39 protein-coding genes and 2 pseudogenes (1 of these 41 running past the window's edge) are annotated in these 57,671 nt (G+C 42.2%); 25 read left to right on the top strand and 16 right to left on the bottom strand.

Features of this window, described 5'->3' with window-relative positions; translation table 11 throughout:
- A protein-coding gene (gene trpB, locus V7L07_RS25300) for a tryptophan synthase subunit beta (RefSeq protein WP_335061563.1) crosses the window boundary here: on the bottom strand, nucleotides 1-13 show its 5' portion. The gene continues 1,223 nt to the left of window position 1, outside the view; only the first 13 of its 1,236 coding nucleotides appear in the window; it begins with the start codon at nucleotides 11-13; its stop codon lies beyond the left edge, outside the window.
- A 260-nt stretch (nucleotides 14-273) separates the two neighbouring features.
- On the opposite strand from trpB, the gene V7L07_RS25295 reads away from it, so the two are divergent.
- Together V7L07_RS25295 and V7L07_RS25290 are read left to right on the top strand one after the other, a co-directional pair.
- Nucleotides 274-621, top strand: coding sequence for a translation initiation factor (locus V7L07_RS25295; RefSeq protein ID WP_335061562.1), 348 nt, complete (start codon nucleotides 274-276; stop codon nucleotides 619-621).
- A gap of 141 nt (nucleotides 622-762) precedes the next feature.
- Entirely contained in the window at nucleotides 763-921 is a 159-nt protein-coding gene (locus tag V7L07_RS25290) for a YqaE/Pmp3 family membrane protein (protein ID WP_335061561.1), read from the top strand.
- 358 nt (nucleotides 922-1,279) lie between these two features.
- On the opposite strand, the gene V7L07_RS25285 is transcribed toward V7L07_RS25290, so the two are convergent.
- From V7L07_RS25285 to lpdA, 4 genes are all read right to left on the bottom strand, one after another.
- A complete protein-coding gene (locus V7L07_RS25285; RefSeq protein WP_335061560.1) occupies nucleotides 1,280-1,948 on the bottom strand; it encodes a carbonic anhydrase in 669 nt (222 codons plus the stop codon).
- A gap of 288 nt (nucleotides 1,949-2,236) precedes the next feature.
- Nucleotides 2,237-2,488: a DUF5340 domain-containing protein gene (locus tag V7L07_RS25280; protein ID WP_179069134.1), complete on the bottom strand. Its 252-nt coding sequence runs from the start codon at nucleotides 2,486-2,488 to the stop codon at nucleotides 2,237-2,239.
- A gap of 243 nt (nucleotides 2,489-2,731) precedes the next feature.
- On the bottom strand, nucleotides 2,732-3,622 hold the full coding sequence (gene trpC, locus V7L07_RS25275; RefSeq protein ID WP_335061794.1) for an indole-3-glycerol phosphate synthase TrpC: 891 nt from the start codon (nucleotides 3,620-3,622) through the stop codon (nucleotides 2,732-2,734).
- A gap of 195 nt (nucleotides 3,623-3,817) precedes the next feature.
- Complete coding sequence (gene lpdA, locus V7L07_RS25270; protein ID WP_335061559.1) at nucleotides 3,818-5,248, bottom strand: dihydrolipoyl dehydrogenase; 1,431 nt, start codon at nucleotides 5,246-5,248, stop codon at nucleotides 3,818-3,820.
- A gap of 482 nt (nucleotides 5,249-5,730) precedes the next feature.
- On the opposite strand from lpdA, the gene V7L07_RS25265 reads away from it, so the two are divergent.
- From V7L07_RS25265 to V7L07_RS25210, 12 genes are all read left to right on the top strand, one after another.
- Nucleotides 5,731-7,506: an SWIM zinc finger family protein gene (locus tag V7L07_RS25265; protein ID WP_335061793.1), complete on the top strand. Its 1,776-nt coding sequence runs from the start codon at nucleotides 5,731-5,733 to the stop codon at nucleotides 7,504-7,506.
- A 160-nt stretch (nucleotides 7,507-7,666) separates the two neighbouring features.
- The gene (locus V7L07_RS25260; protein WP_335061558.1) at nucleotides 7,667-9,454 is read left to right on the top strand and encodes a ShlB/FhaC/HecB family hemolysin secretion/activation protein; all 1,788 of its coding nucleotides are present in this window, start codon (nucleotides 7,667-7,669) and stop codon (nucleotides 9,452-9,454) included.
- A 326-nt stretch (nucleotides 9,455-9,780) separates the two neighbouring features.
- Nucleotides 9,781-9,918, top strand: a complete 138-nt coding sequence (locus V7L07_RS25255) for a hypothetical protein (protein WP_335061557.1) — start codon at nucleotides 9,781-9,783, stop codon at nucleotides 9,916-9,918.
- Between the two features lie 115 nt (nucleotides 9,919-10,033).
- The gene (locus V7L07_RS25250; RefSeq protein ID WP_335061556.1) at nucleotides 10,034-12,670 is read left to right on the top strand and encodes an EAL domain-containing protein; all 2,637 of its coding nucleotides are present in this window, start codon (nucleotides 10,034-10,036) and stop codon (nucleotides 12,668-12,670) included.
- Between the two features lie 802 nt (nucleotides 12,671-13,472).
- Complete coding sequence (locus V7L07_RS25245; protein WP_335061555.1) at nucleotides 13,473-14,762, top strand: glycosyltransferase family 4 protein; 1,290 nt, start codon at nucleotides 13,473-13,475, stop codon at nucleotides 14,760-14,762.
- 453 nt (nucleotides 14,763-15,215) lie between these two features.
- On the top strand, nucleotides 15,216-15,419 hold the full coding sequence (locus tag V7L07_RS25240) for a hypothetical protein (RefSeq protein ID WP_335061554.1): 204 nt from the start codon (nucleotides 15,216-15,218) through the stop codon (nucleotides 15,417-15,419).
- Nucleotides 15,420-15,690: 271 nt separating this feature from the next.
- Nucleotides 15,691-15,816, top strand: a complete 126-nt coding sequence (locus V7L07_RS25235) for a hypothetical protein (RefSeq protein ID WP_335061553.1) — start codon at nucleotides 15,691-15,693, stop codon at nucleotides 15,814-15,816.
- A gap of 369 nt (nucleotides 15,817-16,185) precedes the next feature.
- Entirely contained in the window at nucleotides 16,186-17,772 is a 1,587-nt protein-coding gene (locus tag V7L07_RS25230; RefSeq protein WP_335061552.1) for an efflux RND transporter periplasmic adaptor subunit, read from the top strand.
- A gap of 164 nt (nucleotides 17,773-17,936) precedes the next feature.
- Entirely contained in the window at nucleotides 17,937-21,128 is a 3,192-nt protein-coding gene (locus V7L07_RS25225) for an efflux RND transporter permease subunit (protein WP_335061551.1), read from the top strand.
- Nucleotides 21,129-21,221: 93 nt separating this feature from the next.
- Complete coding sequence (locus tag V7L07_RS25220; RefSeq protein WP_334696807.1) at nucleotides 21,222-21,671, top strand: RpiB/LacA/LacB family sugar-phosphate isomerase; 450 nt, start codon at nucleotides 21,222-21,224, stop codon at nucleotides 21,669-21,671.
- Nucleotides 21,672-21,742: 71 nt separating this feature from the next.
- The gene (locus tag V7L07_RS25215; protein WP_335061550.1) at nucleotides 21,743-23,125 is read left to right on the top strand and encodes a carotenoid oxygenase family protein; all 1,383 of its coding nucleotides are present in this window, start codon (nucleotides 21,743-21,745) and stop codon (nucleotides 23,123-23,125) included.
- A 253-nt stretch (nucleotides 23,126-23,378) separates the two neighbouring features.
- Nucleotides 23,379-23,648: a hypothetical protein gene (locus V7L07_RS25210; protein ID WP_335061549.1), complete on the top strand. Its 270-nt coding sequence runs from the start codon at nucleotides 23,379-23,381 to the stop codon at nucleotides 23,646-23,648.
- A 165-nt stretch (nucleotides 23,649-23,813) separates the two neighbouring features.
- Here V7L07_RS25210 and V7L07_RS25205 read toward each other — a convergent pair.
- Nucleotides 23,814-24,087 (bottom strand): annotated as a pseudogene (locus tag V7L07_RS25205) (hypothetical protein).
- Between V7L07_RS25205 and V7L07_RS25200 the strand changes: the two are divergent.
- Nucleotides 24,082-24,345 carry a hypothetical protein gene (locus tag V7L07_RS25200; RefSeq protein ID WP_335061548.1) on the top strand — a complete coding sequence of 88 codons (264 nt, stop codon included), beginning with the start codon at nucleotides 24,082-24,084 and terminating at the stop codon, nucleotides 24,343-24,345. The pseudogene V7L07_RS25205 and the gene V7L07_RS25200 overlap by 6 nt on opposite strands.
- A 263-nt stretch (nucleotides 24,346-24,608) precedes the next feature.
- On the opposite strand, the gene V7L07_RS25195 is transcribed toward V7L07_RS25200, so the two are convergent.
- The 8 genes from V7L07_RS25195 to V7L07_RS25160 form a co-directional block, all read right to left on the bottom strand.
- Nucleotides 24,609-27,560 (bottom strand): NHLP bacteriocin export ABC transporter permease/ATPase subunit, encoded by a 2,952-nt coding sequence (locus tag V7L07_RS25195; protein ID WP_335061547.1) that lies wholly within the window; start codon nucleotides 27,558-27,560, stop codon nucleotides 24,609-24,611.
- A gap of 370 nt (nucleotides 27,561-27,930) precedes the next feature.
- A complete protein-coding gene (locus V7L07_RS25190; protein WP_335061546.1) occupies nucleotides 27,931-28,731 on the bottom strand; it encodes a DUF928 domain-containing protein in 801 nt (266 codons plus the stop codon).
- A gap of 60 nt (nucleotides 28,732-28,791) precedes the next feature.
- The gene (locus tag V7L07_RS25185; RefSeq protein WP_335061545.1) at nucleotides 28,792-31,107 is read right to left on the bottom strand and encodes a CHASE2 domain-containing protein; all 2,316 of its coding nucleotides are present in this window, start codon (nucleotides 31,105-31,107) and stop codon (nucleotides 28,792-28,794) included.
- Nucleotides 31,108-31,862: 755 nt separating this feature from the next.
- On the bottom strand, nucleotides 31,863-33,110 hold the full coding sequence (locus V7L07_RS25180) for a DUF1822 family protein (protein WP_335061544.1): 1,248 nt from the start codon (nucleotides 33,108-33,110) through the stop codon (nucleotides 31,863-31,865).
- A 19-nt stretch (nucleotides 33,111-33,129) separates the two neighbouring features.
- Nucleotides 33,130-34,770, bottom strand: a complete 1,641-nt coding sequence (locus V7L07_RS25175) for a sigma-70 family RNA polymerase sigma factor (protein WP_335061543.1) — start codon at nucleotides 34,768-34,770, stop codon at nucleotides 33,130-33,132.
- A gap of 179 nt (nucleotides 34,771-34,949) precedes the next feature.
- Entirely contained in the window at nucleotides 34,950-37,703 is a 2,754-nt protein-coding gene (locus tag V7L07_RS25170; RefSeq protein ID WP_335061542.1) for a CHAT domain-containing protein, read from the bottom strand.
- 75 nt (nucleotides 37,704-37,778) lie between these two features.
- Nucleotides 37,779-39,911 carry an NHLP family bacteriocin export ABC transporter peptidase/permease/ATPase subunit gene (locus tag V7L07_RS25165; protein ID WP_442936087.1) on the bottom strand — a complete coding sequence of 711 codons (2,133 nt, stop codon included), beginning with the start codon at nucleotides 39,909-39,911 and terminating at the stop codon, nucleotides 37,779-37,781.
- A 147-nt stretch (nucleotides 39,912-40,058) separates the two neighbouring features.
- The gene (locus tag V7L07_RS25160; protein WP_335061540.1) at nucleotides 40,059-41,498 is read right to left on the bottom strand and encodes an NHLP bacteriocin system secretion protein; all 1,440 of its coding nucleotides are present in this window, start codon (nucleotides 41,496-41,498) and stop codon (nucleotides 40,059-40,061) included.
- 408 nt (nucleotides 41,499-41,906) lie between these two features.
- On the opposite strand from V7L07_RS25160, the gene V7L07_RS25155 reads away from it, so the two are divergent.
- From V7L07_RS25155 to V7L07_RS25125, 6 genes are all read left to right on the top strand, one after another.
- Nucleotides 41,907-42,551, top strand: a complete 645-nt coding sequence (locus V7L07_RS25155; protein ID WP_335061539.1) for an NHLP leader peptide family RiPP precursor — start codon at nucleotides 41,907-41,909, stop codon at nucleotides 42,549-42,551.
- A gap of 420 nt (nucleotides 42,552-42,971) precedes the next feature.
- Nucleotides 42,972-43,952, top strand: coding sequence for a phytanoyl-CoA dioxygenase family protein (locus V7L07_RS25150; RefSeq protein ID WP_335061538.1), 981 nt, complete (start codon nucleotides 42,972-42,974; stop codon nucleotides 43,950-43,952).
- 78 nt (nucleotides 43,953-44,030) lie between these two features.
- Nucleotides 44,031-44,888, top strand: coding sequence for a phytanoyl-CoA dioxygenase family protein (locus tag V7L07_RS25145; RefSeq protein ID WP_335061537.1), 858 nt, complete (start codon nucleotides 44,031-44,033; stop codon nucleotides 44,886-44,888).
- Nucleotides 44,889-44,905: 17 nt separating this feature from the next.
- Entirely contained in the window at nucleotides 44,906-47,092 is a 2,187-nt protein-coding gene (locus tag V7L07_RS25140) for a hypothetical protein (protein WP_335061535.1), read from the top strand.
- A gap of 101 nt (nucleotides 47,093-47,193) precedes the next feature.
- A complete protein-coding gene (locus tag V7L07_RS25135; protein WP_335061534.1) occupies nucleotides 47,194-50,562 on the top strand; it encodes a type 2 lanthipeptide synthetase LanM family protein in 3,369 nt (1,122 codons plus the stop codon).
- A gap of 556 nt (nucleotides 50,563-51,118) precedes the next feature.
- Nucleotides 51,119-54,619, top strand: coding sequence for a two-partner secretion domain-containing protein (locus V7L07_RS25125; protein WP_335061533.1), 3,501 nt, complete (start codon nucleotides 51,119-51,121; stop codon nucleotides 54,617-54,619).
- A 258-nt stretch (nucleotides 54,620-54,877) separates the two neighbouring features.
- Here the strand turns inward: V7L07_RS25125 and V7L07_RS25120 are convergent, their stop codons facing one another.
- Nucleotides 54,878-55,024 (bottom strand): hypothetical protein, encoded by a 147-nt coding sequence (locus tag V7L07_RS25120; protein WP_335061532.1) that lies wholly within the window; start codon nucleotides 55,022-55,024, stop codon nucleotides 54,878-54,880.
- A gap of 211 nt (nucleotides 55,025-55,235) precedes the next feature.
- Between V7L07_RS25120 and V7L07_RS33570 the strand changes: the two are divergent.
- Together V7L07_RS33570 and V7L07_RS33565 are read left to right on the top strand one after the other, a co-directional pair.
- Nucleotides 55,236-55,592: pseudogene (locus tag V7L07_RS33570) on the top strand (condensation domain-containing protein); the annotation flags it as partial.
- A gap of 3 nt (nucleotides 55,593-55,595) precedes the next feature.
- A complete protein-coding gene (locus V7L07_RS33565) occupies nucleotides 55,596-55,733 on the top strand; it encodes a hypothetical protein (protein WP_442936086.1) in 138 nt (45 codons plus the stop codon).
- Nucleotides 55,734-55,735: 2 nt separating this feature from the next.
- Here the strand turns inward: V7L07_RS33565 and V7L07_RS25110 are convergent, their stop codons facing one another.
- Complete coding sequence (locus V7L07_RS25110; protein ID WP_335061530.1) at nucleotides 55,736-55,873, bottom strand: hypothetical protein; 138 nt, start codon at nucleotides 55,871-55,873, stop codon at nucleotides 55,736-55,738.
- 527 nt (nucleotides 55,874-56,400) lie between these two features.
- Here V7L07_RS25110 and V7L07_RS25105 point away from each other — a divergent pair.
- Both V7L07_RS25105 and V7L07_RS25100 read left to right on the top strand, forming a co-directional pair.
- Nucleotides 56,401-56,949 carry a hypothetical protein gene (locus V7L07_RS25105; protein ID WP_335061529.1) on the top strand — a complete coding sequence of 183 codons (549 nt, stop codon included), beginning with the start codon at nucleotides 56,401-56,403 and terminating at the stop codon, nucleotides 56,947-56,949.
- Nucleotides 56,950-57,360: 411 nt separating this feature from the next.
- Entirely contained in the window at nucleotides 57,361-57,540 is a 180-nt protein-coding gene (locus tag V7L07_RS25100; protein ID WP_335061528.1) for a hypothetical protein, read from the top strand.
- Nucleotides 57,541-57,671 lie beyond the last annotated feature (131 nt).

The raw sequence follows: 57,671 nt of genomic DNA, 5'->3' as shown, positions 1-57,671 counted from the left end.
GAGTGGTAGTCACAGGCTGTTTTTGATGACGGGAATGACTTAATTATATAGAAAGTCTGGGGTATATCTGGGGAATGGGGCATGGAGAGTGGGGTGATGAGGGGGATGAGGGAGCAAGGGAGAAGAGTTTTCCCCTCCGCACCCCGCCCCTCTGCCTCTTCCCGGCTCCCTGGCAATGGATTTGTGATGTTAGCCTAGAAATTGACATCTCAGCAGAATGGTTACGTAGAAGTTTCCACTGCCTTTGAAATTATTTCTTAAACATTCATTTGTATGTCTTCTTCCAATCCCAAATCTTCCGACAAAGGCTTTGTCTACCGCGAATTTGGCAATGACAACTCAGCCGCTACAGAAAGACCAATTCCAGAACTGCCCCCACAACAACAAAATCTTAAAGTACAAGCTTCTCGCAAAGGACGCAAAGGGAAAACCGTCACAGTGGTTAGTGGTTTTCAAATCAAACCGGAAACCTTGGCAGATTTGCTGAAGCAGTTGAAAACTCAGTGTGGCACTGGTGGGACAGTTAAAGATAACGAAATTGAAATTCAGGGCGAACACAAGCAGAAAATTGCCGAGATTTTGACCAAGCTAGGTTACAAAGCCAAAATTAGCGGTGGCTAATGTTAAGTGCGGTTTCCCGCATCTTAAGCATGACCTAGATTAACAGAGAAAATGTTATCTTTGAGAGGTACAAGTATGCTTGAAAAGTAGTAAATTACTTTGCCAACAAGCTGTTTTTTGTGAGATGAACAGGAGGTTTAAATGGATTTAATTCGTATTCTGTGTGCCATTTTCCTGCCGCCTTTGGGAGTTTTTTTACAAGTAGGTTTTGGTATAGATTTTTGGATTAACATACTTTTGACGCTTTTTGGTTACATTCCTGGAATTATTCATGCAGTGTGGATAATTGCTAAAAAATAATTCTTTGCAAAAGATAGGTTGAGTGTAGCAATATTGGCGTTACTGATTCTGAGCAATGTTGGTGTAGAGGCAATTCATGAATTGCCTCTATAAAAAAGGTTATGAAATTAACTATTTTATAGTTCAATACGCTTGGGTTAAGAGCTACTGGCAATAGTTTTGGGTTTTTGAGACGCGATAAATCGCCGTCTCTACAAGGATTTTGTTGCTCATTCTGAACTGTATTCTTTTATCAGGGCTAGCGCCTCTCAAACCCTAATAGTTACTATCCAATAAAATCCAATATCTAAATAGGTGTTGTAAAAATAGTATTTATCAAGTTTCAAATTTAGGCTTTTTTGTGGCGGTAAATGCTGAATTAGCTCTCATTCTTTAACATCGCATACAGTCTAAACTCTAGAAGCAAGGGACAGATGTGTAATTGCCATTGCACAGTTGAGACATTCAAATCTTTGATTAACCCAGTGCGTATATCTAGTACCCAGCCGTGAACCATCGGTGCTTTTCGTTCATGGAGTACCTGACGCATGATGGAAGTTTGGTAAAGATTTTTCACTTGTGCCACAACATTGATTTCCGCCAAACGATTCAGACGTTCTTCTCTTGTTGGCAAGGCATCAATTTCTTCTTGTTTCTCTAAATACAGTTCCCGAATCGGATTTACCCAGTTATCAAGAATTCCGATGGTTCTTCCTTCTAAAGCAGCCTTAATTCCTCCACAATCATAGTGACCACAAACGATCACGTGTTCCACTTTCAGATGTAAAATTGCGTATTCTAAAACGGCTAAAAAGTTTATATCCGTTAGAGAAACTTGATTGGCAATATTACGATGTACAAATAACTCTCCTGGTTCTGTACGGGTAAAGCTTGTTAATGCCAGACGACTATCAGAACACCCAATGTATAGAAAAGGTGGTGTTTGTCCGCTAGATAATTCTTCAAAGTAAGTTGGGTCTATAGCTAGTTTCTCGGCAACCCAAGCTTGATTATTTCTGAAGAGTTCATCAATGCTGTTATATTTCATCTTTCGTCAAATTCGAGAGAGAATCTCATCAATATTTTAACTGATCTACAGTTTTCTTTAAATCAAGATTAACTTTTTCAGAGCTAAAATATTATCAAGATGAAAATTGTTTTCTACAGCATTAATATTATTTTTGTATAAATTGTCAAAAGCTATAGCGTTTATCTAGTAAGTGCGGTGTAACTTGTAAGTACTGACTCCTTCAATACACAGAGAAACTTTCTGATGATAGCTAAGAAAACTTCACAAAGATGCCAAATTTGAGATTAAGATATTAAGTTATCATCTTCAATCGGGGGCAACAACTTTGTTATCGTGATGATGGTTGATTGACCAACGGTGATCAATAGTTACAGAGGAAAACTCACAAATTTCTTCTAGTCGCTTTTGCTGTACAGCAGCTTTACGGAGAGTAATAATTAGCTGATTCACCTGATGCCGTAAATCTGGATTATCATTTACTGCTAACATAGTTTGTCTTTCTAAGAGTTGAAGTATAAGTTCGTAATGAATAGGTGAAGGTAGAGGAATTTGCTCCATGAAGTTAAATTTTGATTTCATATTTGGTATTTTTTATCAGTCAGAGTTTGTCTCTTATTAATGAATTGTTACATAAGAAATAACTAGTTGTTTATGGCTTTAATTTGATTAGCAATGAAGATTTGGCAAAGATATTGATGATATTTAATGGCAAAGTGCTGCGTATCTACGCATAGTATGCCCAATTGCCAACTATTTTGTGCAGTTGCCCTGCGCCTTTTAGGGCAGGGGAGGTGTAACTTTTCAGAAATTCCTCGGTAATATATGGGCGATCGCAGCGCCGGGATCTGGTTGTTTTACCAAAGATTCTCCAATGAGTACAGCGGATGCACCGGCTGTCAGCACCAAATTCAAATCATCTGGGTTGTGTAGTCCTGACTCGCTGACAACCAGGATGTTTTTCTCCTGCAATTGGCTACCCCTTGCAGCTAAAAGTTCGCAAGTAGTTTGCAGATCAACAGAGAAATCTTCTAAATTGCGATTATTGATTCCTACTAAGGAGACTCCATCCAAGGCTAACACACGGTCAAGTTCTGCCAAGCTATGGACTTCAATCAAGGCTGTCATTTTCAGATTGTTAGCAATTTTCAGGAAGTATTTCAAATCTTGATCGCTCAGGATAGCTGCAATCAACAAAATAGCATCTGCACCCTGAACCCGCGCTAAGTATATTTGGTAAGCATAAATAATAAACTCTTTGCACAGTAGAGGCAAATCCACGGCAGTCCGAACCTTGGCTAAGTTATCAAAGCTGCCTTGAAAAAACTTGACATCTGTTAGCACCGAAAGACAACTAGCACCACCTTGTTGATAAGATTGGGCGATCGCTACTGGGTCAAAATCTGCTCGTAAAATGCCTTTGCTAGGTGAAGCTTTTTTAACTTCGGCAATCAATGCTGGTTTAGTCCTGCCTTGACGCAAAGCGGCGACAAAATCACGGGTTGGCGGCGCAGTTAGTACCTGTTTCAGCAATTCTTGCAAAGGAACCTTTTCCCGCATTTGGTCATATTCTACTTCTTTCTGCCAGACAATCTCTTCCAAAATATTGTTTGGCGCTGCATCAGGCACGGCAGCCTGATAACGTAATATTGATACATCAATAGCTGGGTTAGGTGAACGACGACGAATTTGCATGATTGGGGACTGGGGATTGGGGACTGGGGACTTGGGATTGGGGGCTGGGGACTTGGGAACTGGGGACTTGGGACTTGGGCTGGGAAATAGGCTACAGGTTACAGGGTAAAGATTATTCTCTGTCACCTATTGTCTTTCCCTTAATTTCAATATCCAATACCCAATACCCAATCCCCAGTACCCAGTACCCAATCCCTAAATTGTGATCGCTCGTTTATAAGCTTCGTCTAATACTTCCGAGAGTGTCGGGTGGGCATGGACTAGATGTGCCAAGCTTTGGACAGATTGACGGTTGGCGATCGCAGCTGACGCTTCATGAATTAAGTCTGAGGCGTGTAGTCCGAAAATGTGAACACCCAAGACTTCTCCGGTGTCTTTGCGATATATCACTTTGGCAATACCGTCGGCTTCATTTTCTGCTAAAGCTTTGGAATTTCCTTTGAAATAACTCCTACTTGTGGCGATTTCAAACCCTTCGGCTTGTCCTAACTCCTTAGCAGCTGTTTCTGTTAAGCCCACATAACTGACTTCTGGGTGAGTAAACGCCGCTGCGGGGATGCTGCGATAGTCTACTATTCTTTCCCTCCCAACTATGTTTTCTACCGCGATGATGCCTTGAGCAGAAGCCGCATGTGCCAACATCATTTTCCCATTAGCGTCGCCAATTGCCCACAAATGCGGCACGACTTCACCTGCTGATAGCACTGCCATGCGATCGTCTACTGGAATAAAATTCCGCCGATCGAGTTCTACACCCACAGATTCTAAACCCAGATTTTTGGTGGCTGGGATGCGTCCGGTAGCTACTAAGCAAGCATCTACTTCAATGACATCTACATCTTCTTTGGTTTTGAAATCTGCTAACTCAATTACCACAGGTGAACCTGGGGTGACTTTTTTGGCGTATATCCCAACTTTCGTTTCAATATCGCGGGGAGTAATTAGCACCCGTTCGGCAAGTTTGGCAATATCGCGATCAAATCCTGGCATTAACTGATCTAGGGCTTCAATTAAGGTGATTTCACAACCCAAAGCTGAGTAAATATCAGAAAATTCCAAGCCGATATAACCACTACCAATAATTGCCACCCAGTCTGGTAGCGACTCTAATTTGACACCTTGATCGCTGGTAAAGACAGTTTTGCCGTCTACTTCAATCCCTGGAGGCACAAAAGGAATTGAACCAGGAGAAAGGATAATGTCTTTGGCTGTGATGGTTTTTTCACCGCCGTCTCCAGAAATCGAGACTTTTTGCGCCCCAGCGATTTTTCCCCAACCTCGGATGATATCGACTTTTAGACGTTTGAGGCTGTTGGTTAAGTCGCCTTGAATTTTCGAGACGAGATCGTTAGCATGATTGGCGATCGCTTGGCGATCGAATTCTACGCTACCAATTTGAATTCCCAGTGACTTGAGGTGGTGGGCATTGCGTAACTCCCGCACACGTCCAGATGCCGCCAGCAGCGCTTTAGAAGGAATACAGCCCCGATTAACACAGGTTCCTCCCATATCAGCAGCTTCAATAATTGCTGTTTTCAAACCACAACTTACGGCGTGTAAGGCTGCGCCATGTCCGCCTACACCAGCGCCGATAATTACTAAATCGTAATCATATCCTTGACTCACGTTAGTTTCCCCGTCTGCTTCGCCTATTTATTCTCAACTTGACCGACAATCAGCGCAACCCTTTTAACAGTTATCAGTTATCAGTTTTATCGCTGAACTCTAAATCCCTCACCTTACATTACCCTGACTGTTTACTGTTGACTGTTCACTGATTTCAGGTTTGGGTGTTGTTAACTCAAATTATGATTCACTCACTTCTGGCGAAAATATGGATATTTTCATTATATGGTTTGGTTTTCCCAGAAAAGCGACAATAAATTAGGTGAGTATTTGCAGGGTAATGAAGCTGATTTCAGTTCGGAGCTAGTTAATGAATAGAAATTGCATTCTCATCCCAATGCCCAATGCCCAATGCCCAATACTTCGACTGCGCTCAGTACAAGTGCCCAATGCCCATAAATTTGAATTTCTTTACAGCGCGTTAGCCTAACACTAAGCTGGATTTAGGATTGATCCAGAGGATTTACACAGGCGATCGCTCGATGTCTATTCCCCAAATTAGTGAATTTACTATCCGTCGTCATGCCAACGCCAAATCTTTCCAGCGGGGCGAGGCATATTATGAAGCTGGTGCTGTCAATGCCGTTATCCAACGTGGTCATCTGCTTCAGGCGGATGTTGTCGGCACTCAAGCTAGACCTTATCATGTCAACCTGAGTTTCGATAGCAGTGGCTTAACTTCAGTAAAATGCACCTGTGCCTACGACTTGGAAGGGTGGTGCAAACACATTGTGGCGACGATGCTTGTCTGTGCGCGTAACTCAGAAAATATTGAGCAGCGCCCCACCCTAGAAGAACTACTAAATCGCATAGATTATATCCAAACTCAAAGGCTGCTGCAAGAGTTAGTCGCAGAATACTCACCACTAATTGAGGCGATTGACCGTCATGTAAGTTGGATGACGAATCCTGCTGACAACCAAACAAACATCAAACCTCTGCGTCGCAGGACTATTGACCCGACTCCCTTTCGGCGGCAAGTACGGCAGATTCTCAAGGATACCGTGCGCTACTTTGAGGAGGGATATGAAGAAGACCCGATTGGCGAAGATTTGCTGAGTGTGGTGCAAACTGCGGTAGATTTTAGCGAACGGGGAGAGGGTGAAAATGCGATCGCTATTTTGGAAGCGATTACCTCTACCTGTGTGGAAAATTGGGATGATGTTGCCGAATATGGCGCTGAAAACGATGAAATTGTCGAGGAATTAAATAGTGCTTGGTGTGAAGCAATTCTCAGCACCCAACTTACCCCTGAAGAAAAAGTTGATATTCAAATCAATTTAGAAGCATGGCAAGATGATTGGAATGTTGACTTTGGTCTGATTATGGAGGCTTTACGCCAAGGTTGGGATTATCCACCATTGCTACAAGTTCTCCAAGGTAATATTACGGAAAGGGGAGCTTGGGAAGAAGATGTGCCAGACTATGCAGATGATTTGGCATTAATTCGCCTAAAAATTCTCGAACGTCAAGAACGTTATCAAGAATACCTGTATTTAGCAGAAGCGGAAGGGCAAACCCAGCAATATCTGACTATGTTGGGGCGTTTAGGCAGGGTAGAAGAAGCGATTGATGCGGCTCAAACCCAGATGAACTCAATGGAAGAGGCTTTTGCTCTAGCGAAAACACTCAGCGTTCAGGGAGCATTACAGCAAGCACTAGATATAGCCCAAAGTGGGTTAAGTTTACCAGGTAATTGTCAGTACGAATTGGGAATTTGGACAAGTGATTTAGCTAGTGAGTTGGGTAATAGTGAAACTGCTTTATTAGCAATCAAGGCAGCTTTTCAAGTCAAGCCCTCCTTTGTGGACTACCAAAAGATGGCAGAATTGGCTGGGGAAAACTGGGGAAGTGTCAAAACAGACCTGTTGAGAATTGTTCGTACTTATAGTGGTTGGGGAACAGAATCGGCCAAGTTGGACATATTCTTGCATGAGGGGCTAATTGATGATGCAATTGCGATCGCTAGTGAACTTAGTTCTTATCATTCAGAGTTAATTCACCGAGTCATGGATGCTGCTATCCCTCATAATCCTAGTTGGGTGATTGCTAATGCTCGTCTCCGTGCCGAAAAGATTATGGATGCAGGTAAAGCCGAATACTACTACTACGCGGTTGAATGGTTGAAAAAGGCGCGCAATGCATACTTGAAATCTGGAAAGAAATCTGACTGGTTAAGCTATCGGGGAAACTTGATGCAAACCCACGCTCGTAAACGTAAATTGATGGGAATGTTTAAGCAAAAGGATATGGAATGAAGAGTGCTGAGTTTCGAGTGCTGAGTGAAGAGTTAGGAGTTATGAATTTTCCCCCTGCCCCCTGGCTCCTGCCCCCTGGCTCCTGCCTTATCCCAACGACAAATATTGACGCCCACCTACTTATAATTCCATAGTTACTGACAAAAAATAGTCCAGTGTGATGATTGATAAATATCCCCAGAATCTTATAGTGCCTTGCTTACCGCTGAGTATACTTCTATCACTCGGCAGTATATATTCTAGTCCACTGAAAGCCCAGGCTGTTGATACTACACAATTACCAACTAGTAATTTCATCCTGTCACAACAACAACTCCCACCACCACAGGATGTCCAACCACCTGCACCTTCGCCACTTCCTGCACCTGAATTGCCACAGCCACTTCCCCCACCAGCAGAACTATTTCCCCCATCTGCCCCAACTCCCACACCAGAGGAACCAATTCCTGGCAACTTTCCTCAAACTATTGTTGTTGAACGGTTTGAAGTTGTTGGTAGCACAGTCTTCAGTGCCCAAGAATTAGCTAAAGCTACTGCTGAATTTACCAAACGACCAATCTCGCTGACCGAAATATATCAAGCACGTTCTAAAATCACTGATTTATACGTCAAAAATGGTTACATTACTTCTGGTGCATATATCCCACCCCAAACAATCCAATCTGGTGTTGTCAAAATTCAGGTGGTCGAAGGTAAATTAGAGGGTATCCAGGTAACTGGAACTCGACGGTTGAATCCGAATTATGTCCGCAGCCGACTAGCAATAGCGACATCACCGCCTCTGAATCGCCAGCGTCTATTAGAGGCACTACAACTTTTGCAACTTAATCCTTTAATTCAAAACGTGACTGCTGAACTCTCAGCAGGATCGCGGACGGGTGCTAGTCTGTTAGAAGTCAAGATCAGTGAAGCAAAAACCTTCAGTAGCCAAATAGTTCTTGATAATGGGCGATCGCCTAGTGTTGGCAGTTTCCGCCGTCGATTACAATTGAATGAAGCCAACTTATTGGGATTGGGAGATGCTTTAGGTGTAGCTTACACTAATACCGATGGTAGCAACTCCTTTGACGCCAGCTATACATTACCAGTCAATCCTAAGAACGGAACCCTCAGCTTTAACTATGGCACTACGTCGAGTAATGTCATTGAACCTCCTTTCAACGTTTTAGATATCCAATCGTCTTCTCGCTATTACGAACTGACATTTCGCCAGCCCATAATTCAAACTCCTACGCAAGAATTCGTCTTGGGGTTGACAGCCTCACGACGGGAAAGTGAAGCCTCCTATGTCGAAATAGAGCGAATACCTTTCCCTGGTTTAGGTGCTGACAACCAGGGACGCACCAGGGTATCTGCGTTGCGATTTTTTCAAGAATGGACTTCTCGTAACAGCCGTGAAGTCATCGCCCTACGCTCTCAATTTAGCTTAGGTATCGATGTGTTAAATCCCACCATTAATCAAGAGGCTCCCGATGGCCGCTTTTTTGCTTGGCAAGGGCAAGGACAGTGGGCCCGCCTTTTAGCTCCTGAAACCTTACTATTACTTCGTTTAAATACACAACTCGCCTCCAGAACACTTTTGCCCTTAGAGCAATTTGGCTTAGGTGGACAGGATAGCATTCGAGGCTACCGTCAAGATTACCTGTTAACGGATAATGGTACTTTTGTTTCTGCGGAAGTTCAAGTACCGATTCTGCGCTTACCCCAGATAAATAGCACCTTACAGGTTGTCCCCTTTGTAGATTTTGGTGTTGGCTGGAATAGTTCAGGCAGAGACAATCCCAATCCTAATACTTTAGCTGCTGTTGGTTTGGGGTTGCGTTGGTCACAGGGCGATCGCTTCACTGTTCGTCTTGACTGGGGTATTCCTTTAATATCTGTTAACTCAAATGACAGAACATTACAAGAAAACGGTCTGTATTTTAGTTTACTTTATAATCCTTTTTAAAATTCAGGGGTCATTCTCTTGACCACCTCAACAAGAAGCTTTGCTAAGAGAGGATTCCCGCCATTAAAGCAACTAGCGTGCGCTCATCCAAAGATCAGATATTTCTATCTAATTCGCAAAATTCCGTGACGCAGCACTATTTAACCAATTAAAAAATAAAAATCAGATGTTTAAGACCCTTGGTTTTGAAATCTCCTGAGCTAGCTTTCTTCTTTACCAGAGGCTAGACCAACAATTTTGAATGCGTGAATTTTGAATTATTAATCTGGGTATCCTAAGAAAGACAAGGTTGAATGATATAGACGAAGGGACTAAGTTTATAACTTATGTATGAGTGGAGAAATCAGCTAGAACTTCTACCGCAAAAACTGATTGAACAATTAGCCATCTTATTCCAGAAGGTTAATTATGAAGGTAAAGGCTGGTTTGCACCCTCATACCAATTTTGGGATAGCAGATGGTGAGAACTTTTATTGAGAAAATTTTCCTACAAGTGTAGCCTGAAAGCCTTAACTTCGGGAAGTAGTATTTTTCAGCCTAAGACATAGAAATAAAGGTATGAGGATTTGAGGAACAGCCATGCTAGAAAATGAGCGGGAAAAAATACGCCATCTGTTGGTTATTCAAGACCTGCAAGGACGGCGAAATATACCCTTGCGAGAAAATACTTATTCGCTGGGGCGGCATCCCGCAAACACTATTGTCTTGGCTTCCCGATCAGTATCAATGCAACATGCAATTTTATTGCGAGTAACTGTTCCTGAAACTGACCAATATGGCTTCCAAATAATTGATGGCAACTACAAGGGTAAAGGCAGTACTAATGGCTTATTTGTAAATGGTACTAAATGCTATTCTCATAATCTCAGACATGGAGATATTATTGCCTTTGGCAGCAATCAAGCTCAAGCTAAATATTACGCTATTTCCAACATTTCCGAAAAAGTATTTTCTGAATCTTTTGACGTTGAAGACTTATCTGGTTTCCTCTCCGCGCAAGCTAATCCTGCTAATCCTTTTCAAACTTTAGCTGTCGATCCCAGCTTTGAAGCAGCTAGTGAATCTGCCTTAGCTCGCCTAGCATCCTTCCCTGAACTTATTCCCAATCCGATTATTGAGATGGATTTTGAGGGAACAGTTACTTATCTGAATCCAGCCGCAGCTCTCAAGTTTCCTAAACTTCGGGAAATTGGGATAGAACATCCGATTTTAACAGGACTCCTCAATGGAGTTAACAATCTAGAAAAAAATTCTTTTGTCCGGGAGGTGGAAGTAGGCGCAGAAGTTTTTGAACAATCCGTACTCTACCTGCCTGAAAGCGATTTAATTAGAACTTTTATTGTTAGGGATATTACAGAGCAAAAGCAAGTTACAGCCGAACTACATCAGCGCGATCGCTTGCTACAGGCGGTTGCAGAAGCGGCTAATTATTTGCTAAGAGAAATGAATTACGAAACTGGTATTACTCGAGCTCTAGCTGTACTGGGTGAAGCTGCCCAGGCAGATCGTGCCTATCTGTTTCAGAACCATCCCCATCCTGCTACAGGGGAAATAGCCGTCAGCTTACGGTTTGAATGGACGCACTCTTTTATTGAATCTACCCAACACCATTGGCAGAATCAGCCTTATCAAGCTTCTGGATTAGCCCGTTGGTATACAGTTCTCTCTAGCGGCCAGTCGATTAGCGGACTCACCCAAAAATTTCCTGTCGCCGAGCAAGAATTCCTAATTCGAGATGGCATTAAATCCCTTCTCTTAGTGCCTCTCCGCTTAGACAATGAGTTCTGGGGCTATCTTGGCTTGGCAGACTGCAACTTTGAGCGTCATTGGTCTAGGCATGAAGAATCTACCCTTTTGACCATGGCCGCCAGTATCATTAGTACACGGCAGCGCCAGCAAGTAGAAGAAAAAATTCGCTATCAAGCCCTCCATGACGTGCTGACAGGGTTGCCCAATCGCCTACTATTTAACGAACTGCTCAATAAAACTCTGCCCAACGCTACCCGCAATGGCGAAAGTTTAGCTGTGATCTTTCTCGACCTGGATCGCTTCAAGGTGATTAATGATACTTTGGGACACACTCTGGGAGACCAATTGCTACAAAGCGTCTCTCAAAGATTAAAAGACTCACTCAGAGGCGGAGACACTGTAGCCCGTTGGGGAGGTGATGAGTTCACTATTTTACTCCCGCGAGTTAATGATATTGAAGAGGTAACTTTGGTGGCTTGCAGAATATTACAAGCTTTAGAGGATGCTTTTCATCTCCAAGGGCATGAACTTTATGTAACTGCCAGCCTTGGTATTGCGTTACTTGATAACAATAGCCCTGACAGCGAAACATTAATCCAGCACGCAGATGCCGCTTTGTACTACGCCAAAGACAAAGGGCGGAATAACTACCAATTCTACAGTGTTTCCCTGAGTGCTAAAAATCCCGAACTTCTGACTTTAGAAAAGAGCTTGCGCTATGCCCTAGAACGCAATGAATTTACGCTGTACTATCAGCCTCGCGTGAACATTTCCACAGGAGAGATTACTGGTATGGAAGCTCTATTGCGTTGGCAGCATCCAGAGATGGGATTGGTCGCGCCCAGTGTCTTTATTCCCTTAGTCGAAGAAAGTGGATTAATTGTCCCCATTGGCGAATGGGTGCTACGGACAGCCTGTAGCCAAAATAAAGCATGGCAAGATGCAGGATTACCACCAATGACGATCGCTGTTAATCTTTCTCTGAAGCAGTTCCGTCAACCTAAATTGGTGGAGACTATAGCCGAAATCTTAGCAGAAACGGGTCTGGAGCCGCGCTTTTTAGAATTAGAAATTACCGAAACCACAGCTATTGAGGATTTGGACTTTACCAGAACGGTGTTAGAGAATGTCGAGAAGATGGGTATCTACATCTCCATTGATGACTTTGGTACAGGTCATTCCTCGCTTTCCCGCCTACAACTTTTGCCACTGCACAATCTGAAAATAGATAAGTCTTTTATTCAAGATTTGACGCGCGATGTTAAAGTAGCTCATATCATCAAAGCCATAGTTGGCTTAGGACAAAGCTTAGGATTGAAGTTGACAGCCGAAGGGGTAGAGAATGAAGAAGAATTGGAGTTTTTGAAATCTATCAACTGTGAAGATGTACAAGGCTTTTTATTCTACCGGCCGCTTTCTGCTCAAAAGGCAACAGAAATCCTCGAAAGCAAACGACCAAAGCTTTAATGAAGAGTGCTGAGTTCCGTTAGCGGATAGCTAAGGTTTAGCCCGTGCCTCGGCAAAGAGCGTGAAAGACCGCCCACAAAGAAGCCACTGCGGTGGACGGGTTTCCCGGCATAAAGCAAGTGGCATCGGGGTATCAACCTTCTCCCACATTAAAAGATTCCGCTTGACTTTGGGCGGGGCTTTTACCATAGTGCGAAAGTACTGAGTACGATCGTTTATTACTCAGCACTCAGAACTGAGTGTGATAAACACAATACTTATGACTTGGTTAAAAACACTTCCTGTGCCAGTTTAAAAGGCGGAATGAGGGTTATATGCACAACTGTGAATATAATGCTACAATCCCCCAAGTGTAAGTTTAGACATTAGTTCAGAAACAACTAGATCAACTATTGTCATAATCACCAAAAATTGTTAAAGCCTATGTCTATAGGAACCTAACCTGCTTACACAAAATGATGTTTTAATTTTTAATTTGATTATTCAGTACCAAAACTTTCTTTTAAAAACCACTAATAAAATTCATAAACAATGTTTAAATAAATCAGTATGAATGATTAAAGGTCTGTAGTAATCGGCTCTAGCTTTTAAAATAGGATTGGAGCCGCTTACTATAATCCAATTTAATTAAGTTTGCATTGCAAAATACATAGTTTGACTTAATTTTTACCATTTACTTAACGCAATTTCAATCAAGCAATCTTACAACTTAAAATAAGTAATAAAAGTAGCAGCCTGTACTGGCTATGAAGGAATAAATCCGATCATTTTAGACTGTCTTCACGCAATTCAAAAATAGCTCATGCACATTCTGATTTATTCCTACAACTATCATCCAGAGCCGATTGGAATTGCCCCGTTAATGACTGAATTGGCAGAAGGATTAGTCAAGCGAGGTCATGAAGTGCGAGTGATTACGGGAATGCCCAACTATCCTCAGCGCGAAATTTATGATGGGTATCGGGATAAGTGGTACCTTACGGAACAAAAAAATGGTGTCACTATTGAGCGAAGTTACCTCCGAATTAAATCCAAACCTAACCTCGTAGATCGGCTGTTACTAGAGTTGAGTTTTGTTTTCACCAGCTTACCCCAAGCCTTTAAAGGTGGACGCCCCGATGTGATTCTCTTAACAATTCCACCTCTATTAGGTACGTTGCCAGCAACAATGTTTGGCTGGTTATACAACTGCCCAGTAGTTCTGAATGTGCAAGACATTCTACCAGAAGCCGCTGTACGTATTGGGCTATTGAAAAATAAGTGGATGATCCAAATTCTTACAGCCCTAGAGAAATTCGCATATCAGACTGCACATACTATTAGTGTCATTGCCGACGGGTTTGGCGATAACTTAGTGAATAAGGGAGTACCTGTTAATAAAATTGTTTGTATTCCCAATTGGGTGAATTTAAATTTCATCCGGCCTTTACCCAAAGCGAACAACTCTTGGATATCTAACCATCAACTGGATGATAAATTTGTAGTCCTTTATTCGGGCAATATTGCTCTAACACAAGGTCTTGAAACAGTAATAGAAGCAGCTGTTTGCTTGCGTCATATTAAGGATATTGTCTTTGTAATCGTTGGCGAATCAAGAGCATTACAAAGGTTGCAGGAATATTGTCTATTAAATGGAGCAGATAATGTTTTGCTGCTACCTTTGCAGCCACGAGAAAAACTACCCGAAATGCTAGCGGCATCTGATGTAGGATTAATTGTGCAAAAGTGCAATGTGATTTCGTTCAATATGCCTTCAAAAATACCATTGCTATTGGCGAGTGGTCGCCCGATTGTGGGTTCAGTTCCCGCCACTGGTACTGCTGCTAGAGCGCTCGAACTCAGTGGTGGTGGGATAATTGTTGAGCCAGAATCACCCCATGCAATGGCAGCTGCGGTGCATGATTTATATACTAATCCGGCTCTAGGTGCAAGGCTAGGCAACAAAGGGAGACAGTTTGCCGAAGAAAACTATTCCTTGGAACAAGCACTCGATCGGTATGAGTTGCTTCTTTCTCACATTGTTACTAACCGCAAATCAACTATGGGGATCTTTCCGAAATTGGATTCCAATAAATCAGTTGTGGATGGTTAAAGGGGACTGGGGATTGGGGATTGGGCGAAACAATTCCGTTAGCAGTCGCGGGGCATTGAGCCAGTTCCGAGTGCAGATTTAAGAAGTGAGATTCTTAACTCTGCACTGGGCACTCAGCACTCCTGAAGGGGATTGTCTACACAGCCGATACCCTAATTTGGATAAATTAAATCACCCATTCGGGTGAGTTGCGAATCAACCGATTGGGTGAACTAACTGTAGGAAGTTAAGATTGCTCAAAAATAGGACTCTAGAGAACACTAATTGATTGCACGTCGTTCTTGGTGAGGATAACTTGATGAATAAAGCTGAATTAATCAGTGTAGGCATAGCCCACCTAACCCCTACGGGGAAGCAAGCTATGGGGAGTATCTCATAAAGAAGGCATCGCTCCATACTTTTTTCTTCCTTAAGATCAGTATTCACTACGACTTAAGAACGATAAACTCATCTGTGACTTATATACTATCTCGTGTACTATGTGGTTATAATGCAAGCAAGCGCTTGCAAACACTCAGAGAAAACTTAACATCAAGGATGGCAAAAATTCCTGCAACCTTGATTAAGACTACAACTGAGGTGTCTGCAACGGTAGGTTTAATCGAAGCTAAAACGCAAGAAATTGCTTGTGTTGCTATGTTCACTAAAGTCGCTTGATTTCGTCATTTCCAGAGCAAAGAGCAACCACTAACTTGTGATTACCTAAGCGATCGCTTGACAGTCTCAAGCTGTAGCCTATTACGATCAGTAGACTCAAAACCTGTACATTGACTTCAAGAATTATCCAAGGCTTTGCAACCAAGATGATGGAGGAGCATGAAAACCTGATTTGGACATTTATGGCAGAAGCGAAGCGACATCGCCAGTCGACTTTCTGAATCTTATACGAAACTGAAAAATCACTGCGCGCACAGATGATTGTGTACTTGTGAAAAGTCAAGAGCCGGACACAGCATCTTCAGATATAGATATGAAAGCATCTGTAGATAGTTCCGCGAGTATGTTGCTTCACGGTATCCTGCGTTTTAGCGATATATCTACCACACTAGACTAAGGTTATAAATACTATATGTAAACTTTTGTGAATCTATTTGTGCGTGGTATTAGCACTTCACCATTAAAGGAGACAGGGGTTTTATTTGGTTGCCTGCAACAAAGACAAGGCACTGAGTTTTTACTAGTGAAAAAAGTTTTATAAATTACAATTCAAAAAATGATTGGAGTTAAGTAATGTACAAAATGACCATAATATGCTAGATGATATTGGTTCGTTTTAGGTGCTAGACATCGTGAGCGATCGCCCAAATACCCAAAAATTTTGTTACCAACATCGAGAAAAAGGGCTAAAAAACTATTCAAAATAATGCTTTTTTAGCGAAAAGTAGATTGCCCAAGTCTAAATCCACAAGACGAGTAAACGAAGATGTCCAATCCTCAGTTCCCTGACTCTCCCCTTCCCATTGAAGTAGAACAGCCTGCTGTTAACGATCCTAATCAAGAATCGCAACCATTGCCACAGCGATCGCCAAAGCCACCTCAAAAAAGGCGTTGGCCCCTGATATTGGGAATTATCCTGTTAGTTGCAGGTGTTGGTTTTGGTTGGCGCTGGTGGCAAACTAGTAACGCTAAGAATACACCTGCGGCTGGAGCCGGTGCTGTTCAACCAGCAATCCCTGTCAAGTTAGCAACTGTAGAAACTGAAACTGTGCAGGAAAGTTCGGAGTTTATTGGCTCCTTAGAAGCACCACTATCTGTACCAATTAAGCCACAGGTTGAAGGACGAATTACCCAGATTTACATCAATGAGGGCAACCGTGTTCAACAAGGGCAAGTCATTATTAGCCTGCAAAGTGATGATGCCGAAGCCCAGCTACGCCAAAGACAAGCAGCACTAGAACAAGCACAGGCAAATCTTGCTGAACTCAAAGCAGGGACTCGAAGAGAAGTAGTTTTCCAAGCCAAAGCCCAGCTAGATCAAGCTGAAGCAAAATATCAAGATGCCGTATCTGGATCGCTACCACAGCAAATTCAGCAGGCTGAAGCTCAAGTTAATTCCGCCAAATCAGATTTAGTATTAGCACAAGCACGAGCAACGCGATACGCACAATTAACAAAAGAAGGGGCAACTTCTCAAGATAGCCTAGATGAATACCTTAAAAACAAAGCTAGTGCAGAAGCGGCGCTGGTTGCAGCCCAGAAAAACTTAGAACAACTCCGCAAAAGCAGAACTGCTAATATCCAACAGTTGGGTGCTGCCTTAGAACAACAGAGACAATTCTATCGGCAGCAGGTGAACGGCAACCGCCCAGAAGATATTGCCCAAGGGCGATCGCAAGTCAGCCAAGCAGCAGCTCAAGTCCAGTCGGCTCAAGTCCAACTGCAATACACAAAAGTCCTAGCTCCTTTCACAGGTATTGTTGGTAATATCCCAGTCAAGGTAGGGCAGTATGTGGGACAAGGGGATCAGCTGACCACATTGACCAAAAACGACTCTTTAAACCTGAATATATCCATTCCCCTAGATCAAGCCAGAAAGTTGCGCTTGGGCTTACCCGTGCAAATGCTGGATGCCCAAGGTAAACCGATATCAACCGGTAAGATCAGTTTTATCTCCCCAAATGCCAGTTCAGATTCGCAGACAGTTTTGGTGAAAGCTAACTTTGGCAATTTGAGAAATCGACTGCTGAATCTTCAGTCAGTGCAAACTAAAGTGATCTGGGATGAACGTCCGGGAATATTAATTCCAGTTACAGCAGTATCTCGGTTGGGTGGGGAGACTTTTGTGTTTGTGGCTCAAGCACCACAGGAAAAGCCTCAATCTGGAGCGCCAGCAGCATCTTTAGTAGCTCAACAAAAATCTGTGAAATTGGGAGTTATTGAGGGAAATAATTATCAAGTTCTTGACGGACTAAAAGCTGGGGACAAAATTGTTGTTTCCGGTATTCTCAACATAACCAATGGCGCTCCCATCAAGCCTGCACCAGAAGAAGCGGGTAGTCAGAAGCCTTAGCTTAAGAGGGGAGATGAGGGAGTTATGCGCGGGGGCAAGGGAGCAGGGAAGTAGGGGGAAAGGGAGAAGAGTTTTCCCCTCAGCAAGAGCAGCACCCCGCCCCTCTGCCTCTTTTCAATGCCCCATTCTCAATACCAAATACCCAAAGCCCAATTTTGTAACCTATGTTTGTTGACTTCTTTATTAAGCGGCCAATCTTTGCATCGGTCTGCGCGATCGCTATTCTTCTAATAGGACTAATCAGTATTCCCACATTACCGATCGCAAGATTCCCAGAAATTAGTCCTACTCAAATCAGTGTGAGAGCTAACTACAGCGGAGCTAGTGCCGAAGTTGTAGAAAGCGGGGTGACGAATATCTTAGAGAGGCAAATCAACGGCGTTGAAGGACTAAGATATCTCACTTCCAGCAGCAGTAACGATGGTACTAGTACGATTACAGCTACCTTTGATTCAACACGGGATAAAGATATTGCCGCTGTGGATGTGCAAAATCGTGTTTCCGTTGCCCAACCGCAACTACCAGATTCCGTGCAACGTACAGGAGTGCAGGTATCAAAGGAGTCTAGCAATATTCTCTTAGCAATTGGCTTATACTCTGAAAATCAAGAGTATGACAATATATTTTTAAGTAATTATGCTGACCTTTACTTAGCAGATGCCTTAAAAAGAGTCAAAGGCGTGAGTAACGCTCAAGTTTTTGGCGAACGCCGCTACGCAATGCGCCTGTGGTTAGATCCGAGTCGCCTGGCCAGTCGGGGACTAACGACTGAAGATGTTGCCAATGCTCTTTCAGAACAAAACTTGCAAGTTGGTGCAGGAAGAATTGGCCAAGAACCGGCTCCGAAAGGACAAAGGTATCAACTTGATGTGCGTGCTGTCAGCCGATTAACAGAACCATCAGAATTTGAAGAAATTGTCCTGAAAACTGGAGATGATGGCACACTAGTCAAACTCAAAGATGTCGGGAGAGCAGAACTGGGAGCAGAAAACTACAGTTCATTTCTACGATTTCGTGGCAATGATGCTGTCGGGTTAGGGATTTATCAGGTTCCTGGTAGTAATGCTTTGGATGTAGCTAGGGGAGTCAAAGCTGAACTGGCACTATTAGCTCCGAATTTTCCGCCAGGGCTGAAATATCAGGTAGCTTTTGACACAACAATGTTTGTAGAAGAGTCCTTGGCAGAAGTGATCAAGACTCTGATTGAAGCGGTGGTGCTGGTTGTAATTGTAATTTTTGTGTTTTTGCAGGACTGGCGAACCACTTTAATTCCGGCACTTACCATTCCGCTTTCCTTAATTGGGACGTTTGCCTTCGTCAAAGTTTTTAACTTTTCGATCAATAGTTTGACTTTATTTGGTCTGACTTTAGCATCGGGGATGGTGGTAGATGATGCGATCGTGGTGGTGGAGCAAATTAGCCGCTTTATTCAGGATAAAGGAATTAGCCCTCGCCGAGCCGCGAGTGAATCAATGGCGGAACTGTTCGGCGCAGTTATTGCCACTTCACTAGTGTTGATGGCGGTGTTTGTGCCAGTGGCATTTTTTCCAGGAACCACAGGCGCACTTTATCGGCAATTTGCGCTGACGATCGCTTTCTCCATTGCGATTTCGACATTTCTGGCTTTGACTTTAACACCTTCTTTGTGTGCGCTGCTGCTGCGTCCAGGACAAAGACCTCCAAGGTGGATTAGCTGGTTTTTTGACCTGATTAATCGGTTTTTGGAATGGGTAAGGTCAAGTTACGAGCGATCGCTAACCTTTCTCACACACATTAAAGGTATCGTCATTGGATTGTTTATCGTCTCCTTGGGAATGACCGCTTGGCTGTACACCACAGTACCGACAGCCTTTCTCCCAGACGAAGACGAAGGCTACTTCCTCACAATTATCCAAGGGCCGCAAGGGGTTTCGCTGCAATATACCAGCGATGTGATTGCACAGGTAGAAAAAGAAATTTTGCAAATTCCAGAAGTACTGGGGACTTTTGCGATCGGTGGATTTGGTTTTAGTGGTAGCACCGCCAATAGCGGCATCATCTTTACAACTTTAAAATCTTGGGACGAGCGCTCAAGACCCGATCAATCAGTACAGGCAATTATCGGCAAATTGCAGGGTAAGTTGTTGTCCATTCCAGAAGCTAGGGTATTTCCTGTGAATCCGCCACCAATTCAGGGTTTAGGAAACTTTGGCGGCTTCGTGTTTCAACTACAAGACCGCAGAGGTAACAGTGGCTTAGAAAATCTGGTGCAGTCAATGGGTAAGTTGCTAGGTAAAGCTAATCAAACACCAGGATTACAAGCTGTATTTAGTACTTTTGCCGCAGATACACCACAATTGCTTGTGGAAGTAGACCGTAATAAAGCCAAATCATTGCAAGTTTCTATAGATGATGTCTTTAGTACATTACAAACTGCTTTAGGGTCACAATATGTGAATGATTTCAATCTCCAGCAGCGCAATTATCGCGTGTATATCCAAGCAGATCACCAGTTTCGATCTAACCCCAAGGATATTGGTAAACTGTACGTTCGTTCCCAACAGAATCAGATGATTCCCTTGAGTAACTTAGTCAAAGTTACATCAACTGTGGGAGCGCAAACGATAAATCACTACAATCTTTTCCGCTCAATTGAAATCAATGGTGCTGCTGCTCCCGGCTCTAGTTCTGGAGACGCGATTAAGGCAATGGAAAAAGTTGCTAAAGAAGTTTTACCAGCAGGTTATGGTTACGAATGGTCAGGAACGGCATTAGAAGAAATAGACTCAGCTGGTTTAGCACCTTTGATATTTGGATTAGGATTAGTCTTTGTATTTTTGGTACTAGCTGCTCAATACGAGAACTACGTCGATCCCTTTATCATTCTGTTATCAGTTCCCTTAGCGATTTTTGGAGCGCTTGTAGCTCAATCTCTACGGGGTTTTGCTAATGATGTTTACTGTCAAATTGGATTAGTAATGTTGATTGGTTTAGCTAGTAAGAACGCTATTTTGATTGTGGAATTTGCTAACCAATTACGAGAGCGAGGACTTTCTCTTACTAAGGCAGTAATTGAGGCTTCACAAGAGCGGTTACGCCCAATTTTGATGACTGCCTTTTCTACACTATTGGGAATTTTTCCGTTGGCTACAGCCACAGGTGCAGGTGCAGGTAGTCGCCAATCTTTGGGAACGGCAGTGTTTGGAGGAATGTTAATCGCGACTTTCTTGAGTTTGTTTGTAGTGCCGATTTTGTATATTGTGATTAAGACGACAATAGAGAGATTTATCAAACCAAATCGGGATCAAGAACTACAAGCAAAAGCAGTGTCCTTGAATGGTAACACTGCGGTATATTCAACCAAATCTGAAGATTAATTCGTAATTCGTAATTCGTAATTAATTTTTCCCTGTCTTCTATAAACATCGTAGTATGAGGAGATGGGGAAGACTAATTTCAAAGGGGAATGCATGAAAATTGCTATTGGCAGTGATGAACGCACCAACCTTACTGATAGGGTACTGGCAGAACTTAAGCAGCGTGGGCATGAAGTTATACTCTTTGGTTCCCTAGCTGAAAATGATCCTGAAATCGATTGGCCTGTTAGCTGTAGTAAAGTTGCTTCGGCGGTAGCAACCCAGAAAGCAGATGAGGGAATTGTCTTTTGTTGGACTGGTACTGGTGCATCTATAGCCGCCAACAAAGTTTCTGGGATACGTGCAGCATTGTGCCATGATGCTGAGACGGCACGCGGGGCCCGCATCTGGAATCATGCGAACGTTCTTGTATTAAGTTTACGTGCAACTACAGAAGCGATCGCTAAAGAAATATTAGATACCTGGTTTAGCACACCTTTTTCTGAAGATGAGTGGAACCTCCTGCAAATCAAACGAATTAAACAGCTAGAAGAAAAGGTTTAATTGGTAGACCGATTGCAAAAATTCCACAATCAGCATAATGGCAAACCCAAATTTACAGTTAATTCAGCACAATGGTAACAATAGCAGTCAATCCCTATCTCGATCGCAACTTCGCTCCAATCCATGAAGAAATCACCACCGACAAATTGTCAGTCATCGGTGAATTACCCCTTGAATTATCGGGGATGTTTGTACGGAATGGCCCTAACCCTCAATGGACACCCATCGGTCAATATCACTGGTTTGATGGCGATGGGATGTTGCATGGTGTGCAAATTAGCAACGGCGTAGCCACTTATCGTAACCGCTACATTCAGACAGCCGGATGGAAAAAAGAACGAGAAGCAGGTAAGGCTATTTGGAGTGGATTGTTAGAACCACCGCAAATGGATAATCCTCACGGCGCTTACAAAAATACTGCCAACACTGCCTTAGTGTGGCACGCTGGTCAGATGTTGGCGCTAAACGAAGGGGGTAAACCTCACGCCATCAAGCTTCCTGAATTAGATACCATTGGCGAGTATACCTACAATGGCAAACTGGTTTCTGCCTTCACAGCCCATCCCAAAGTAGACCCAGTGACAGGGGAAATGATCTTCTTTGGCTATTCTTTGTTTGTACCACCGTATCTGCAATATAGTGTGGTTTCAGCACAAGGCGAACTCTTGCGGACAGTGCCAATTGAGTTGCCAATAGGGGTGATGATGCACGATTTCGCCATCACTGAAAACTACACCATTTTCATGGATTTGCCCCTGACTTTTGATCTTGAAAGGGCGCAACGGGGAGAACCTGTAATGATGTTTGAGCGCGATCGCTCCAGTCGCTTCGGTATTCTACCACGTCACGGTGACAACAGTAATATCCGCTGGTTTGAGAGTCCCGCTTGCTACGTCTTCCATACCCTCAACGCCTACGAAGACGGAGACGAAGTAGTGCTGATTGCTTGTCGCATGAGTTCTACTAATGTTTTGAGTTCTGATGAGTCACAACTTGACCCAGAAGGAAATATCCCCCGTTTGTATCGCTGGCGATTCAACCTCAGCACAGGAACAGTGCGCGAAGAAATGTTGGATGATGTCGCTTCCGAATTTCCCCGCGTTAACGAAAACCGATTGGGGCGACAAACCCGATATGGCTACAGTAACAAAATGGCGAACAATCCCCTACCTTTCTTTGAAGGTATTATTAAGTACGACTTCAGCAGTGGAAAATCCCAAACCCATAACTTCGGAGAAGGACGCTACGGCGGTGAAGCTGTGTTTGCGCCGCGTCCTGGTGCAACGGCTGAAGATGATGGTTGGCTTATAACTTTCGTCCATGATGAGGGTGAAGATACTTCAGAATTAGTAGTGGTGAATGCCCAAGATATAACTGCTGAACCTGTAGCGCGGGTGATAATTCCTCAACGAGTGCCTTATGGGTTTCATGGTGCTTGGGTTGCGGGAGAATAACGTTAACGTGAGTTCGACAGACCTCTCCCTGCCTTAAACTAAAGTTCAAGTCTGTCCCTCTCCGACTCGGAGAGGGACAGGTTTTGCGTAGTAAAACCAGGGAGAGGTCAGGTCTTTTGGGTGGACATGATATGACCAGTCGAACTCACATTAACGTTAGGTAGACAATACTGTTCGGTTAAAGCAAGAAACGCCATGAATCGCCGTCTCTACAAAGGACTAATTATTGTAGAGACGGCGATTTATCGCGTCTTTGAACCTCGGCGTTGAGCCTTTGAACCTCGGCGTTGAGCCTTTGAACCTCAATGTTGTACCTTTGAACCTCAATGTTGAGCCTCTGAACCTCGGCGTTGAGCCTTTGAACCTCGGCGTTGAGCCTTTGAACCTCAATGTTGAGCCTTTGAACCTCAATGTTGTACCTTTGAACCTCAATGTTGAGCCTCTGAACCTCGGCGTTGAGCCTTTGAGCCTCAACTTAGAAATATATCTAACTATTCTTGAATTTACAGCAGTGAGTATGTAGTAAAATTTGCTCACCTCTGTAAAGTGGAATATGACTTTAGACTGTTCCGGTCAAAATCTCCAAAGACGTAACTTCAACCAATACAAACAAAAACTTATCGATTAGAGTTTTTCTAGGGAAACTAAACCATTGTTTTGAAAATCTAATTGATTACTTTGCCATAAATCATTCAGCAGTACGCTCCATCGCACCACCAAATACTTACAGCAACATCATAACCAATTCGGATGGTGAACAATCTAGCATTAGGGTTTTTCTGTTTTAACTTTAACGCTGTTTCTACACCAGTGGGATCTATCCCATATTCACCCGTTTCTGCATCAATCACAATCATCTTACCGATATTGTCACCACACTCGACATTTTGACGAATACCGTTTTCGTAAAACTGTTTAGCTCTTAGGGCTACTTCTTCTACACTCCAGAAAATTGATTGCATTACAATTACACCTACTTTTGTGAGGAAATTTCCCAATCCTCAGATTTACCAGATGAAGAGAAAGCCGAGGCGCTGTCACAGGTGCAAACTTTAGCTGAAGCGGGTAAAAATCCCCACGAATCCACCAAGCAAAAGACTGCAAAAACCGCAATCACCATGTTGAAAGGGATATTTTCTAGTTTACCTGCGATCGCCTCCCTGGTGGAAGCGGGTAATAAATTATTGCCTGCGATCGCAAAATTATTCAGTTTAGGATAATTTTGACAGTATCCTTTAGTTGTCGGATATTTTTGTTCTCAATAAATCAAAAACTTCCATCCCTTCTTGTAAGAATAATTCAATCTGTTCTGGTTCAAGACGTACATTTTCACGGTAATAAATCAAACAGTGCCTTTTTTATCCGTTCGGTTATGCTTATCTTCTTTGATTTGTCAAGTTCAAATTATACCAAATTAGATGAGCTTACCCTGTCTGATAATCTAGATAATGTCACCTTTTATTGGTTTTTCAGCAAGCCCTACTTATAGCTTTTGCCACATCATCAGTTGAGCGAATAGCCCTTGCTGATTGGCTAGTTGCTCAAAACTACCCTGCTGTACAACCTGACCATCCTGAAGCACATAGATACGGTCGGCACTGTGGATTGTACTGAGTCGGTGAGCAATGACTATACGCGTTACCTTTAGCCGATCAAGGCTTTCACTAACAATAGCCTGTGTTTTGTTATCTAAGGCACTGGTAGCTTCATCAAACAGTAAAATTCGTGGTTTCAATACCAACGCCCTAGCAATTAACAGCCTTTGCCGTTGTCCGCCAGAGATATTAGCACCTCCTTCACTGACAACAGTGTGCATACCCATTGGCATACCTTGAATATCGTCTGCTAAACCCGCCATCCGGGCGGCTTCCCATGCCTCATCAATTGTGACTAAAGCACCACTGGCAATGTTTTCAAAGATAGAAGCTGACATTAATCGGCTATTTTGCAAGACAACACCCATCTGTCGCCGCACACCATGAATATCCAGTCCTGTCAACTCCTGTCCATCATAGTAAATACTGCCAGATTCTGGAGTTTCAAATCCCAGTAATAACCGAAACAAAGTTGATTTCCCGCTCCCAGAAACCCCCACCAGAGCAATAAATTCCCCAGGTTCAGCCCGAATATTCACATCATCTAAGATTAAGGGTCTATCAGCGTGGTAACGAAAAGCCACATGGTCTACAACAACTCTGCCCGATAACCTGCCAGGATCTGCTTTACTATTATTAACTTCTGGTTCGGCTTGCAAAACTGGCTGGGCACGCTTCCATAAAGGTACGATTTTAAGAACATCCACAACGGTTGTACTCAAGCTGGTTGCACCGCTAATAAAGGTACCAAAAGCAGAGTTGAACGCCAGGAAAGTACCAATGGATAGTGCTTGAGTACCCTGTGATTGCTGGCTCTGCTGTAGTAATGTGGCAGTAAACCAGAAAAGCACGCAAGATGTGAGTATGGGCAAGACTTTATTGCAGACAGCGAGAACGTCTTCAATAGCTTGGGTACTCAACACTAATTTTATTTGCTGGCTATACTGTTTACCCCAGTAAGCAAAAGCGCGTTCTTCAGCTCCTGCAACTCGCAATTTGGCAACCCCATTGATTAACTGCACCATGACACCAAAGATTTGTCCTTGTTGCTCCAATAAGGGACGAATCTTGCGGAGGGTGAGCATACCAGAGAAAAAAGTCAGGGCAATATTTACAACAGCTGCAACAATAGCTATCAAGGTTAACGAGCCGTTGTAGTAAATTAGCAATCCCAAGTTTAAGAAGGCAAACACGCTAGAGAAAATACTTTTGAGAACTGTGCCGCTCAATTTGGAACGGATCTCGCTGATGCTAGAAACCCTGGATTCTAAGTCACCAATTGAATACTGATTGAAAAAAGATACACTTAGCTTTAACAGCCTGTCCCACACCGCAGGTTGAGTGGATGAGTCAGCAAAAGTTTCTAGTCTCATGAGGGCAAGTCCCTGAGCTAGTTGAAAAATTGTACCTCCAAAAGCTGTTGCACAAAGACCTAAACAGATTTGTAACAATAGTCCCCGGTCGGCATCTGGAACGGCGTTATCTATGAGAATAGCAGTAGCTTGGGGCGTTACCATCCCTAATAAAGAAACAGCAATTGCGCTTAACAGGATGATAACTAAATCCTTAAAATGACCCCTTAGTGCAAATAGAAGTATATCCCAGGTTTTGAGGTTTTTATCGGGCAAAGGTCGATAAAATACATAGGCAGTGGTGCAGAGCGTAGCAGCGCTTTGCTCATCTACAAAAGTGCGATTCTGCTTGAGCGGATCGAAAATCTCATAGCGGTTGCCCCTTGCACCGCTCTTAACTGGTAACAGAGCCACCGGACTCTCGTCTTCTAAAGTGTATCCCAGCATCGGCCCACAGTCGCTTTTCCACCAGTTGCCGATCAGATGCAAGCGACGTATCCGAATTCGTGAAGCACGGGCGATCGCATCTATTGGGTGTTTAAGGCGTTTGAGGTCTTCTGACTGAGCTGGAGGGCGAATTGCAATGCCTAAAGCACGTCCCACTCCTCCCGCTGCAACTAACAGAGCTTGGTCTGAGGAATTACTGCTATGTATCATCTGTAAAGAAGTGGCTGTTTCCCTCTGTTGCACCACAGATGACAGTTCCTCCAACGTTTCGTGCAGAACCTGACGCTTCAGGTGTTCTCTTTGCCGACACCTCTGGATTTCTTGCTGGATTTCTTGCTCACAGAGCAAGTTAATAATTTGCAGGAAATTCATTTGCAGTTGAGCCAGACTAACCATTAAAGTGTCTGCTTCTTGGATCTCTTCAGCACAAAAACTTTCTAATTCTAATTTGCCCTCCGCCTGCAACCACATATAAGCACTCAAAGGTAATAAACCAGACGCAGGCTTAATAACCAGTTCGGCAAATCCCATTAAATTGGCATAACCATGTTGGATTCGTACCCAAGATACGCTACCTTGTTCTGGTCGGAATATTTCGCCATTTCCTAAGGAGAAGAACTGGGTTCTCGGCTTTGAAACTTTTAAGTTGCAATCTGGTTCGCGAACAACAGCTGAACCCAGTTGATATATCCAACGCTCTAGCAAATCCACTGCATAGTCTTGTTTGTGTGCGAACATAGACTCAAAATCTTTGCGAGAGATTCTGAGCAGTTCTGTTTCCTCAAGCGACACTGCTAAAATTTGCAGCTGCTTGCTTTGAAACTCTGGTGCTATTGAAAACATCGCTTCTGCGGATTTAACATTAAATAGATAACGCCGTTTTCCTTCTGGGGTACCATTGTTAACCGCAATAGCAAATAGTGACATGGAACCTGATCGCACTACCCAAACTGTCTGCGGGTCATCTAATAGTAAAGGTTCATTACCTTTGAATCTATAGTACTCTCCTGGCAAACCCGGAATTTTGTTTTCAATAAGCATATTTATAACCTACTAAAAAGTTATGCAAAGATGTTTGTAAACAAATACAAGACTGTCTTGCACTTGTGTTGACTCTTTGATGTTGGTTGTATGCCTTATTGGAAAAACCTGGGTTGATTTATGCAGATGTTGGTATTTGCTGGACATTCAAGAGGCAGAAGGTAGAAAGCAGCTATGCTGGAGGAACCCACCCTCAAAAAAGTGGGACTTAGACTGTAGGCGTTTTATACCTTGCTGCAAGCAGTCTCAAAATTATCAGTTAAAATTCGGCTTTCAACCCAGAACTAAAGTTTTAATTGATACTCTTAAACTCCTAACTCCTGCCTTTCTTGGTACAATTCAGTATTAGTTCTGTCGGTTAATATAGTGGTTAACGAGTACAGCACTGTGTAATAGTTTCGCTGGCAACATCTTCCAAGCCAACAGACTTTAACAGGTCTTGCCAGTTAGAAGCTAGGACGGTATCTTTTGGTTTAGCAAGGCGGAGTTCGCTTAAAAGTGTCAAAGCATCTTGCCAGATGCCTGCTTGAGCATAAAGGGCGACACGTTCTTGTGGTGTTGCTGTCCCTAAGCGACGGACTAGATCGCGGTTCGGTTCTATTCGTTGCACTAACCCTTCGACAGCAATATCCTCAGATTCTTCAGAGGAGGTTTGTGATTTGCAATCAACTAAGAAGTACCAATGATAATATTTACCAATCTCTAGTGGTTTCTCTGTTGTCGGAACGCGAAGGCTAATGACTCCGGGTGTTCCCGACAAGTTAATTAACAGAGGCTCTTTGGTGATAGAATTATTGTTTTCATCTAGTACTACAAACTTGACAACATTAATATCTTTAATTTGGTAAGGAACGTAAAACCAAAAGGTAGGATGTTCAGCATTTGTTAACCCCAAAACAAATTTTGATGAGGATGTGTCTGTAGTTCTTAATTGCTTTAGTTTCAAATTTCTTGGTATCAAGGGTACTAATGCAGTTAAAGGTATGTTCGTATTTGGACAATCACCACGCGTTCCTGCTCCTTGGCGATCTCTAGGCGCACCTCGGTTTTCTGGTTCCTTTTCTAAAGTTGGCTGAATAAAGCGGATGGTACTATTCGAGTTATTGTTAGATGGTTGTTGAGATTGTGCAGGTTGTGTAAGACTAACTACTATAAAAGTAAGACTAAACACTAATATCTGCAGAAATCGAAAATTTATTCTAGTCATAATCAAGTTTAGTTAAGTATTTGGTTAGTAAACTCTAGTAAAAAGACGAATTCCAAAAGCAGTAGTTATTAAGGCAAAAACAGTAGGAACAAACGGCACCCAACCACCGAATAGCAAGAGAATAAAGCAGCATCCATATAAGGTAATCAGTGCAACACCAATTACCACTGCTAGTTGCGATCGCGACCAACGATACACAGCGATTATTCCTCCTACTAACGACCAGCCGCACAGCCAAAGAATTTCACCCCATAGAGGCCAGACCCATAACAGTGGTCGGTGATTTATAACGGCACTAAGAATTTGGCTAACCATCTGGGCGTGAATTACTATACCTGGTACTTGTTGGTAGGGCATAGTTTTTGTACTGTAAGGTGTCAGGAAAGAATCTTTAACACTGTCAGCATCAACACCGATCAGCACAATCCGATTTCTCACCCAATCGGGATTTAACTGACCTTTGAGTACTTGTGCGAGAGTAACTTGTTGAGCAACATCGCGCGAGGCGCGATAGTTGAGCAGCAATTGGTGACCTCCCGCATCAAATTGTTGATAAGCACCTGTAGGGATATTTATAGGTTTAAAGACAACCTTGCCAAGTTGCAAATATCCTTCGTTGTTAATTTGGGATTGAATGCCCTTTTTTGCTAGATAGTGACTTGCCAATTGCCAGCTTAAGGAGTAGCGTGTTTTACACAGGGATTCTGGATCTGGAGTTACGGCTAATAGCTGACGCCGAACTACAAAATCACTATCTAGCACAACATCACTAAAGCCGACGCGATCGCCTGAAATTTCTGGCGGGGCTGAAATACCAGGCGCTTGTGTCTTGCCTCCACTGAGTTTACAAATAGCAAAAAACTTGTCACTTTGGTGCAGGCGAGTTGCTAAATCTTTATATTGAGGTTCTACTGTGAAATCACGATAGATATCTAAACCGATCGCCCTTGGTTGGTATAATTCCAATTTCTGCATCAGCTTTTGCAATACCTCATCTGATAACGAGGATTTTTGCCTCTGCTTTTGAGCTTGAATGTCTGCTTCTGTGATTTTAACTATCAATAGGCGTTGGTCTGGGCCTTCATCTGGTCTGATCTGCATCATCGAATCGAAAGCCGACAGTTCCCATTGCTGCATGATTCCTAGCGAGCGCATTTGCAACACCAAGCCTGCGATCGCCATACTTGCCACTAATGCTGTTTGCAGTCTCTGTTTTTTGAACCAAGGGGAAAATATCGCTTCTGTTTGCCCGCGTAACCCGTTCCATGTCAACGGTTCTTCTGCTGGGTTCTGGTAAATCATTGGCAACCAAGAAGCAGTCGGAAATTCATCTTCTAGACCTTGTAACCTTTCTCGTGCGTAACGTGCTGCCAAATAGTAAGATTGACCCCCTGCGAAAGCTGAGAGGAAATTCTTTAAAAACTCTTGAGCAACAAAATCCGGCACATTCTCTCGCATGATAATAACTTCGGGAATATGCAAATCGGCTAACTGCGATGCCAATCCCAAACCGTCGCAGGAGTTAAAAATAGCAAGTTTTAGACCTTGTGCGATCGCATATCTCAAAGCATTTTTTAATTCGGGTATGGTTAAACTACTGGTTTGGTTAATATGTATTAAACCTGTATCTTCTTGAGTTTGACTATGCCCTGCAAAAAACAGAATATCCCAACCTTGTTTATCCCATAACCATTTATCTAATTCTTGGCGTGAAGGCTCTACCAAAAATACTGTTGAGGCATTAGGTAATTGCTTTAGTAAAGTTTGGTCTTTCTGAATATCAATTCCTGTACTATTACCCAATATCGCTAATATTCTAACTTGTCTACCATTTTTTTTGGGTAATACTTTAATTCGCTCATAAGTTGGAGGAGTTAAAGCTACTTCTGCTTTTTGGTAATCTTCAAAAAAGTTCCATAGATGCCAAGGTAGTCGTCGTAGCAGGCGATCGCTTGTTTCAATAATCACCTGAAATTCTTCGTCTAAAGTCAATCTGGCTCGTAATTGTTGGTCAATTTTGTGAAACGAATTTGAGTTGAGCCAACTATTAATTTGCTGATGTAACTCCTGACAAACTTCAGTAAAATCAGTTTCACTAATATTATTTAAACCAACTGATTCCATTTCAATTAAAGCTCGACCATGAAATCGTTGTTGGAGTGCTTGATAGATTAATTGATAGCGTTTATAAAGTTCAGCAATTTCTGGGGCTGCGGGTAAACTACCTGTAAATTGCATCGGACGAGAGTTGTTATTTTCCCACAATTGTGCGTTAACAATTGAGAAGCCATCACTTAAGTTACCTTTGTCTAAATTTATAACAACTAACTTACCCATCATTAATTACTAAAATTTTTAGATAACATTAAAAGTACATTTTTTTCCAAAAAATTAATATCACATTTTAAATTTTTGCTTTGAAATTGTGAATTGATTTGATAGATAAACTTTGACAATTATATTATTAATTTTCACTTGTTGGGGATTATACAAAATATATTTTTATATTTAATATCACCTGAAATATCACCTGAAGTTTACTTAAGAGTAACTGCTAGCTATTACGAGGATAGACGCGGTAACGCGCAGGTGCTTTCATAGTAGAATTGTATCATTTAGTCTACTGTTATGAATCAAGAATATAGACGATGAAAATATAGCGTTACATCTCTTTAAGCTTATTTGATATTTGTAACTAAATACCAAAAAAAGATATTCACTCCAGAGTGATTAGATACATTAATTCAGGCATTCAAAGACTTAGCACAAAAGATAAATTTTATATCAATGTTCTATGAAGATGTGCTTAACTATTTTGGAATATGGCGGATTATCCTCAGAAAATCTCTGCGTCCCTTTGCGCTGAAAAAAAGCTAGGATTTGGTGCAGCCTTACAAAGAAACGGTATTAGTATCTTTGAAATTAACAAAGAAGAAGACCGCGTTCATTAAAAATCAAAGCCGCGCTACAAGTGCGGGGCTTGAATGCTACTAGTTTTGGTCAGTCCGATTAGTAGTTGAAAGACCCCGTTTGGCTGACTCTTTTATGCCTCTTAACGCGTCCACAGCAGTGGTTCGCCCCCTACCTTCTACTTATCAAATCACAAAATCTTCTGTAATGCTAAAATTACCTAGAATCAATTGAATACTAAAGCTAGTTACAGGCACACATTTAAAACGATTTAGTGAAATATAGTAATCTTGAGTTCTAGATTCAACTACTTGTAAAGTCTGTCCTGAACTTGAAAGTACTAGTTTTAAATGGGGTAGCAAATACTTTTGATTACCAGTAGGATGTACTTGCACTAAAACACTAGTTTTTCCCTCTACTTCTTCAGTAAGAGCAACCAGCAGCGCTACAGTTTGTTCTCCTAATTGCATTCCCAAATCAATGAGTTTAACTCCATTGACAACAGATACCTTAGAAGCATCAAAACTTCTGGTAGCAAACGCTAAATTTCCCAACTGTGGCGTATTTACTAGCGTATCAATGGATTGCCAACCTATCTCAAAAACTTTATCAAACCATTGACTTAAATTTACTTGTATTTTATTGGGTGCAATGTTAGCAACAGATGAAATCTCACTTTGCAATAAACCTAAACGCTGATTGTAGAGTTGCTGCCGCCATTGTTCATTAGCAAGTAGTGCTGCCCATTGGCTAAATGATACATCTGTACGTAAACGCGGTGAATAAATAGATGGATTAGCTAAAGTTCGTAACAAATCTTGAGCTTCATCTGCTGATAAAGTTGCTAAAGATGGCACTTCTTCTCGAAAATTCAGTCCTAGTGTTGCCAACAGGATGGTAAAGTTTTCTGTTAACTCATCAACTGCTAAAGAATAAGTGCGATCGCTTTGATTATATCTGGCTTCGTTCTTCAATTGACGATGAGTTGCAAAGCCACGTACTGCCATCCAACACTCATCTTCATCATCCAAATTTACCTGTACTGCTAAGTAATAGTCAGCTATCCAATTGGGGATATCTACCCACTCTTGCGGTACAGACAATTCTTCTAAATCTATGGTTTCAGTTGGCAATAGTATTAGCCGTGTTTCACCTACTTGAATAGCTATACCATTCACTACTTCCAAAATAGTAGGTAGAGTATCTTTTTCAGGCCATATTGAGGGTTGCGGCCCAGATTCTTCTTGCAGCCAATCTTCAAGCCAACTGATGAAATGATCCAAGCAAATATGATTAAGATATGAATTGTAACGAGCGATAGGATTAGAGTGGTGTTGTCGGCTATATTGCCATGCTCTTTTTTGCTCTGTTCCTGCAATCTTTAACCAAAGATGCTTTGTGTTGTTACTTGCTAATTCCATTAAGTTAAACATTCGCTTCACCTACTTGTATTTACTTAGATTTTGGGAAATATGCGTTAAGAACGATATTAATCGTTTCTTCTATTTCTAATTTTTTGCCTGAATTATCTCTAGTTCGGAGAATTGATTTAATTAGAGATTTATAATGTTTTGATAACCATTTCTCTAAATACTCTTTTATCCAAACATTTATCTGTTCGACCAAATTTACTTGGAGCTTATACTTAGTTTGAGAAAGCTTTTCCTTTACTTCAGTTTGCTCAATACCTAATTTGTTGGCAACTTTTATTTCACTCAACTTGTGACCGTAACAAAGTTGAAAAAGTTCTTTTTCTTCCAAAGAGAGTTTTTTGATACCTGACACTAAAGTTGCTTGAATCAAATCTGAGTGTAAGGGATTAGTGTAATCTTGCTTTAACCAATTTGTCACATACTCCTTTACCCATTCTTGAGATTGTGATATTCCTGCTAAAGTTTCTAGCAGTGTAATTGTGGACTTTTTCAAATACCGAGAAATCGTACTTTGATTAATTTCTAACCTAGCTGCTAACTGTTGTTGATTAAGTCCAAACCCATAGTAAAGCAGCAAAAGTTTTTGAGATTCAGGTTTCATCGCTTCTAGTTGCTCGCGTAAAGACAAACTAGTTTTTTTGTTGAGAAATTGCTGACTTTCTCCTAGTTCTTCTGCTGAGTCGTGCCATTCCAGTTCTAAAGCTTCCTCTTGGATGTCATATTGTGCTTCATATCCACTACTAGTTTGTAAGGCATCAAGAGACCATTGAGGTACTATAGATTTTGGATAGTTTTGTAATGCTGCAATAGAATTTTCCATCCAAGATTGCATCTGCTTGGCAGTAATATGAGTTGAAGCAGATACCTCATGAGGTGCAGAAGGCAAGACTTTCTCTGCATTGTAACACTGAGCAGCTTGTTCAAAATCTTCTCTATCTGGGTCGGGCCATTTCTGACCATTTTTTCTGGCAGGGTTTTGAACTTTGTTAAATAAATAAACTTGTTTAAAATATTTTTTAGCAAAAATAACCTGAGAAATATTAGGTTCGCTCAGTCCTGATACTTGCAGTGCTTCTCTTAATTCTTTATCACTCTTTTTAGATAACATTCGCCACCGAGAAAACTTTTTAACTCGCATTTCATCTTTAATATTGTTTTCTAAGGCTGTTGTTACGTATGTCTCAATATTAGATTGCTGCAAGTTATATTTATACAATATTTCTGCTAATTTCAGAGGATCGTAAATTATCACTCTGGCAAAACAGAGATATTCTTCCCACTTTTCTTGATTTTGATATTTACATATATTTTTAACTGCCCAATAGCATTTTTCTTCAAAATAGCTTGCTAGATGTTCCAATGCTAATTGTTGTTTGTTTGCTGGTTCCCAATCTGCTACTATTTGAAATTCTTTAATAGCTACAGTTCGCCAAAACTGCGCTAGACCATTTCCTTTATCTTGCTGCCGCCATAAACTATAAACTTTCTCATTTCTTTGTGTATATAGTTCTATGTTGCGTTTTAAATAAGGTTGATATTTCCATTGCAGTGTTAATCGACCATTTTGATGATTAAGCATGAGATAAGTAGAAAATTTATCAGTATTGTTCTCACGCTTTGGTAGTGTTGAGATGCCATCCAAGTTAACAAAGTTTAACATCTTCGTTGAGTTGATTTTATTTGCTAAGTAACAGTGTTATGTAATTTACTTTAAAAGTATAAATATCATACTTCTCCTTATTTAATTCAGATTTTAATAACTTGTTGAGATTCCAGTAGTTTTCAGGTCAATAGACTATACTGTACAAGCATTTAACTTTATGCACGCTTCTATGCAATTTACAACCAATTACCGACTAAAACGTAAGGTGCCCAATAAAAGGGGTGTTCTTGGTAGTTCTGGAAAATGAACTCCTGGGCGTGACGCAAGGCTTCTGATTTGCTCAAGCCAGGGTTGTTTTTTAACTGGCGATAGAACTCGCCCATCAAGATGGCAGTCGATTTATCGTCTACTTTCCACAGAGAAGCAAGGGTAGTACGTGCCCCAGAACGCACGGCGACACCTGCCAATCCTAAACTAGCGCGTTTATCTCCGGTAGCTGTTTCACAGGCACTTAAAACGAGTAATTCGATTGGAGAAGGTACTTGAGATGCACGTCCGGCCACTGGTTCTCTGGTTTGCAATACCTCACGCAACTGCTTAACATTAATCTTGCCATTCCAGGTAAGAATAAATGTATCTTCCTGTTGGGAACTGAATTTGCCGTGAGTTGCCAAGTGTACTACAGGGTAAGAAAGAGAACTAACTTGCTTTTCAATGACTGTATTGGTAAAGGCTTGGTTGATGAATTCTTTAGAGGGAATAACTGCTTGGATTTCCTTGAATTCATCGGCGACATTTGGTAGAGAACTAAAACCTAAGCGTGATTGAGTTAGTCCGCCGATTAAAGCCTCAAATCGTTTTGGTTTTAATTTGGGTTGTAGCAGTTGCAAACCAGGAGATAAAGCAACGCTGTAGTTTTCTATGAGATATTTTTTGCCATCGTAGAGGGCTGCCATTGGAATATTTCGCAAGGAACCATCTAATACAAACACTAAGGTTTTGATTTGGCTTTGAGCCAAGTCTGCCTCTAAAGGTTTGATTAACCAATTGTATACTTGCTGAGAAAGCACCTGGCGATCGCTAAAAGTATAGCGTTGTCTGAGTTTTTGCTGTAACTGTTCTAGTACTTTGTCTACCTCGCTTTTTGCTTTGTAAGTCCTGTAGTGATGAAGTTGCTCTATATGCGGCAACTTGACAATCACCTCTACACGGTCTGCCAAAATAATTGGGTAGATGACTGCTGTGGCAGGATTAGCATTATCAACCACCTCGTCAATTGGGGTTGGCTGAACAATTGAACAGGCATCTCGAAAAAAGTTGTCTAGTTCAGCTAACTGTAATGCTTCAATCACATCACGAGCTTGCTTTAAGTTTTTCAGACTCGGTTTCTCAGGTTGTAACAATAAAGCAACTAGCTGCCGATATACTGGTTCTACGCGATCGCGCAAGTCAAACTGAATATCAGAATTGAGGGACACCAAATCAGTACGTAAAGACTTGAGAGTAGTTACTGCTTCAGTGTAAGCTGCCACTGCTGCTTGTGAATTTCCCTGTGCCAAGAGTAAACGACCCAACTGCCATTGCCATTCAAAGGCAATATCTGATGCATCAATTACCTGTGCGAGGTTCAAGGCTTGTTCGGTGTATTGCCGAGCCAGCGATAATTGTTTAGTCTGTTCGTATAGCTGACCCAAATTACCTAATGCGTAAGACTGGGATCTTTGGTCTTGCAGGTCTTGGGCTTGTTGCACAGCTTTTGTTAATATCTGAGAAATTTTATCTTGATTGAAGATGGACTTTTCTTGTGTCTTTGTGTTTTGACTTGCTTGATTGAGACATACTAAACTCCGAGCAAAGTTTACCTGAGCATAGACTACGGCTCGACTTGGGGTGAGAGTTGTTAGATTAGATTGTAATAATTCTAACTCTTCATTCGAGAAATTTTGCCCAAGAGATAGTAATACAGTTAGGCGATTGAGTTGTGCTTGAATTTTAGCGATCGCTGATGTAGATTTAATCGCACTTTTATAATAGAAGTCTGCGGCATTTTGATAATATGTTTTAGCATTTTCTGAAATCAAACCGTGGTTACAATCTAGTGGTAGAGGATTTTCCTCACTGCTCGTGTCACGTTGTAGACTTTTGTTACCAAAACTATATAAAGTATTACCTAAGCTCAACAAAGTAGCGCTTTCCTCTTGAGGCGATCGCAGATTTTGAGCCATTGCTAAACTTTGCTCAAGTAGCTGCTGAGACTTTTCTAAATCGCCCCTCACTCTTAAGGTATTGCCTAAACTACGTAATCCTAAAACTTTTAGTAGAGAGTTTGGCTGTGCTTGCAGATTTTGCTCCGCTTGCTCCCAAATTTTCATCATTCGAGTAGAAAATCCCAAGGATTCGAGGGCTGTAGCTTGGTTAATTAAACTACCAATCTGACCTACTGGATCATCGATTTGAGTATAGGTTTTAGCCGCTTGTTGCCATGATTCTAAGGCCAATTCAGCTTGTCCTAACGCTAGTTGTAAACTACCTTGAGTATTAAGAGCAAGAGCTAAAATGCGTTTTGCCTGCTCAGTACTGGGCTTTGCTTGAGTGATTAACTTTAAACTGCTAGAAATTGTTGCCTTTGCTTGGTTCCATAGTCCTAGTTTCTGTTGTGTTAAGGAGAGATAGCTTAACGCTAAAGCTTGGTTCAACTCATCTCCTTGAGATTCATATAGCTGTGCAGCCTGCTGCAAACTTTGCGCCGCCTGAGCAAATTTTTCTGTTTGGTAAAAAGTTCTGCCTTGTTGTATTAGGTGTTCGAGGTTTGTTGGTGGTGGAACTTTTTGTATAATCGACTGTTCTGAAAAACGGGTAAGTTTAGATTCAGCCGGAAGGATATGAAAACTCAAGGTAAAAATTAGCCCCAACATAGCTAAAAGGAGAATTCGCAATCTGCGTTGCCATATTTGGCTTGTATAAAAGTATAAACGCACTTTTCTTGGCATATCTTGTTCCTTTAAAGCGTTGGTCAAGTAATATGAATTGACATTCGACCTGAATCCTTAGGAAATTTTCTCACTTCAGCACTCGCTACGGATTAATTGCAAATAATATCCTTCAACTTGTTGCAATTCTTCATGAGTACCCCGTTGCACGACTTTTCCCCGTTCGAGGACAATAATTTCATCACAATCGCGGATAGTACTCAGCCGATGCGCCACAATAATGCAGGTACATCCGCGCTGACGTAGTTTTTGGTCAATAATCTTTTCTGTCTCAGTATCCAGAGCGCTTGTTGCTTCATCCACAATCAGAATAGAGGGGTTGTTAACCAAAGCACGAGCAATTTCCAAACGCTGTCTTTGACCACCGCTTAAATTAGTAGCTCCTTCTGAGAGTTTACTATCATAACCTCCAGGTAAGGAGAGTATAACATCGTGAATTGCTGCATCTTGACATGCTTGCACTAAGGAACTTTCAGGCACAGTAGTGTCCCAAAGGGTCAAATTGTCCCTGACGCTACCAGCAAATAGTAAAATATTTTGCTCTACGAAGGCGATAGAATTGGCTATGACTTGGCGAGGAATTTGGTTTCTGGGTTTGCCATCAAACTTAATTTCTCCCTGAGTTGGTTCGTACAGCCCGCATATGAGTTTGGCAATGGTAGATTTACCAGAACTACTCTTGCCAATCAGGGCAACTCGCTGTCCTGGTTTAATTGATAAATTAAAGTTTTCAATCAAGGGAGTTTCAACTTCGCCGTAACTAAATGTCACATTCTCCAACTTGACATACCCTTGCAATTTAGGTTCAAGGTAATCAGCAAAAACTTTCTCTTGTGCTTGCTGTGTTTCCTCTGCAAACTCAGGAACTACCGGGTTTTGCAAAACATCATCCAAGCGATTTAGGCTACCCTCAACTTCTTGGAGATCGCTACCAAGATTAACAAGATTATTCACAGGTTCCATAAAACTTTGCATTAGTCCCTGAAATGCTACTAGCATTCCGATACTCAGGTTACCATCCATAACCCGCAGTCCACCAATAACTAAAACTAGCATTGATGTAATTGTTGATAGGAACGAGGGCAAAATTCCCAAAGTCTGGTTAGTTATATTTACTTCCTGATACGCGTTAATCGCTTTGGCATAATAACCCGCCCACCGAGCAAAGAAATCAGATTCTAACCCAGATGCTTTCAAGGTTTCCATACTTTGAAGACCAGAAATAGCTACCCCGCTAACTTTTCCATGCTCCTGGATTAATCTGAGATTAGCGTCTACGCGCCACCGAGAGATTTTGTGCAAAGTCAGGAGATTTATGGCGACAAAGATAATCCCAATTGAGGTCAACACTGCATCATATTGCAGCATCACAATAGCATAAAAAATTACCATGACTGCGGCGATCGCCGTTGTGGCTAACTTCCCTGAAAGCAGATTGGCTAATTTATCGTTAAGGTGGATGCGGCTGCTGATTTCTCCAGCAAATCTGCAATCGTAAAAACTTATAGGTAAGCGCAGAATGTGCCATAGAAATCGGCTGGACATACCCACAGATAACTTAATTTTCATCCGGCGGAGAAACTTTAACTGTAATAATGTCAACAGTCCATTGACAATTGCTGTCAATATCATTCCTAACAAAAGTGGTCGCAACCAATCTTGCCTGTTTTGCACTAAAACATTATCTATAAACATTTGGGAGAATATAGGTGATGCCAGTCCGGGAATCACCAGTAAAAATCCAGCACAAATGCAATAAGCCAGTACCTCGCCAGACCCTTGCAGACGTTCCCGCAAACCTAGAAGAACGTTAGGTTTGCTACCACCTTTTTTGAACTGTTGACTAGGTGTAAAAAGCAGTACAACACCTGTAAAACTTGCATCAAATTCTTGCAGAGATACAGACCTTGGCCCAGTTGCGGGGTCATTGAGATAAACTTGCTTGTCGCTAAACCCCTCTACAACTAAGTAATGGTTAAAATTCCAAAAAACGATGTAAGGGCATTGCAACTGTCGCAGTCCATCCAAGTCTGCTTTCATACCTTTGGCATTCAAGCCGTAACTTCTAGCAGCCTTGAGTATATTTATAGCTCTGCTGCCATCCCGCGATACCCCGCAATCTTGACGCAATTGCGGTAGGGGTACAATCCGATTGTAGTAACCTAGAATAATTCCCAAAGCAGCAGCACCACATTCTACCGCCTCCATCTGCAAAACAGTTGGGGTACGACGGCGAATTTTCCTATATCCAATAGTTAGGATTTTTTTGACAAAAGTTATCGCAGTAGAAAAAGGACGGCGATTATTTTTCTTTGTAAATTTTACTTGTTGTGACAACATTTTTGTTATGTGAGGTTAATTTACACCAGTTAAAGACTTGAAAAAAGGAAAGATAAAGCTGATAGGTGCTCGTTCCTCTGTAGTAACTCTGACGCTAGTGGTGGTTCCAGAAGAAACTTTCATCTGAACACCTTTAGAAGAAGACCACTTATATCCGCTAAAGGTTGAGTTGTCTGGCTGCAACTGTGCGTCAACTTGAATTTGAGGACCTCGATCCATTAGGCTTTGCACAATCTCTGCATTACCGATCGCATTTAAAGCACCTTCTTTGGTCACAGGAAAAGCTGAAACACGGGTTACAGTACCCACAATGCTGCCAAATCGTTCGCGCTCTACTGTGGAAGGTGTAATTTGTACCTTCATTCCCTTGTGAATTTTCTTACCATCACCAACAGGAAGGAAAGTAAGACCAATGAGTTTAGCAGATGGTTCCTCTGCTTGGATGACAGCAATGGAGCTTCCTGGAGAAACAATTTGCCCAAAAGATGTACTAATTTCTAAAACCCGTCCGTTGTACTCGCTAATAATTTGACTGTTTTGATTTAATTGGACTTGTAACTGAGCAATATTTCGCTTGACTTCTTGGATTTGATTTTGTCGGTTGGTTGCAGCGTCAAAATCTTGCTCAATTTTAGTTTTTTCGTTAGTATCGAGTTCTTGTAGCTGAGATTGAAAATCATTAATTTGGCTGAAGTTTTCGCGGTAGGATTTTTCGATTTCCACCTGCTGGACATCAAGTTGTTTGAGTTGAGCATCAATATCAGACACTTTTTTAACAGCATCTAGGTATGCTTGTTGTTCCTGCAAAAGGTTTTGCTGAGAAATTCCTCCTTCTGCTTGCAGCTTTTTGAGTCCCTCATATAGTTTACGTTGGGCGGGGATCATACTCAGGGCGATCGCCCGACTTTGGAGTAAGTTTTGCTGTTGTACTTGCAGAGAACTCAAACCTCTATTTCTCAAAATAGGAGTCAAGCTGGTTGCTTGTTGGAGACGTTGCTGGAGATTGAGACGTTGCTGGGCGATCGCTCTTTTTTCTTGTTGCTTGCGTTGCCCTTGGAGTAAGTTAGAACTGTAATTCTGGGATTGTAATTGGGCTAGCTTGGCACGCTGCTGCTGTAATTGGCTTTGCAGTTCAGCTTGATCGATGATTGCTAGCACCTGTCCTTTCTTTACATAGTCACCAACACTAACATTCATTGCCACAATTCGTCCGGAAGCTGGCACTTGCAACGATACAACCTTGCTTGGATAAACTAACACCCCTTGTCCTGAAACCGTTATCGGTATACGACCAACAATACTCCAAGTAACTGCCGTTGCTACCAACGAGCCAAGGGCAGCTAAAGACAACCAATGCATCGGCTGGATCACTTTCATAACCTGATCCAAGCGTTCCGGGGAAGATAAATTTTCTAAAGCTTTTTTTCGGAAAAGGTTATTTGTTTGTGTAACCATGTGACACCTTCTTGGGGAGATAAGGGGGACGAGGGGGATAACAATTAATTCTTGATTACCAATTAGCAATTTATAGAAACTTTCTTCAGCATCGCTATTACCAAGTTATTTAAGTAAAACCTCCATCATCACTTGAGTGTGATGTTTAAATCGATTTACCTAACTTATTGGCAACACCAGAGTTGATTTATGCAGTTTTGAAAATTTTTGGTGTTGAAGAAAATCGACAATTGCTTGATGGCGCAGGTTTTCAAGCATTTTGATGGAACTGAACTATTCCGAATTATCTCAAAGGGTGCATATTCTGATTTCACTTCTCCCAATGAGTGATACAGAAGGCAGTCAAACGATTAACTTCAAACCACATCAAACATCAAAACAAACAACATCATTATTAGGAGACGGACAATGTTTGAAATTAAAGCACAAATGCTCACACAAGCAGTACAAGATTCACACTTTCGCAGTCGTTTGATTGCTAACCCTCTCACAGTTGCAGCAGAGAATGGATGGGATATTCCCACTCAAACACAAATGACTGTAGTTGAGGAAACACCAAGTCATTACTATCTAGTGCTACCAGCATTAGGCACTCAAAAAGATTTAGCTAATGAAGAATTACTTGCTAATCAAACAGCACAAACATCTGAGAATTCTGAGTTGGTAAGCTCAACAGGTCACATGCTTGAAATCGAAGTGCAATTGCTTGCACAAGCCGCGCAAGATTGTGACTTTCGCAGTCGTTTGATTGCTGACCCCAAAACTGTGATGGCACAAAAGGGATTGAATTTTCCAACTAATATCCAAGTCAGTGTATTACAAGAAACTTCAAATCATTATTATCTGGTGCTGCCAGCTTTAGACTTCTCAGAACTAGAAGCTAACAGAGAATTATCTGATGCAGAACTGGAATTAGTCGCAGGGGGAGCCAATTCGCAGAATCACAGTTGGACAGGCTGTGCTTCTGGGCAAAGTGGTTGCGTTGCTACCAAGGGCTGTGATGAGGCTATTGCAACCGTGGGAATAACTCTTGCAGCAACAGCAGCATTATGACAATAAAGACTGGCAAAAACGTTTTTGTTAGTCTTTGTCTAAAACAAAACAAATTTTGATTTTCAAGAGTAGAAGGTTGTCTCAGAAGTTAGATATATCATGACTTCTACCAGAAAAACCTGCTGTGGAAAAATCGGAATTTGCAATGAGTAATGACTGTGTGATTTTCAAGTCGATTTTCCTGACTTATTGGGAACACCCCAGTTGATTTATGCATTTTTAAAAACCTCTGATGTTCAAGAAATTCAAAAAATGCTTGATGTCAGAGGTTTTCAAGCATTTTGATGGAACTGAACTATTCCTAACGATCGCAAAGGTTGCATATTTTGATTTCAGTTCTCCCAAGGAGTAATACAGAAGGCAGTCAAACGATTACCTCAAATCAAATCAAACATGATTTCTCATCTAAATCTAAAGTGTATGCTTAACCCAAATTTGACAAACAGTGAAACCAATTCAATTGTATATGCGTGTTCGCAGACTGAGCCAGCAAACAAATATTCAAATTACTCACAAGCGAGTTCAGCGTTTGACAGTTCTGAGGTAGATAAGTTCCCCCTGGACAGCGATTATGACCTCGCAGCCGAGCAAATTCATAACTTTCAGCAGGATGGACATTTGTTGGTGCGTAGTGTAGTTTCTCCAAAAGAAATAGCTGTCTACAGACCTGCGTTAGTAGAGACGGTTGACCGCTACGATCGCGAACAGCAAGCGATGGAAAAGACTGTCAGCGGTCAGAGTCAAGGATGGAAGTTTGTTGAGAATCTTTACCAACTTGATTCAGTTGCCCAACGCTTTATTTTAGCTCATCGATTTGGCAAGATTGCTGCCGATTTATTAGGAGTTGATACTGTCCGCTTATTCCGCGACCAATCTTATTTCAAAAAACCGGGAGGCGGCAATACACCGTGGCATCAAGATGCTTACTTTATGCCCCTAGATACAACTCAGATAGTAACAATGTGGATTGCTCTGTCGGAGGTTTCCCCAGAAATGGCACCGATGACCTTTGTTACTGGTTCTCACAAACAGGGATATATAGGGGCTTCAATGCCGCTAGATGAGTCAATGGATGAGTTTGAGCAATCCATTACCAAATCGGGGTTTCAACTTATAAATTACGGAGCAATGGCAGCTGGAGATGCGAGCTTCCATTCTGGCTGGACGCTTCACAGTTCGCGCAAAAACACAAGCGATCGCACCCGCGAAGCCTTAGTGATTGTTTTTTACGCCGATGGCGCAAGGGTAACAATGCCGCCTGTACCCGCCAATGCTCTACCGCAGGAGCAGTTTGCCGCCGTAATTCGCCAACGCAACTTATCTACCTGTTTGCCAGGATTGAAGCCTGGAGACTTGGCTGAAACTTCAATGAATCCAATTGTTTACCGGAGAACGACTTAAATCTGTAAGCTGCTGCTTTCCAAATGCAGTGGATTATCCACGCCAACGATTTCAGTTTACACAATCACAAAGAATATCATGAATAACGTATTGCAGTTACCCGATCTTTCCCAAGAATATCCTCTGACTCTAGAGCAAATAGAACGATATCACCAAGACGGTCATCTTTTTCTTCCAGGTATTCTTTCCTCTGAGCAGATAGCAGCCTATCGCCCTCATATTGTAGAATTTGTAATGCAACAGCGAGCCAAACTGAATGCAGCAGACCAGTCTGTTGGTGGTAGCCCGGAGACGTTTGCATTTAGTTTACAAAATATCTGCGAACCCTTGAAGCAGTTATTGATGTCAAAGCGTTTAGGCAAGATTGCTGCTGACCTTATGGGTGTAAATGCTGTACGAGTTTTACATTATTACGGATTTTTCAAACCTCCAGGTGGGCCCGGAACATCTTGGCATCAGGACAGTGTATTTTTACCCCTCGATACGGATGTAATTACAATTTGGCTGCCCTTGGTAGATGTGCCAGCAGATGTTGCAATGACATTTGCCAACGGTTCGCAAACAAAAGGTTTTCTTGTTGACTTAGGAGCGATGGGCAGTTCGGATGATGAAGATCCCATACGCACAGATATGCATCGCCGTGGCTACGTTCTAGACGAAGGACAGGCACTACGAGCAGGTGATGCAGATTTCCACTGTGGGAAAATCGTCCATTGCGCTCCTGCCAATACCTGCAATTATATGCGGGAAGTGATTGCTATTTGCTACTATCCCGACGGAGCAAAGCTCACAAACCCAAGAGCCGCACTTGCATATCCAGGCGGACAGTATATCTATATGATGCAACAGCACATCTACCGCAATTATTTTTCTCATCTCAAACCAGGCGAACCAGCAATATCCGAAACCAATCCCATCATTTACACCCATTCTTAATCATCTTTGTTTTTATCATGGTTTACCAACGTACTGATACGTGGCTGTACTCTTTAAAAGAATCTCTGCAACCCCTCAAGTCGCATCTGACCCCCCTAATTTGTCAACAAGCGATAGAACAACTTGATTCTGTAAGCAGTTACTTTCCAGATGCGATCGCTTCCACTTATGGCTTTGAATATCGCCTGCAACCTTCTGCTCCAGTAGTTGACTTTGCTTTTCAAGTTACCGAGACTGGTCGGGAAATTTTAGCCGGCTTAAACCCCCATACACGTCTGTCGGAGGACTTTGACAAGCATCCCGTTTGGCAACAAATTCAGAAGTTCTGCGCCGAATGGGCAGATCCGTCTTCCTTACTCCATTACTTCATTGGCGATCTTTGGTTAGAGTTTGATTCAAAGCTGGATGGCGATACTAGTACAAATAATATTCCCATACCTGGGTTATTTTTCCGACTGACTAGCCCACCAGACAATTCAGGAATCTCCTTCAGCTACTCTTGGATTTGGGAGCAAGCTATGCCTTTACTGTTAGGGACACCCCTACCTCCCGGCTTACAGAAAAAATTCATCGACTGTATCAAGCACTTACCTCCCCGAACCAGCATTTTTCAAGTTGGGATGATGTTTTCCCGAACGGTGGAAGCAATAAGACTCTGCCTTGTCGGCTCACCCTCGGAATTGCTGCCATACTTGACTAATATAGGCTGGACGGGACAGCTTGCGGAGGTAGAGAAGCTCGTCAACGCCCTTTCTCCCTACGTTGATAGCATTATCCTCGACATTGATATTGGCGAACAGATTTACCCGCGAATTGGCATTGAAGGAATTTTTCTCACCCGCTACCAAGCTTGCGTAAATGGACAATGGCAAGCACTGCTAGATTATCTCACTTCCCAAGGTTTGTGTGCAAAAGAAACCAGGGATGCTTTGCTCAAATACTCTGGTTATACCCTAGTAAAGCCTCTGCAAGAGCGCATTTACGTCCGGGGGTTGAACCATATCAAACTCATTTATCAATCAGGGCAACCCTTAGCAAGCAAAATTTATTTTGGTGCAATGCACCAACCGATCAGCGCCATACCTGCACGTTCTGCTAGCACGGTAAATGCAAAGGGTACAGGTGTAAAAGAGGACGCGACTAAGCAAGAACGTGCCGACGCGGCGATAGTTTCCTTGCCATCTTCCCATACGCCCATCTCTCATATCGAATCAGCCGTTACTTTTTTGCTAACTGCACGAGATTCCCAGGGCTGGTGGATTGATTTTCAGCTAGCGGCTGGCTTGAGCGATGAATGGGTAACGGGTTATGTAGGAACAATGTTAGCGAATATACCTGATAACCGTGTACCTGAAGCTGTTTCCACAGCTTGGAATCTGCTCAATAGTCGTCGCCATCGCGCCAATGGCAAATGGGGCTACAATCGCTTTCCTCCTGCTGATGCGGATAGTACTGGCTGGGTACTCCAGCTTGCTCGCGCTATTGGTGAGAATAATTCAGAACGGGCGCGTCAAGCGATGCAATCCCTTGCAGCCCATCAGCGACCAGATGGAGGCATTTGCACCTATGAGAGTGAAGAATCGATTCGGGCTTTTATTCATGCTTCTCCTGAAATAGGATTTGAGGGATGGTGCGGTTCGCATACTTGCGTGAGTGCAGCAATTGCAACTCTGCCGGAATACCGCTTTCAGCTTCAGGATTATTTGCAATCAACTCAGCAGAACGATGGTAACTGGCTGGCTTACTGGTGGCAAGATCCCGAATATGTGACAGCTCTAGCGGCTGAGGCAATTGCTCCTTGTTATCCAGATTCTGACTGTATTACCAGCGCCGTGGCATGGGGGATAAACCGCCTTAGTTCCCAGGGATTTGTCGCAACTAGCGATAACCCTTCTGGTTCGCCGTTCGCCACAGCTTGGTGCTTGCGACTGCTGACACTGAGACGGCAAGATACCGCAGTAGAGGCGGCGATCGCCAAAGCAACAGATTGGTTATTAGCACAGCAACAGCCCAATGGTTCCTGGATTTCATCAGCCCGGTTGCAAGTTCCATTACCGGATGACCTAAATCCCAATAAGTTTAACCAGTGGATTTACCACGGCACGATCCAAGGCAGTCTAGTGTTTGACAAGCATTGCGTCTTTACCACTGCCACCGTATTACAAGCTTTACATCGTAGTACTTGGTTACAGCAACTTAGATAGGTTCATGGTAAGAAAATAAAATTCTTTCCCCCCTGCTCCCTCTCCTCCCTTCACCCGTCATTTTTGTATTGACAGACCAGTAGTTTATTTGGTAAATCAAGATGAACACAGTTATTTCTAGTATCTCTACACGCCAGTTGCCCGCGATCGCAAACCCTGTTATGTCCACAGCCCAGTTGCACAGCATCGTTAGCCGCGCTAGTACTCTCTTTGAACGACTCGATTCACAGATTTTCTTACCCTCCCCGGAAACTGATGAAAAGCTCTTGCAATCGCGTCTTGATACCTGGTGTCAGACAGTAGGAAAAGGGAATTTCGAGCATTTTCAAAAATACTTAGAATGGGATGGGCTGAATCTAGAAACAGCAAAGCAAGCGATCGCACCTGTATGTTTGCGGCACGATGCTCCCCTGCCCAATTGGGCAAAGACGCTCTCATCTGTTCTCAATCTTGCCTTTTCTCACGCAGCGACAAATTCTGATGCGACGACTTCACAGCGCTTTTTGATTCCCCAGTCTCCCCTCCCCTTTGAGGATATTCTCGCCCCATTTGTTTTATTTGCCCAACAGGAACTGATTGCTAGAACTGGCGAGTGTTACCAGAGATTAACTGATGAGGTTCATGGTGTATTCGAGCGCAGCTTACTCGGTCAGCTAATTGACATCGCCACACAGCCCTTACAGATAGCTTTTACCAGTTGGCGGGTCAGTCAACAATCCTCTTTTACTCGTCTACTGACACAGACACAAGAACTCCAAAGCCGCAACCTCTATATCAGGTTTGTTCGGGACATGTTGCAGGGCAAACTAATTTCTTTTTTTGTAGAATATGCTGCTCTAGCAAGATTACTGGCTACGGCAACCGAGCTTTGGGTGGAATCCCAGCTTGAATTTCTCCATCACTTAGACGCAGACTGGTCAGAGATTGCAGAGAAATTTGGCAACGGTGTACCTCTAGGTCAAGTGACATCGGTGCAACCTTTGCGATCTGATCCCCATCGGGGCAGACGCTCTGTAATTACACTTAAAATTGAACCAAATCTGCACTTAGTTTACAAACCCAAGCATTTAGGCACTGAACAGGCGTATAATCAGCTTTTGGCTTGGTTAAACGAACAGGGTTCTCCTCTGCCTCTAAAAACCTTGCAAGTAATTAACCGTGATAGTCACGGCTGGGTAGAGTTTGTCGCCTCGCAAGCCTGTGAAGATATAGCCCAAATAGAACGCCATTACCAACGAGCAGGGATGTTACTTTGTTTAATTTACGTGCTAGATGCTACGGACTGTCACTACGAAAATCTCATTGCCTCTGGAGAACATCCAGTTCTGATTGATACCGAAACCCTGATGCAGCATCGACCTGAAATCGAGTCATCGGGAAACGTGCAGACTGCTCAAAAACTCGCATTCGATTGGGTAGATAATTCCGTAATGCGTACTGCCTTATTGCCTGTTTGGCATCCAGGATCTAATGGTAACTCAGGCTTTGATTTCAGCGGCTTGGGCAGCCACAACCAAGAGGCTAGGCATTATAAAGGACTCCAGTGGTCTAGTGTGAATACAGACCAGATGGCTTTAAATCAAAAGTTGCTGACTATCGATCCATTTTTAGCTCATGTGCCAACTTTAAATGGACAACCTGCCAGTTTATCAGACTGGATCGAAGCAGTAGCGGCAGGATTTGAGCAGATGTATCACTTTTTGCAAGATAAAAAAGAGGTGCTACTCTCCCAGGATAGTCCGCTGTGGACAATGGCAAGACAACTTGTCCGCTTTGTGTTTCGCCCCACAAACACTTATTTCCGAATCTTAAACAAGCTCCGTAGTTCAGAGTACTTGCGAGATGGAGTTGACCGCAGTATTGGACTGGAAATCCTCAAGTTGACAGCAGCTGGCGCAACTGAAAAACCGAAATTCTGGTCAATTCTCCAGGCTGAACGACAACAAATGGAGCAGTTGGATATTCCTTTTTTCTCAATTTATCCTAATACAGATGTGTTGGAGTTATCGCCAGATAGTCAACTTGAGGGATTTTTCCAGGGTTCTAGCTTTGAGTTAGTACTAGAGCGGATCAAGAACCTGAGCAAATCTGACTTGGCGATGCAAGTTAGTTTTATCCGCAACACCTTATATTTGAGAATGATTCCCGGACAAGAGATTGCGGCACCTGAAAAACTTGCCAATCAAACCTCTCTAAGTGTGCAGCAATCGTCTGAGGTGATGCTGGATGAATCAGATTTGGTTTCTGAGGTCATGGCAATTGCCCGCAGATTACAAGAGCGAGCAATTTGCGCTCCTGATGGATCTGTAACTTGGCTTGCTCCTCAGTTTATTGCTCAACAACAGCGATTCCAGTTTCAACCCATTGGACTGAGCCTTTTTGATGGCAAATTAGGAATTGCATTATTTCTGGCGGCAGTAGAGCATATTAAAGGAGATGGAGAGTTTCGAGAACTGTGTTTGGGAGCGTTGCAGGAGTTTCGTCAGGGGTTATCCAAAGTTGAACAGCCAAAAGCTGAATTCTCGAACTTGAATCTTGGCTTATCAGCTGGACTGGGAGGATGGATTTACAGCCTGACTAAAATCGGTCAGTTTTTGAATGACGATCGCTTGCTTGCAGATGCTGTGAATTTGGCATACTCGATAGTACCAGAGGCAATTACTAGCGATCGCGATCTGGATATCGCTGGCGGTACAGCAGGTACGCTTTTAAGTTTATTGGCATTGTACCAGGTTGTTCGCGATCCAATTGTGCTGGAATCTGCCTGCCTGATTGGTCGTCATTTATTAGCCCAAAGTGTAATCACTTCCAACGGTAGAGCTTGGAAAACGCTGGATGGTCGATTGTTAACGGGCTTTTCCCACGGTGCAGGCGGAATTGCCTACGCCTTGCTCAAACTGGCACAGGTGACGAATGATGCCCAGTTTCAGGTGGCTGCGGCAGAAGCGATCGCCTACGAACAGGGCGTATTTTTACCAGAGGTAGGCAACTGGCCCGATCTCAGAGACTTTTCTAAATTTCTCCAAGCAACTGGTAAATCCGAACCTCCTTCACTTATGTCTAGCTGGTGTCATGGAGCAGCTGGCATCGGTTTAGCCCGCCTTGGTGGACTGGCAATGTTGGAAACTGAAGCAATTCATCAGGATATCCAAGTGGCAATCAAAACTACCCAAAAGCAACTCACCCAGAAACGAGGGATAGTAAACCAGCTATGCTGTGGTCATATGGGACAGATTGAATTGCTGCTATGTGCAGCCAGCCGATTGGGAAAATCAGATTTGTTGACAGATGCCAGAGTCCATGCATTACAGGTTGTGCAGCAAGCAAGGCAGAAAGGGTATTATCTCGAACCTGCCCTACACTCAAGCGTATATGTTCCTGGCTTGTTCCGGGGGGAGGTTGGTATTGGTTATACTTTGCTGCGCCTAACTCATCTGGAACAACTGCCTTCAATTCTTTTATGGGAATAGCAGCTTTTGAATTTATCACATCCAGTGCAGTTTCGATATCTTTAGCACTGGAGTTTAGACTGGTCAGGACTGTGAAATGCAAAAGCCTTGTAGTGATTGAGATAGAAAAAAATGTACTCGATTGCAAGGCTTATTTTGATTTTCACTTTCCATGTTATCTTCTGTGTCTGAGGTTTAATAAAAATTTCTGTAGCTCGAAAACTTTTGTCAGAGGATGTTTTAAACAGTCGAAACCAGTCAAAAATCATGCTAGGCGTCTGACCATAATACGAATCATGACAATATAAATGAATGTCTGTGAGGTTTCAGGTAGTCTTTTATAATCCTTTAGTAGACTGAAAACTTGGGAAAATTGATGAAATAATCAGGTTTTCAGTCGATGGTGTTGGAAAGAGCGATCGCTCTATTCGTCTAGCCAGAATAACTTGAAACCCGGATTATACGGTAATTTTGTCAATGATATTCCCCAATTTAAATCAAGAGCTGGTAAGGATTATGAAAAACTTTTCAGTCTACTAACTGTAATTTAGTAACGGCAACGTAGTTTGAGGGTGTAATGTCTAATGTAAGTATGGGTAGAAACTGGTTTTTAAGGCTAGGGACGGTTGCGGATAGTGTCAGACATTTAGATTGGTTACTAAGATTAGGAATAGCGATCGCTAGTGTAATAATATTTGACCCAGATATTGCCATTGGGCAAATCAGCCCAGATACAACATTACCGAATAACAGCAATGTAAATACACTAAATAACATTACAAATATTACTGGTGGCACACAAGTAGGAACTAATCTGTTTCACAGTTTCAGCGAGTTTTCTGTTATCAAAGATACTACAGCTTACTTTAATAATGCTCCAGATATTCAAAATATTATTAGTCGAGTTACAGGTGGTTCGCAATCAAAAATAGATGGTATCTTGCGGACAAACGCTAAAGCAAATTTATTTTTAATTAATCCTAGCGGTATTATCTTTGGAGAAAATGCGCGGTTAGATATTGGTGGTTCATTTATTGCTAGTACAGCAAGTAGCATCAAATTTGCTGGTGGTTTTGAGTTCAGTGCTACAACTCCTAAATCTACCCCTTTACTAACGATAAATACACCTATTGGCTTGCAATACGGAGTCAATCCAGGCACTATTGAGGTTAAAGGCGACGGTCAAGGTTTAAGGCTCACAGATGAATTGATTGATAGAACAAATGCACTACGAGTGCCAGCAAATCAAACTTTAGCCTTGGTGGGCGGTGATATTTTCTTAGAGGGAGCAACGCTAAAGACAGCAGGGGGAAGGATAGAGTTGGGCAGTGTAGGGGATAACAGTCTAGTTAGTCTCACACCGATAACTAAAGGTTTTGCCTTGACCTACGATGGAGTGCAAAACTTTGGCAATATTCAACTATCAAAACTCTCAGCAGTCGATGCCAGTGGCGCGGGTGGCGGTGACATCCAAATCCAAGGTCAGCGCGTCACCATAGCCGATGGTTCCCAGATAGAAGCAAGTACTCTGTTAGGAAAAAAAGGTGGAAATTTAGTAGTCAATGCTACTGAGTCAGTAGAACTAGTTGGCATTTCTGCTGATGGTCAGTTCCTTAGTGGGTTGTCAGCATCTGCGTACCCTAACTCAACGGCAACAGGGAATGCTGGAGACTTGGAAATTAATACTCAAAATTTGCTTGTCCGCGATGGAGCGCAAGTAAGCACAGCCACATTTGGTACGGGTAAGGGCGGTTCTTTAACTGTCAATGCTCAAGATGTGCAACTGATTGGTACTACTGCGGATGGTCTGTTTCCTAGTGGCTTGTTTGTTTCTACTCAATCAACCGCAGATGGAGGAAACTTGACAATTAATACCCAAAATTTGCTGGCGCAGAATGGGGCACAAATAGCTGTATATACATCGGGTGCAGGTAAGGCGGGTTCTTTAACTGTCAATGCTAAAGATGTACAAATGATTGGTACTGCTAATAGTCAGTTTCCCAGTGGCTTGTTCAGTTATGCTTACTCAACTGGGGATGCCGGAAACTTGAAGATTAATACCCAAAATTTGCTTGTGCGCGATGGAGCAAATGTTGTTACGCAGACATATAGTGCAGGTAAGACGGGTTCTATAACTGTCAATGCTGAAGATGTGCAACTGATTGGTAGGACTGCAAATGGTGACTTTGCCAGTGACTTGTCTGTTCAAGCTGGTTTAGGGTCTACTGGGGATGCAGGAGACTTGACGATTAATACCCAACGTTTGCTCGTGCGCGATGGGGCATACGTCGATGCCAGCATATATGGTACAGGCAAGGGGGGTTCTTTAACTGTCACTGCTAATGATATACAACTGATTGGTACCTCTAGTGACGGCCGCTTTAGGAGTGGCTTGTTTACTCAAGCTTATTCAGGGATAACTGGGGATGCAGGAAACTTAACGATTAATACCCAACGTTTGCTTGTGCGCGATGGCGCACAGGTAGATGCAGAGACATATGGTACAGGTAAGGGGGGTTTTTTGAATGTCACTGCTAAAGATGTGCAAGTGATTGGTACTTCTAGTAATGGTTACTTTCCTAGCGGCTTGTTGACTTCCACTCACTCAACCGGAGATGCCGGAAACTTGACGATTGATACCCAACAGTTGCTTGTGCGCGATGGGGCACTGATAAATGCCAGCACATCTGGTGCAGGTAAAGGAGGTTTTTTAACTGTCACTGCTAACAATGTGCAACTGATTGGTGAGTCTGCTAATAGTGACCTCATAAGCCGCTTGTTTACTACTGCTGCCATAGGAACAACCGGGGATGCTGGAGACTTGACAATTAATACCCAACATTTGCTTGTGCGCGATGGTGCATTTGTTGATGCTAGTACAGAAGGTACAGGTAAAGGAGGTTCTTTAACTGTCAATGCTAAAGATGTGCAACTGATTGGTACCTCTAGTGATGGGCGCTCTGGTAGTGGCTTGAATACATCTGCTAAGTTAGGGTCAACTGGAGATGCTGGAGACTTGACGATTAATACCGAACGTTTGCTTGTGCGCGATGGGGCACAGGTAACAGCAGGAACACGGAGTGCAGGCAAAGGGGGTTCTTTAACTGTCAATGCTAAAGATGTGCAACTGATTGGTAGCACTGCTAATGGTTACTTTTCCAGTGGCTTGTTCGCTTCTACTAACTCAACTGGGGATGCAGGAGACTTGAAGATTAGTAGCGATAAATTACTCGTTCAAGATGGGGCGATAATAACTGTGAGCAGCTCAGGTAAAGGAATTGCAGGCAACTTAAATATTGATGCTACCTCTATCCGTTTGAACAACAACGCCACTGTTGATGCTAATACTCAAGCTATCAACACTGACCCGAATAAAGAACAAGCTACTATTAGTGTGCGCTCTCAAGATTTACTATTGCTTCATAATAGCAACATCACCACTAACGCTTCTGGAGAAAACGTCATTGGTGGCAATATCAACATTAATACTGGTATTTTAGTTGCATTTGACAATAGTGATATTAGTGCAAATTCTACTGACTTTCGAGGAGGTCAGGTGACAATCAATGCCAAAGGGGTATTTGGGACTCAATTTCGTGATGTACCCACCCCAAATAGCGATATCACTGCTACAGGAGCTAATAAACAGTTGAATGGTACAGTGCAACTCAATACACTACAAGATCCCACAAATGGTTTAGTGAAATTGCCACTAGAAGTAGTGGATGCCTCACAATTAATTAACCAAAACTTCTGTGCCAAAAGAGGTAATAGTAGCTTCACGATCGTTGGACGTGGTGGTTTACCTTCTTCCCCCAACACTGTACTTGACAATAATACAGTTTGGGAAGATTGGCGAGTCACTGCTGTGCCAAGACAAGCAGGAGAGTCCAGCAGGGGAACTATTGAGAAACAAAGTTCAGCACTCAGTACACAGATTGTGGAAGCTCAGGGGTGGGTAGTGAATGCTAAAGGTGAAGTGATTCTGACAGCTGCTGCACCGACACCAACACCCCACGGCTTGAGAAATTTATCCTTTGAATGTCAGATTGGTCGGATTTTTTCTCCTTCATTCTGAGCGAATATGTCCCATTCAAAAAAGTAAACTCTAGTTAAAAAATGTCAATATATTGAAAGAGGAGGAGAAAGTTATTTATCAACAAAAACTACAAAGTTGGTTAGAGTTTCAACTGGATTTATTAGTTGAAATTAATTTTTCCTGGACAGATTTTTAAAAACCTATCTATCTCTAGTGTTGGATGATAATTATTTGTCAAAAAATCATGGTTCGACACAAGTTATCTATTTAAACAAGAGAATTTTATCTGATTTTTTTTCAAAATGAGAATTGCTGGGTTTTGGCACTACGTTCAAATAGTTCATCCAAGATTTGGGGAGATAATGCTTTCTCTAAAAGCCCACGAACCATAACCGACACTGGACTTTCTTTCACAAAACGCTCAAACACCTGCCCTAGAAACATTTTTTCCTCCACCCAATAGATTTGCACCTCTTTTTACGAAACTACAAATCACCGTATTAAACAACACCTTGAAAGGGCTAGTCCTAAATCAGTCTTCTCCGTAGGGGCTACCATCACTGGTAGTTTTATGTGCTTTCAACACCGCACGAGGGCGGTAAGAATCGGTTCTCCAGAGAACCTCACTTACATGGATATCAAGTTGTCATCAGTAATTGTCTCTGATGGTTGGTCAATGGGTGTGTTTGTCCAAGAACTAGCAGCACTGTACAATGCTTATTCTCAAGGTGAGCCTTCTCTTCGAGACGCTACGCGTAGCTTGCTTCCCCAAAGGGGTACATCTTTAGCACCACTGCCGATTCAGTACGCAGATTTTACCTTATGGCAAAGACAGTGGTTGCAAGGAAATGTCTTACAAAGCCAATTAAGTTACTGGCAACAACAACTAAAAGATGCACCAACCTTATTGTCCCTGCCCACAGACCGACCCAGACCTGCTGTGCAGACTTTTGCTGGAGCATATCAAGAGTTTACCCTTTCTCTTGAACTAACTGATAGATTGGTAAAACTGAGAGTGGTGACAATTGATAATCTTCATCCAACTCCATGTGGAGGTACTCATTTAAAATCACTTAATGAATTAAAAAGTGTAATAGTTACTAAAGTAAAACGTCAAAAAGGAAATCTCAAGATCAGTTATAAATTTGAGTAGATTTAAACGTATCCCTTCAATAATTCGGAAAGTGACAGAAGAGCGATATCAACTCCCTGATTTTCTGAAGGCAGTACCACCCATTGCCGACTACGACAACTGACTATGGAACCAGGTGAATGATTCACGGTTTGTGCCATTGTTAGCTCATATTAGTATTGAAAATTTGGTAGCCGATTAATTAGTAAAATTAGTAGTAATTACTGAATTAATACTTCTGAGCAAGCAAGTAAGATGCTCAAAGGTCTTTTCTGTTTTAATGTAGGCTTGAGGACAATGTAACTAGTGGTATTACGTAAACAAGCTGCTTTATTAAGAAATTTTTGTTAAGGAAAAACAAGCGATAATTGATGTGATCCCAGTTACAGAGAAATTTCCAAAAGCTACCCAAAGCCGATTTGATACTGGCGTTGCATTTACACCAGTTGCAATCGTTTTAAAGGTTGCGCCAAAATTCACTCGAAAATTTAGATGTTAGAAAAGCTATTGCTATGGGAAAACTTGAAATAAGACTCTATGTTTAAAAATCTGATGGTAATTCTTCAGACGAATGCTAACAATTACAAAATCACGCAATATGAATCGCAACGTCTCCATCAATTAAAAGGATAATTGTCCTCTAGAATTATTTGTTAAGACTTGATGATTACACATATTTTAGATTATTATGACATCTCAAATCCCAGATATATTTCTGTATAACGGTGAAGAATACGAATTAGTTGCTTTAGATGGGGAAAGACTAATAACTCCTCAAGATTATGAGATGCAGCCACAAATGCTTCATACGGCTTGCTATCGCGGCTTTTATTCAACTTATGAGATAGTAGATAATGGCTTATTCCTAATAAAAATGGTTATCGGCGAAGTCGAAGAAGGACACAAACCAATACAAGGGATTACACCAAAATTACCTTTCAAGGAAAGTCACGGTTATCCAACTTATCAAGGATTAAAGCTGATCACGCCTTTTACTGGAAGGATTAGGCTGGGAAAAGACTTTATTGAAGAGTTATATGTTCACATGGGGTATCAAAAAGCCACTGCTTACGAAATAGTTTTAGAATTTACTTTCGAGGCAGGTAAGCTAGTGACCATGCAAGATATTTCAGCCGAAAACGCTAAAAAGCGAGGTGCTTTTAAGGAAAGATTTGAAACAGGTGACTCTGTACGAAGTAGTGAAGAGTCTTTCTCTTTAGATATTGATATGGAATGATGACGTTTCATTTGAGAACACTGGCACTAAGCGCAAGCTAGCCGTTAGCTCTGTTCTTCTTGAACCTATCCCACTAATAATATTTGTGCCACAAAGCTTAAGCTTGTTAAGAACTTAAAACGAAAAATTAAGGTTTTCAAGCACATTTTACGAAAATAGGACTTACGCACTGTACAAAATAACTATCTTGTGTGTCAACGTAAATACGTTGTTTCAGACTTTTGCACATTACCCTTTGTTGGTTGCGATCGCAAAAAGATAATTGAAAAATCTAGCTAGAAGCCTTGAAAACTATATCTGTTATTTTGGCTTTTCTATCAATGCGTAAGTCCTATACTCTATTTATTTCAAAATGAGAATTGCTGTTTTCCAGAGCTATGCCGAGCGATTTCAGCCGAGTACGTTAAGTATATGAAAGAATCTCGCCTCAAACGAATCGACCAGTGTTGCGAGGAGGTAAAACTAGCTGTTAGGCAAGTTCACACTGAAGGTATTTATCCTAGTGAAGCAGCTATTTCAAAGCTATTGGCTAAACCAGGATATTTTCGCGATAAAAAAGTTCGCGCTGCTTTAAGGGCAGCGCGAAAATAAATTTGTTTGGAACCATAACCTTGCCACTCTTTATTCGAAGCATAAGCTTGCCGCAGAAGAGGTTGTCAAGGTTGATATTGCGTCAAATAAATTATCACTTTTCTTTACTTTTAGAACCATAACTTTGCCGC

It is taken from the genome of Nostoc sp. (assembly GCF_036916985.1).
Taxonomy (GTDB): domain Bacteria; phylum Cyanobacteriota; class Cyanobacteriia; order Cyanobacteriales; family Nostocaceae; genus Nostoc.
Note: the sequence above shows the minus strand (reverse complement) of the source record. Positions and strands in the feature narration are given on the sequence as shown.

Coding starts and splice junctions, on each gene's coding strand:
- V7L07_RS25295 (WP_335061562.1), top strand. CDS start 274: ATGTCTTCTTCCAATCCCAAATCTTCCGACAAAGGCTTTGTCTACCGC.
- V7L07_RS25290 (WP_335061561.1), top strand. CDS start 763: ATGGATTTAATTCGTATTCTGTGTGCCATTTTCCTGCCGCCTTTGGGA.
- V7L07_RS25285 (WP_335061560.1), bottom strand. CDS start 1,948: ATGAAATATAACAGCATTGATGAACTCTTCAGAAATAATCAAGCTTGG.
- V7L07_RS25280 (WP_179069134.1), bottom strand. CDS start 2,488: ATGGAGCAAATTCCTCTACCTTCACCTATTCATTACGAACTTATACTT.
- trpC (WP_335061794.1), bottom strand. CDS start 3,622: ATGCAAATTCGTCGTCGTTCACCTAACCCAGCTATTGATGTATCAATA.
- V7L07_RS25265 (WP_335061793.1), top strand. CDS start 5,731: ATGTCTATTCCCCAAATTAGTGAATTTACTATCCGTCGTCATGCCAAC.
- V7L07_RS25260 (WP_335061558.1), top strand. CDS start 7,667: ATGATTGATAAATATCCCCAGAATCTTATAGTGCCTTGCTTACCGCTG.
- V7L07_RS25255 (WP_335061557.1), top strand. CDS start 9,781: ATGTATGAGTGGAGAAATCAGCTAGAACTTCTACCGCAAAAACTGATT.
- V7L07_RS25250 (WP_335061556.1), top strand. CDS start 10,034: ATGCTAGAAAATGAGCGGGAAAAAATACGCCATCTGTTGGTTATTCAA.
- V7L07_RS25245 (WP_335061555.1), top strand. CDS start 13,473: ATGCACATTCTGATTTATTCCTACAACTATCATCCAGAGCCGATTGGA.
- V7L07_RS25230 (WP_335061552.1), top strand. CDS start 16,186: ATGTCCAATCCTCAGTTCCCTGACTCTCCCCTTCCCATTGAAGTAGAA.
- V7L07_RS25225 (WP_335061551.1), top strand. CDS start 17,937: ATGTTTGTTGACTTCTTTATTAAGCGGCCAATCTTTGCATCGGTCTGC.
- V7L07_RS25220 (WP_334696807.1), top strand. CDS start 21,222: ATGAAAATTGCTATTGGCAGTGATGAACGCACCAACCTTACTGATAGG.
- V7L07_RS25215 (WP_335061550.1), top strand. CDS start 21,743: ATGGTAACAATAGCAGTCAATCCCTATCTCGATCGCAACTTCGCTCCA.
- V7L07_RS25195 (WP_335061547.1), bottom strand. CDS start 27,560: ATGCTTATTGAAAACAAAATTCCGGGTTTGCCAGGAGAGTACTATAGA.
- V7L07_RS25185 (WP_335061545.1), bottom strand. CDS start 31,107: ATGATGGGTAAGTTAGTTGTTATAAATTTAGACAAAGGTAACTTAAGT.
- V7L07_RS25180 (WP_335061544.1), bottom strand. CDS start 33,110: ATGTTTAACTTAATGGAATTAGCAAGTAACAACACAAAGCATCTTTGG.
- V7L07_RS25175 (WP_335061543.1), bottom strand. CDS start 34,770: ATGTTAAACTTTGTTAACTTGGATGGCATCTCAACACTACCAAAGCGT.
- V7L07_RS25170 (WP_335061542.1), bottom strand. CDS start 37,703: ATGCCAAGAAAAGTGCGTTTATACTTTTATACAAGCCAAATATGGCAA.
- V7L07_RS25165 (WP_442936087.1), bottom strand. CDS start 39,911: ATGGAGGCGGTAGAATGTGGTGCTGCTGCTTTGGGAATTATTCTAGGT.
- V7L07_RS25160 (WP_335061540.1), bottom strand. CDS start 41,498: ATGGTTACACAAACAAATAACCTTTTCCGAAAAAAAGCTTTAGAAAAT.
- V7L07_RS25155 (WP_335061539.1), top strand. CDS start 41,907: ATGTTTGAAATTAAAGCACAAATGCTCACACAAGCAGTACAAGATTCA.
- V7L07_RS25150 (WP_335061538.1), top strand. CDS start 42,972: ATGCTTAACCCAAATTTGACAAACAGTGAAACCAATTCAATTGTATAT.
- V7L07_RS25145 (WP_335061537.1), top strand. CDS start 44,031: ATGAATAACGTATTGCAGTTACCCGATCTTTCCCAAGAATATCCTCTG.
- V7L07_RS25140 (WP_335061535.1), top strand. CDS start 44,906: ATGGTTTACCAACGTACTGATACGTGGCTGTACTCTTTAAAAGAATCT.
- V7L07_RS25135 (WP_335061534.1), top strand. CDS start 47,194: ATGAACACAGTTATTTCTAGTATCTCTACACGCCAGTTGCCCGCGATC.
- V7L07_RS25125 (WP_335061533.1), top strand. CDS start 51,119: ATGTCTAATGTAAGTATGGGTAGAAACTGGTTTTTAAGGCTAGGGACG.
- V7L07_RS25120 (WP_335061532.1), bottom strand. CDS start 55,024: ATGTTTCTAGGGCAGGTGTTTGAGCGTTTTGTGAAAGAAAGTCCAGTG.
- V7L07_RS25110 (WP_335061530.1), bottom strand. CDS start 55,873: ATGGCACAAACCGTGAATCATTCACCTGGTTCCATAGTCAGTTGTCGT.
- V7L07_RS25105 (WP_335061529.1), top strand. CDS start 56,401: ATGACATCTCAAATCCCAGATATATTTCTGTATAACGGTGAAGAATAC.
- V7L07_RS25100 (WP_335061528.1), top strand. CDS start 57,361: ATGAAAGAATCTCGCCTCAAACGAATCGACCAGTGTTGCGAGGAGGTA.